45 protein-coding genes and 1 pseudogene (2 of these 46 cut by a window edge) are annotated in these 57,671 nt (G+C 42.1%); 16 read left to right on the top strand and 30 right to left on the bottom strand.

Annotation, left to right across the window (positions count from 1 at the left end; translation table 11 throughout):
• Positions 1 to 692, top strand: partial view of a DUF6057 family protein gene (locus EJL04_RS04420; protein WP_125104176.1) — the 3' portion only. The gene continues 460 nt to the left of window position 1, outside the view; only the last 692 of its 1,152 coding nucleotides appear in the window; its start codon lies off the left edge, out of view; the stop codon is at positions 690 to 692.
• A 94-nt stretch (positions 693 to 786) separates the two neighbouring features.
• Here EJL04_RS04420 and EJL04_RS04425 read toward each other — a convergent pair whose 3' ends face one another.
• Positions 787 to 2,136: a TIGR00341 family protein gene (locus tag EJL04_RS04425; protein ID WP_125105295.1), complete on the bottom strand. Its 1,350-nt coding sequence runs from the start codon at positions 2,134 to 2,136 to the stop codon at positions 787 to 789.
• Between the two features lie 694 nt (positions 2,137 to 2,830).
• Positions 2,831 to 3,787, bottom strand: coding sequence for a tRNA modification radical SAM protein MnmL/YtqA (mnmL, locus tag EJL04_RS04430; RefSeq protein WP_125105296.1), 957 nt, complete (start codon positions 3,785 to 3,787; stop codon positions 2,831 to 2,833).
• Positions 3,788 to 3,901: 114 nt separating this feature from the next.
• Between mnmL and EJL04_RS04435 the strand changes: the two genes are divergently transcribed.
• The 11 genes from EJL04_RS04435 (at position 3,902) to EJL04_RS04485 (ending at position 20,033) form a co-directional block, all read left to right on the top strand.
• Positions 3,902 to 6,106, top strand: a complete 2,205-nt coding sequence (locus EJL04_RS04435) for a S9 family peptidase (RefSeq protein WP_053398360.1) — start codon at positions 3,902 to 3,904, stop codon at positions 6,104 to 6,106.
• A 44-nt stretch (positions 6,107 to 6,150) separates the two neighbouring features.
• On the top strand, positions 6,151 to 7,374 hold the full coding sequence (locus tag EJL04_RS04440) for a DUF4861 domain-containing protein (RefSeq protein WP_125104177.1): 1,224 nt from the start codon (positions 6,151 to 6,153) through the stop codon (positions 7,372 to 7,374).
• 45 nt (positions 7,375 to 7,419) lie between these two features.
• Entirely contained in the window at positions 7,420 to 9,033 is a 1,614-nt protein-coding gene (locus EJL04_RS04445; RefSeq protein WP_125104178.1) for a thiamine pyrophosphate-dependent enzyme, read from the top strand.
• Positions 9,030 to 9,605: an indolepyruvate oxidoreductase subunit beta gene (locus EJL04_RS04450; protein ID WP_021854324.1), complete on the top strand. Its 576-nt coding sequence runs from the start codon at positions 9,030 to 9,032 to the stop codon at positions 9,603 to 9,605. The genes EJL04_RS04445 and EJL04_RS04450 overlap by 4 nt, the downstream gene beginning before the upstream one ends.
• A 20-nt stretch (positions 9,606 to 9,625) precedes the next feature.
• A complete protein-coding gene (locus tag EJL04_RS04455) occupies positions 9,626 to 10,939 on the top strand; it encodes an aminotransferase class I/II-fold pyridoxal phosphate-dependent enzyme (protein WP_125104179.1) in 1,314 nt (437 codons plus the stop codon).
• Positions 10,940 to 11,683: 744 nt separating this feature from the next.
• Positions 11,684 to 12,889 carry an AAA family ATPase gene (locus EJL04_RS04460; RefSeq protein ID WP_241209936.1) on the top strand — a complete coding sequence of 402 codons (1,206 nt, stop codon included), beginning with the start codon at positions 11,684 to 11,686 and terminating at the stop codon, positions 12,887 to 12,889.
• 8 nt (positions 12,890 to 12,897) lie between these two features.
• The gene (locus EJL04_RS04465; protein ID WP_125104181.1) at positions 12,898 to 13,722 is read left to right on the top strand and encodes an RloB family protein; all 825 of its coding nucleotides are present in this window, start codon (positions 12,898 to 12,900) and stop codon (positions 13,720 to 13,722) included.
• Between the two features lie 49 nt (positions 13,723 to 13,771).
• Entirely contained in the window at positions 13,772 to 15,430 is a 1,659-nt protein-coding gene (locus tag EJL04_RS04470) for a hypothetical protein (protein ID WP_241209937.1), read from the top strand.
• Positions 15,408 to 17,078 carry a hypothetical protein gene (locus EJL04_RS04475; protein WP_125104183.1) on the top strand — a complete coding sequence of 557 codons (1,671 nt, stop codon included), beginning with the start codon at positions 15,408 to 15,410 and terminating at the stop codon, positions 17,076 to 17,078. Before EJL04_RS04470 ends, EJL04_RS04475 begins: the two co-directional genes overlap by 23 nt.
• 307 nt (positions 17,079 to 17,385) lie before the next feature.
• Positions 17,386 to 18,672, top strand: coding sequence for an IS1380-like element ISBf11 family transposase (locus tag EJL04_RS04480; RefSeq protein WP_125103926.1), 1,287 nt, complete (start codon positions 17,386 to 17,388; stop codon positions 18,670 to 18,672).
• Positions 18,669 to 20,033 carry a DUF2971 domain-containing protein gene (locus EJL04_RS04485; protein ID WP_125104184.1) on the top strand — a complete coding sequence of 455 codons (1,365 nt, stop codon included), beginning with the start codon at positions 18,669 to 18,671 and terminating at the stop codon, positions 20,031 to 20,033. Before EJL04_RS04480 ends, EJL04_RS04485 begins: the two co-directional genes overlap by 4 nt.
• A gap of 515 nt (positions 20,034 to 20,548) precedes the next feature.
• On the opposite strand, the gene EJL04_RS16800 is transcribed toward EJL04_RS04485, so the two are convergent.
• The 28 genes from EJL04_RS16800 to EJL04_RS04630 form a co-directional block, all read right to left on the bottom strand.
• Positions 20,549 to 20,650 (bottom strand): hypothetical protein, encoded by a 102-nt coding sequence (locus EJL04_RS16800; protein ID WP_420899294.1) that lies wholly within the window; start codon positions 20,648 to 20,650, stop codon positions 20,549 to 20,551.
• Between the two features lie 1,344 nt (positions 20,651 to 21,994).
• On the bottom strand, positions 21,995 to 29,950 hold the full coding sequence (locus EJL04_RS04500) for a DEAD/DEAH box helicase (RefSeq protein WP_125104186.1): 7,956 nt from the start codon (positions 29,948 to 29,950) through the stop codon (positions 21,995 to 21,997).
• A 312-nt stretch (positions 29,951 to 30,262) separates the two neighbouring features.
• Positions 30,263 to 30,385 carry an integrase core domain-containing protein gene (locus EJL04_RS16805; protein WP_125104187.1) on the bottom strand — a complete coding sequence of 41 codons (123 nt, stop codon included), beginning with the start codon at positions 30,383 to 30,385 and terminating at the stop codon, positions 30,263 to 30,265.
• Between the two features lie 1,924 nt (positions 30,386 to 32,309).
• Positions 32,310 to 33,392, bottom strand: a complete 1,083-nt coding sequence (locus tag EJL04_RS04515) for a type I restriction endonuclease (protein ID WP_125104189.1) — start codon at positions 33,390 to 33,392, stop codon at positions 32,310 to 32,312.
• A gap of 326 nt (positions 33,393 to 33,718) precedes the next feature.
• On the bottom strand, positions 33,719 to 34,201 hold the full coding sequence (locus EJL04_RS04520) for a hypothetical protein (protein WP_125104190.1): 483 nt from the start codon (positions 34,199 to 34,201) through the stop codon (positions 33,719 to 33,721).
• Positions 34,198 to 34,797 carry an N-acetylmuramoyl-L-alanine amidase gene (locus tag EJL04_RS04525; RefSeq protein WP_125104191.1) on the bottom strand — a complete coding sequence of 200 codons (600 nt, stop codon included), beginning with the start codon at positions 34,795 to 34,797 and terminating at the stop codon, positions 34,198 to 34,200. The genes EJL04_RS04520 and EJL04_RS04525 overlap by 4 nt, the downstream gene beginning before the upstream one ends.
• Entirely contained in the window at positions 34,794 to 35,408 is a 615-nt protein-coding gene (locus EJL04_RS04530; RefSeq protein ID WP_125104192.1) for a hypothetical protein, read from the bottom strand. The genes EJL04_RS04525 and EJL04_RS04530 overlap by 4 nt, the downstream gene beginning before the upstream one ends.
• Positions 35,405 to 35,641, bottom strand: a complete 237-nt coding sequence (locus tag EJL04_RS04535; RefSeq protein WP_125104193.1) for a hypothetical protein — start codon at positions 35,639 to 35,641, stop codon at positions 35,405 to 35,407. The genes EJL04_RS04530 and EJL04_RS04535 overlap by 4 nt, the downstream gene beginning before the upstream one ends.
• A 15-nt stretch (positions 35,642 to 35,656) precedes the next feature.
• A complete protein-coding gene (locus tag EJL04_RS16480; protein WP_206429366.1) occupies positions 35,657 to 39,670 on the bottom strand; it encodes a hypothetical protein in 4,014 nt (1,337 codons plus the stop codon).
• A 189-nt stretch (positions 39,671 to 39,859) separates the two neighbouring features.
• Positions 39,860 to 40,228, bottom strand: a complete 369-nt coding sequence (locus EJL04_RS04545; protein ID WP_241210004.1) for a hypothetical protein — start codon at positions 40,226 to 40,228, stop codon at positions 39,860 to 39,862.
• A 25-nt stretch (positions 40,229 to 40,253) separates the two neighbouring features.
• The gene (locus EJL04_RS04550; RefSeq protein ID WP_125104195.1) at positions 40,254 to 41,384 is read right to left on the bottom strand and encodes an RNA-directed DNA polymerase; all 1,131 of its coding nucleotides are present in this window, start codon (positions 41,382 to 41,384) and stop codon (positions 40,254 to 40,256) included.
• A 300-nt stretch (positions 41,385 to 41,684) separates the two neighbouring features.
• Entirely contained in the window at positions 41,685 to 42,041 is a 357-nt protein-coding gene (locus EJL04_RS04555) for a hypothetical protein (protein WP_125104196.1), read from the bottom strand.
• Between the two features lie 46 nt (positions 42,042 to 42,087).
• Positions 42,088 to 43,539, bottom strand: coding sequence for a hypothetical protein (locus tag EJL04_RS04560; RefSeq protein ID WP_125104197.1), 1,452 nt, complete (start codon positions 43,537 to 43,539; stop codon positions 42,088 to 42,090).
• 154 nt (positions 43,540 to 43,693) lie between these two features.
• Complete coding sequence (locus EJL04_RS04565) at positions 43,694 to 44,017, bottom strand: hypothetical protein (protein WP_125104198.1); 324 nt, start codon at positions 44,015 to 44,017, stop codon at positions 43,694 to 43,696.
• A 33-nt stretch (positions 44,018 to 44,050) separates the two neighbouring features.
• The gene (locus EJL04_RS04570; protein WP_125104199.1) at positions 44,051 to 44,830 is read right to left on the bottom strand and encodes a hypothetical protein; all 780 of its coding nucleotides are present in this window, start codon (positions 44,828 to 44,830) and stop codon (positions 44,051 to 44,053) included.
• A gap of 115 nt (positions 44,831 to 44,945) precedes the next feature.
• Positions 44,946 to 45,851, bottom strand: coding sequence for a hypothetical protein (locus EJL04_RS04575; protein WP_206429367.1), 906 nt, complete (start codon positions 45,849 to 45,851; stop codon positions 44,946 to 44,948).
• Positions 45,848 to 46,276, bottom strand: coding sequence for a hypothetical protein (locus EJL04_RS04580; RefSeq protein WP_125104200.1), 429 nt, complete (start codon positions 46,274 to 46,276; stop codon positions 45,848 to 45,850). The genes EJL04_RS04575 and EJL04_RS04580 overlap by 4 nt, the downstream gene beginning before the upstream one ends.
• 1 nt (position 46,277) lies before the next feature.
• Positions 46,278 to 50,840, bottom strand: a complete 4,563-nt coding sequence (locus EJL04_RS04585; RefSeq protein ID WP_125104201.1) for a tape measure protein — start codon at positions 50,838 to 50,840, stop codon at positions 46,278 to 46,280.
• On the bottom strand, positions 50,841 to 50,996 hold the full coding sequence (locus EJL04_RS16320) for a hypothetical protein (RefSeq protein ID WP_164511701.1): 156 nt from the start codon (positions 50,994 to 50,996) through the stop codon (positions 50,841 to 50,843). It abuts the gene before it with no gap.
• Positions 50,997 to 51,049: 53 nt separating this feature from the next.
• A complete protein-coding gene (locus EJL04_RS04590) occupies positions 51,050 to 51,592 on the bottom strand; it encodes a hypothetical protein (RefSeq protein WP_125104202.1) in 543 nt (180 codons plus the stop codon).
• Between the two features lie 218 nt (positions 51,593 to 51,810).
• Positions 51,811 to 52,266, bottom strand: a complete 456-nt coding sequence (locus EJL04_RS04595) for a hypothetical protein (RefSeq protein ID WP_125104203.1) — start codon at positions 52,264 to 52,266, stop codon at positions 51,811 to 51,813.
• 19 nt (positions 52,267 to 52,285) lie between these two features.
• Positions 52,286 to 52,798: a hypothetical protein gene (locus EJL04_RS04600; RefSeq protein WP_228113656.1), complete on the bottom strand. Its 513-nt coding sequence runs from the start codon at positions 52,796 to 52,798 to the stop codon at positions 52,286 to 52,288.
• A 15-nt stretch (positions 52,799 to 52,813) separates the two neighbouring features.
• Positions 52,814 to 53,254 carry a hypothetical protein gene (locus tag EJL04_RS04605; RefSeq protein WP_125104204.1) on the bottom strand — a complete coding sequence of 147 codons (441 nt, stop codon included), beginning with the start codon at positions 53,252 to 53,254 and terminating at the stop codon, positions 52,814 to 52,816.
• A gap of 108 nt (positions 53,255 to 53,362) precedes the next feature.
• Positions 53,363 to 53,692 carry a hypothetical protein gene (locus tag EJL04_RS04610; protein WP_125104205.1) on the bottom strand — a complete coding sequence of 110 codons (330 nt, stop codon included), beginning with the start codon at positions 53,690 to 53,692 and terminating at the stop codon, positions 53,363 to 53,365.
• A complete protein-coding gene (locus EJL04_RS04615) occupies positions 53,689 to 54,021 on the bottom strand; it encodes a hypothetical protein (protein ID WP_125104206.1) in 333 nt (110 codons plus the stop codon). The genes EJL04_RS04610 and EJL04_RS04615 overlap by 4 nt, the downstream gene beginning before the upstream one ends.
• 20 nt (positions 54,022 to 54,041) lie before the next feature.
• Positions 54,042 to 55,133, bottom strand: coding sequence for a hypothetical protein (locus EJL04_RS04620; RefSeq protein WP_125104207.1), 1,092 nt, complete (start codon positions 55,131 to 55,133; stop codon positions 54,042 to 54,044).
• Between the two features lie 22 nt (positions 55,134 to 55,155).
• Entirely contained in the window at positions 55,156 to 55,725 is a 570-nt protein-coding gene (locus tag EJL04_RS04625) for a hypothetical protein (protein WP_125104208.1), read from the bottom strand.
• A gap of 34 nt (positions 55,726 to 55,759) precedes the next feature.
• Complete coding sequence (locus EJL04_RS04630; protein WP_125104209.1) at positions 55,760 to 56,467, bottom strand: hypothetical protein; 708 nt, start codon at positions 56,465 to 56,467, stop codon at positions 55,760 to 55,762.
• Between the two features lie 276 nt (positions 56,468 to 56,743).
• On the opposite strand from EJL04_RS04630, the gene EJL04_RS04635 reads away from it, so the two are divergent.
• The 4 genes and pseudogenes from EJL04_RS04635 to EJL04_RS04650 form a co-directional block, all read left to right on the top strand.
• On the top strand, positions 56,744 to 57,004 hold the full coding sequence (locus tag EJL04_RS04635; RefSeq protein WP_125104210.1) for a ribosomal large subunit pseudouridine synthase B: 261 nt from the start codon (positions 56,744 to 56,746) through the stop codon (positions 57,002 to 57,004).
• A gap of 21 nt (positions 57,005 to 57,025) precedes the next feature.
• Positions 57,026 to 57,253, top strand: a complete 228-nt coding sequence (locus EJL04_RS04640; RefSeq protein WP_125104211.1) for a hypothetical protein — start codon at positions 57,026 to 57,028, stop codon at positions 57,251 to 57,253.
• Between the two features lie 16 nt (positions 57,254 to 57,269).
• Positions 57,270 to 57,521, top strand: a pseudogene (locus tag EJL04_RS04645) (MutS N-terminal domain-containing protein); the annotation flags it as partial.
• Positions 57,522 to 57,540: 19 nt separating this feature from the next.
• A protein-coding gene (locus tag EJL04_RS04650; RefSeq protein WP_125104213.1) for a hypothetical protein crosses the window boundary here: on the top strand, positions 57,541 to 57,671 show its 5' portion. 67 nt of this gene lie beyond the right edge of the window; the window shows 131 of its 198 coding nt (coding positions 1–131); it begins with the start codon at positions 57,541 to 57,543; the stop codon falls past the right edge of the window.

A 57,671-nucleotide genomic window follows, 5' to 3' on the forward strand; every position in this document is an offset into this window, starting at 1 on the left:
TTTTGGCTTTGTCTGCTATGTTGTTGATGGTATGTGCTTTGGGAAATACAAATGAGATTTTTCATTATCGTTTAAGGATAGAGCATTTATTAGAGTCAAATGATTATGATGATGCTTTGAGCGTAGGCGAGAAGTCTGATGATACGGATCCAGATTTAACTATGTTGAGAATTTACGCTTTGTCGCGTACAAAGCAATTGGGTGAACGTTTGTTTGAGTATCCTATACCTAAAGGCGGTTCTGATATATTATTGCCTGATGGGGTGAATGTCAAATGTATGATGTTTCCTGAAACAGAGATATTCAAGCAGCTTGGTATACGAAAGATGGGAAAGATGAAGCCTCTTGAGTATCTGTTGTATCTGGAAAATCATGGTCTGGCAATGAAGTCTGTAACAGACTATATATTATGTGGTTATTTGTTAGATAAAAATTTAGATGGATTTGTGAACATAATTAAAAACAAATATAATCTAAGCTCACCTGCTTTGCCAAAGCATTATAGAGAAGCGCTCACATTGTATACACATTTAAGGTCGAATCCTGTTTTGGTCTTTCATAGCGAGATAATGGATGCTGACTATGCGGATTTTCAAAAACTTGAAGAAAAGTACAATAACAAGTCAGAGCGTTTTTCTTATGTTAAAGACACTTATGGAGAAACATATTGGTTTTATTACTTTTACCAATAAATTTCACTTGGAGTAGATGACCATCGTAAATGAAAACAGAAGGATACAGCATAAAATGTATCCTTCTGTTTTTTGTTTATATAATTATTTAGTTTTAATTTTTCGTTATAATAACTTTTATGCTGTCTGCTTGAAGTCTTGCCTTTAGCCAATCTGTGATTTTGCTCCTTTCGAGTTCTTTCATATTGGCTTTTGCTTTAACGCCAATAACGGCCAATGTGTAATGTTTAACCTTTAATGAATCTGTGTTTACATAACTGGCATTAGACAGGCTTATGTCGTCAACGTTGTCGAATAATGACTTAATTTCCTTTGCTACTGCAGGTGCCATAATGTCATATTTTGTATATTGGTCAAGGCTTTTCTGAAGTTCAGATATTTTTGCTGTTTCTTCACGAACCATATCTGAGTAGTTATCGTTAGATGTTCGCATATTTGTCAGTCTGTTGTTGAGCATCATTAATGATGTTGACTCAGAACCTTGTATTACCTCAAGTTTATACTGCCGGATATTATAATTCTGCATTTCTTTCTCAGCTTTTGCAATAGCACTGTCTGACAGTTCTTTTCCTACGGCGACAACACGTAATGTGAGACTGTCGTTGTTGGCTTCATATGAAATAATCCTTGTGCCAGTACTGTCTAATTGTTCTTTTACAAATTTGCTGAGATTGCTTTTAAATACACTTGTTTTTACAATACTGTATGTCATGAAGCCTGCCGGTATCATTGTGGCAACCACAATGATAATAATGTATTTCTTTACTGTAGTTTGTCTTTCGTGGTCGACAAATTGTTTCTCCTTGAATTTAAGCATTCTTACGCCAATATATGTGGCGAGGGCAATGAATACCGTATTAATAAAAAACAGATAGAAAGCGCCAAGAAAATAGAAAATGTTACCTGTGGCTATTCCAAAGCCGGCTGTGCAGAGCGGGGGCATCAAGGCTGTAGCAATTGCGACTCCTGGCAGCACATTTCCTTTCCCCTTTGTGGCCAGGGCTACAATGCCGGCTGCACCACCGCATAATGCTATAAGTACATCGTATAGTGTGGGGGAAGTGCGGGCCAAGAGTTCCGACTGGGCTTCGTCAAGTGGTGTCAGTAAGAAATAAAGTGTTGCTGTACATACACTTATTATCGTTGCCACGAGATAGTTCTTAAGTGACCGCTTTAGTAATTCAAAATCGTTTATACCAACTGCTAATCCCATTCCGATTATAGGTCCCATAAGTGGTGATATCAGCATGGCGCCGATTATTACTGCGGTAGAATTCACGTTGAGGCCCAATGATGCTATGAATATTGCAAAAACCAGAACCCACAGATTGGCCCCGTGGAATGATACTCCATTACTTATGGCCTTGATTGTATTTTCTTCATCCTCTTTGTCGGGCATGGCATTAAAATACTTTTTTAAAAAAGCCATGATGCTTACAGACATCTTTTTTACGAATGATGTTTGTGAATCAGTCAGTTTTTCTTTTGTCATATTTTACGAGATTTAAGTTTTAACTATTATAGTGTTTTGGTTGTATAGGTAAACAAAGTTAAGTATTTTTATCCAATTATAGATGCTTTTTGTGAATAAATGTATAACTGTGTCTAATATTTTTTATTATGTAATATCGTTTACGGTTTGCATGCCAAAGGCTGAAATGGAGAGATTGTTGTATTTTGGCATTATATTATAAATAATTTGCTGTCAGTGTGCAGTAAAATAATATTACAATATTAAATTGAAAAATAGATATTTTCTTGATGTCACACAGCATAAATCATGCTGAATGTTATAGCTTTTGCGGTGAAAGTAGTTGTTCTGTTTTATAAAACCAATGCTTTTAATCAATAAAAGCATTGGTTTTGGAGACAGATTCTTATGGTTTTGTCTCCAAAAACATGCGTATTTTAGCTGGATTTTATGTGTAAGACATTATCTTGAATTGCATTATTGATATAATAATTCAGCTTAAAGTGTTGATTATGAGCTGATTACGTCTTTAGCGCGTTTTTGATGTTATTTTCTCATAATTTTTGATCTTTTATGGAAATACTTTACGCATAAAGCCTTAAATTTCTGAATTTTGTAAAGAAAGATGAAAGTGTGCAATTAATTTGTTCGCATTTTAGCGATAAGGTTATTGCTGATTATATTTGTTGTTTTCACCCCAAAGTTGTCCTTGATATATATTGTTCTTCTTTAGATAGTTGACAAACTTATTTGTAAATTCGTAATTTTTTAATCCCCAGTCTGGCGCTATCAGCAAATCTTTAGGAGATTGTGATGTGAATCTGTCTATTATTATATTACTTCGAAGATATTGTATATATTTTGCAAGCAATTCTATGTATTCGTCTACGTTATAGGTGTGGATTTCTCCTTGGTAGTAATCGTTTTCAAGTTTTGTTCCCCGTATTATCTGCAACTGATGTATTTTGATTATGTTTAAGCTTGTTTGGGATATAAGTGATGCTTGTTTTATATTTTCATTTGTATCCTCTCCAGGAAGTCCTAATATTATATGCCCTCCGGTTATTATGCCTCTTGAAGTCGTTTCCTCTATTGCATTTCTTGAACATTCAAAAGTGTGTCCTCTGTTTATGCGTTTAAGTGTATCGTTGTTGGCTGATTCAATGCCGTATTCAACAATAACAAACGTTTGCCGTGAAAGGCTTTGAAGGTAATCAAGTATTTCGCTGCTAATACAGTCTGGTCGAGTGCCAATAACAATGCCTACGATATCCTCTGTATTTAGCGCTTCTTCATACAACCTTTTAAGCTGCTCTATATTCCCATACGTGTTTGTGTATGCCTGAAAGTATGCTAAATAGCGCATTTCGGGATATTTGTTGCGAAAAAACATCTTTCCTTTTTCAAGCTGCTCCTTAATAGTTTTGTTCTTGTCGCAATAAGCAGGATTGAATGTGCTGTTGTTGCAAAAGGCACATCCGCCGTAGCTGATTCTGCCGTCCCGGTTGGGGCATGAGAAACCTGCATCAACAGAAATCTTTTGTATTTTGAACGGGAAAATAGATCTTATCCAGCTGCCAAAATCATTATAAGGTAATGTCGTTTTTTTATTTAAATCTTGCATTGTATAATTACGCTTAAATTTTTGCCATACGGCATTAATATCTTTTAAATCAATTGAGATGCAAATGTAGTGAAAATTATGTATCTTTGTGCTCAAAATAATTTATAAAATACAATGAAAAGACTTTTTATTATGTGTGCGGCTTTATTGTTTGCTGCTAGTAATATGATTTCTGGAAATCTGCTTTCTTTAAAAGATGTTGCAGGCAAAACTTTTGCTGCTGAATATCTTAGTGCTGTCAGCCCCATGTCCGACGGAGACTGCTATGCTATGATAAGCAAGGACGGGAAGAGAATAATAAAATATTCTTATAAGACTGGAAAGCAAGTAAGTGTGTTGTTTGACGTAAACAATACTGTCGGTGAAAAAATTGACAAGCTTGAAAATTATATAATGAGCCCTGACGGGAAGAAGATGTTGGTTCAGACTAACTCCAAGAAGATTTATCGCAGGTCTTATACTGCTGATTATTATATTTATAATATTGCAGACCGTAAGTTGGAAAAACTTTCGGATAACGGCCAGCAGCAGTCGCCTGTATGGTCGCCGGATGGAATGAAAGTAGCTTTTGTACGTGACAATAATATTTATCTTGTTAAGCTGCTTTATGGCAATTCGGAGAGTCAGGTTACTAAAGACGGCAAACGTAATGAGGTTATTAATGGAGTGCCGGATTGGGTTTATGAAGAAGAGTTCGGATTTAATTCTGCACTTACATTTAATGCTGACGGAAGTATGCTTTGCTGGATTCGTTTTGATGAAAAGGATGTGCCTACATATTCTTTACAAATGTTTAAAGGGCTTGAGCCGGAAATGACAGAGTATTCAGAGTATCCAGGGCTATATTCGTATAAATATCCAAAAGCAGGCCAGAAAAATTCAACTGTTTCTGTTCTGAGCTATGATATTCAGTCGCGTCAGACACGCACCATGCAGCTGCAGATGGACAAAGACGGATATATACCCCGTATAAAGGCAACTTCAGATCCGCAAAAGATAATTGTTTACACGATGAACAGACATCAGGATCAGCTCTGTCTGTATGGGGCTAATCCGAGAAGTACAGTATGCAAGTTGCTGATAAAGGAATCTGTGCCAAAGTATGTGAAAGAAGAAGCAATGGCTAATATATTGATTTCTTCTAATCATATATTAATGCCAAGTGACCGAAATGGTTATATGCAATTATATCTTTACAATATGAACGGGCAGTTGCTGCGTAAGGTGACTGATGGTCAGTATGATGTAACAGATGTTTATGGATACGACGAGCAGACCGGTGCTACATACTATCAGGCTGCAGGCAAAAATCCTATGAATCGTGAGGTTTATGTTACTTATAAAAATGGCAAGACTGAATGTCTGACTTCACGCGATGGTTGGAATATAGCTGTGTTTAGTGCTGATTATAAATATTTTGTAAATCAGTGGAGCGACAGAAATACACCATATGAATATGGTATCTTTAATAATTCAGGCAAAGAAACCGTATCATTGATTACTAATAGCGAGTTGAAGAAAACTCTTGCTGAATATGATTTGCCTTCAAAAGAATTTTTTAGCTTCAAGACATCTGAAGGTGTTCAGCTGAATGGTGTTATGATTAAACCTGCTAATTTTGATGCAAGTAAGAAATATCCTGTAATTATGTGGCAGTATAGTGGCCCCGGCAGTCAACAGGTTGTCAACTCATGGAATATAGGTTCAATGGGGCAGGGCGCTTTGCTTGACCAATATTTGGTGCAGCAAGGATTTATTCTTGTCTGTGTTGACGGCAGAGGTACAGGAGCGCGTGGTGCTGATTTCGAAAAATGTACTTATCTGAAAATCGGTGATCTTGAATCTAAAGACCAGGTTGAAACTGCCATATATTTAGGCTCATTGCCTTATGTCGATAAAAATAATATCGGTATATGGGGATGGAGCTTTGGTGGATTCAATACATTAATGAGCATGAGTGAAGGACGTAAAGTCTTCAAGGCAGGAGTTGCTGTTGCGCCTCCTACAGACTGGAGATTTTATGATACGGTTTATACTGAGAGATATATGCGTACTCCAAAAGAGAATCCTTCTGGATATGATGTAAATCCGATTAAGCGTGCTGCAAACCTGCATGGCGAACTGCTTATTTGTCAAGGCTTGGCTGATGACAATGTTCATCCACAGAATGTGTTTGAATATACAGAGGCACTCGTGCAGGCAGACAAAGACTTTAAGATGAATGTTTACACAAACCGTAATCATAGTATATACGGAGGTAATACGCGTAATCATATCTACAGGCAGATAGCTCAGTTCTTCATCAAAAATCTCAAATGAGAATAAATGTATGAATATAATAAACTAAAATAAAACTATATCGTATGAACTTTTTGAAAAACTTTAGGGTATTATCTTTATTTATGTTTGCAATGCCGTTGTCTGCGATGGCAGATAATGTTACTGTGACAGTTACAAATCCATATGACGTTCAGCGTCAAGAGCTTATAGAGGTTGAGCTCAAAGATGTTTATTCGAAATTAGGAATAAAGAATGGAGAAAGTTTTATTGTAAAGAATGCATTGGGACAGCAGGTGGCGTACCAGATCTCATATGACGGAAAGTTGTTGATTGATGCCAGTGTGCGACCTGCAGGGTCAGCAGATTTTACTATTACTCCAGGAACTCCTAAAGAAATGAAGACCATTGTTTGTGGTAAGCAATATCCCGAGCGTGTAGATGACATTGCATGGGAAAATGACCGTACTGCTTATCGTGCTTATGGTCCTGCCTTACAGCGTACAGGCGAAAAGGCTTTTGGAATAGATGTCTGGGTTAAAAATACGCCGGATTTGGAGGTTGATAAGAGGTATGTAACAGAACTTTCAAACCATGCTAAGATTGAAGAGTTAAAGAAAGCTGGAAAGACAGAAGAAGCTCATGAAATGGAAGAGGCAACAACATATCACTTTGACCATGGATACGGACTTGACTGCTATAAGGTTGGTCCGACGTTGGGTTGTGGCGCTCCTGCGCTTTTGTCTGGAGGGGAGATGGTCTTACCTTATTGTTATAAGACATATAAAATATTGGATAATGGACCTTTGCGCTTTACAGTCCAGCTTGATTACAACCCATTTTCTATAGGAAGTGACAAGAATGTTGTTGAACATCGTATTATAAGCCTTGATAAAGGTAGCAACTATAATAAAATGACCGTATGGTACGAAGGACTTACTAAGCCTTGTGATATGGTGGCTGGAGTTGTACTTCATAGTGAAGACACAAAGAGTGTTGCTTGTGGAGATAATTATGTGCTTTATGCAGATCCTACAGATAATCCGGCAAAACAAAATTTCCAGATTTATGTTGGAGTGTTGTTCCCTAATGGTGTTAAGGCAACAAAAAAAATGATGTATGATAATCCTGTTAATGGAAATGCCGGACATGGAGTAGGGCTTATTACATATCAGCCGAATGAGAAATATACATATTATTTCGGCTCTGCATGGAGTAAGAATGATGTTCGCACATTTAATGAATGGAACTTACGTTCTAAAGAGTACCTGAAAGCACTTCATTCACCATTAAAGGTGACAGTTAAATAAAATTATCATTTTAATAACCAATCTTGTTAAATTAAATCTGATATTATGAAAAAACTCTTATTAGGAGATGAGGCTATTGCGCAAGGCGCGATAGACGCAGGTCTTAGTGGGGTGTATGCCTATCCTGGTACACCTTCTACAGAAATAACAGAGTATATTCAGAATTCTAAAACGGCAAAGGAGCGCAACATCCATCGCAGATGGTCGTCAAACGAGAAGACTGCTATGGAGGAAGCACTCGGTATGTCGTTTATGGGAAAGCGTGCTCTTGTTTGTATGAAGCATGTGGGTCTTAATGTTTGTGCCGACCCATTTGTCAATTCTGCTATGACTGGAGTTAATGGAGGGGTTGTCGTATTGGTTGCAGATGATCCTTCAATGCACTCTTCTCAAAATGAACAAGATAGCAGGTTCTATGCTAAGTTTGCCATGATTCCATGTTTTGAACCGAGCAGCCAGCAAGAGGCATATGACATGGTAAGGTATGCCTTTGATTATAGTGAGAAAATACATCTTCCTATTCTTATGCGAGTTACAACCAGAATGGCTCATAGTCGTGCGGTTGTTGAGATCTGTGATAATTCAAGAGAGCAGAATAATATCAATTATGATTCCAAGGCTGCTGATTGGATCTTATTGCCAGCTATGGCACGCAGGAAGAATGATATAGTTACTTCGATGCAGACAGAACTGGAAAATGACGCTAAGAATAGTAAGTATAATCAATATATTGATGGCAGTGATAAGTCTTTAGGAATAATTGCAAGCGGAATTGCTATAAATTATTTGAATGAATGTTATCCTCAGGGATGTCCTAATCCTGTAATAAAAATAAGTCAATATCCATTGCCAAAGGATTTGATAAGACAGATGACTTCTGCGTGCGATTCTGTATTGGTTATTGAAGAGGGGCAGCCTTTCATTGAAGACATGCTTCGCGGCATAATGCCTGGCGATGCAACAATAAAGGGTCGTCTTACCGGTGAACTTCCGCGTACAGGCGAATTAAATCCTGATCTTGTAAAGAAGGCTTTAGGTCTTCCTGTTGATGAATGTTATGCTCCAAGTGAAAATGTAACACCTCGTCCACCTGCATTGTGTCAGGGATGTGGCCATAGAGATGTCTATTCTGCTCTTAATGAAGTTTTGAAAGATTATGAAAATGCAAGAGTCTTCGGTGATATCGGATGTTATACGTTAGGAGCTCTACCGCCATTTAGAGCTTTGCATTCAACAGTAGACATGGGTGCAAGTATAACCATGGCTAAAGGTGCAGCAGATGCCGGCTTATGGCCAGCAGTTGCCGTTATAGGCGATTCAACATTTACTCACTCTGGCATGACAGGCTTGCTTGATGCGATTAACGAAAATGCAGATATAACGGTCATTATTAGTGACAATCTTACAACAGCCATGACTGGTGGGCAAGATTCTGCCGGAACGAATAAGCTGGAAGCTATATGTAAAGGCTTAGGACTGAATAATGAACATTTAAGAACAGTTGTTCCTCTTCCAAAGAATATGCCTGAAATAACAAACATGCTGAGAGAGGAAATTAATTATCATGGCTTGAGTGTAATTATACCATGTCGTGAATGTATGCAGACATTGCAGAGACATTTAAGAGAAAAAAAGTTAAACGCAAATCAATCAAAATGAAAACAGATATAATACTTTGCGGTGTAGGAGGACAGGGTATTCTTTCAATCGCAACAATTATTGGTGAAGCTGCAATAAAGGACGGACTTTATATTAAGCAGGCAGAGGTTCACGGAATGTCACAACGCGGTGGCGACGTGCAGAGCAACTTGCGTATATCTTCTGAACCAATTAATAGTGATTTGATTGCAGAAGGTCAGGCTGACGTTATTATATCAATGGAACCAATGGAGGCATTACGATATCTTCCATATCTTAATAAGAAAACGGGATGGATTATAACGTCAAGTGTTCCTTTTGTCAATATTCCTAATTATCCTGATATGGATAAAATAAAGGAGGAATATTCAAAACTGAATAATGTTGTTTTCATTGATATCGAGCAGTTGGCAAAGGATAATAATGTGCCGCGTTCTGCTAATATGATATTATTAGGAGCTGCTCAAAAGTCTTTGGGTATAGGATACGAAGAGATAAAGGCTGCTTTGGGCAGAGTGTTTGCACGTAAAGGCGAAGAGGTCGTTAATGCGAATATTAAAGCTCTTAATATCGGAATAAGTGAAAGTAAATAGAATTTCAAATTATCTGAAATATGAAAAATACACCAATAGACAAGGTTCTTGTTGATAATACAATAAGAAGTTTGGGCATACAGGACTTCGAGAAGGCTACGATACGTGAGGTTAAGTCTGTTGCTGCTTCTGTTGAAAAGGAGTCTGGTGTGGAATTCATTAAGCTTGAAATGGGTATACCTGGCTTGCCTGCATCTGAAGTAGGTGTTAAGGCACAAATCGAAGCTTTAAAAAATGGTATTGCACACACATATCCCGATATTCAGGGATACCCTGAATTGAAAAAACAGGCATCACGTTTTGTCAAAGCTTTTATTGGCATAGATATTATGCCGGAATGCTGTGTTCCTGTATGTGGTAGTATGCAAGGTACGTTTGCAGCTTTCCTGACATGTTCACAATGTGACCCTAAGAAAGACACCGTATTATTTATTGACCCGGGATTTCCTGTTCAGAAGATGCAATTGCAGGTCATGGGTGTCAAATATGAAACTTTTGATGTCTATGATTTTAGAGGTGACAAACTTGCTCAAAAATTAGAGGGATATTTATCTAAGGGTAATATTTGTGCAATAGTATATAGCAACCCGAATAATCCATCTTGGATTTGTTTTAATGATGACGAATTGCGTATTATTGGTCAGCTTGCAACTAAATATGATACAATAATAATGGAAGACCTGGCTTACTTTGCCATGGATTTCCGTAAGCAGTTAAGTGTACCGTTTGAGCCTCCTTATCAGGCAACGGTTGCAAGATATACGGATAACTATATGCTTTTTATAAGTGGAAGTAAAGCGTTTAGTTATGCAGGTGAACGAATTGGAGTGACATGTATCAGTAACAAGTTGTTCCATCGTCATTATGATAATCTTGGAGCAAGATATGAAGGACTCTCCTTTGGTTATGTCTTTTCTACAAGAATGCTTTATGCATTATCTTCAGGAACAAGTCATAGCGCACAATATGCGATGGCAGGGATGTTTAAAGCAGCATGTGATGGCGAATATGATTTCAGAAAGGATATAAGTATTTATGGTGAAAGAGCTCATAAACTGAAAAAAATATTTACAGATCACGGCTTTTACATTGTATATGATAAAGATCTAAGTGAACCTATAGCTGATGGCTTTTATTTCACTGTTGGTTACCCAGGTATGACTGGTGGGCAATTGGCACATGAACTTATGTATTATGGCGTTAGTGCTATATGTTTAGTAACAACAGGTAGTTGTCAAAATGGTTTGCGTGTTTGCACTTCATTTATTGAAGACAGACAGTTGGAAGATTTAGAGCGTAGAATGGCTATCTTTGAAGAGAATAATGCCGTATAATTTCGCGTAAATTTTGATGCATCAGCCTTTCAAGTTTTGTATTAATACATATTTGAAAGGCTGATATTATTCAATATTGCGACAAGAATATATGTGTAAAAGCGTGAATTAAGTGAATGTTACTTACCGATGCAATATGTGTTACGAATTTGTAACTCATTGATAATCAGATATTGTTTTAGTAATTATTCATGCTGGGGGACAAACGAGGGACAAAAAAATGGAGACAATCTGCAAAGAAAACACTAATACAATTTCATTTTTGAAAAACGTGATTAAGAAGCCTGTTACATCTACTTTGTCCCTCATATCCCTCATGTTTTGAAGCGATGTATTTGCTTTTTATACCTCTTTTCTTTCGCCGCCTCTTATAGATATAAGTTTAGTCTTGTTTATTGTATATCTATCAAAGTTCTAAACCAAACTATCTGCTTGCCAAAAGAAACAGAGACTTTTCTTTTGGTAGGCCCGATAATCGAATTTTAGATAGCAAATTACGATTATTGATTAATACGTGAAAAAATAACGTGAAATATTCACGCGATAAAAATATATTTTTACCTTTGCAAGTGATTAAAGGTTTATCCCTTTTTACAGAATTGCTAATTAGAAGTTTAACGTACTATAGTTGATAAAAATATGATACTCCGGGTTATACTGAAGAATTTTCTTTCATTTAATGATGAGGTTCAGTTTGATATGTTTCCAAACATGAAAAGGACTACTTTGTCGAACCATATTACTATGCTTGACGGGAAACTGCCAGTGTTGAAAATGGCAGCTGTTTATGGCGCAAATGGAGCAGGAAAATCAAATCTCCTGAAAGGGATAAATTTCCTGAAGGCCATAGCTACCAATAAGAATTTCTTGAATGGTGATAGTGTTGGAAGATATATGTTTGCGTTGAAGGAAGATGCTGGCGATGAGCCTATAGAACTGGCTATTGAATTTGCGACGAAATCCGGAATTCCATTTATATATTCTGTGGAAATTGCTAAGACGGGGATTACTTTCGAGACTCTGCAAGTGTCCGGCTTAGGAGCTGAGGAGAATAAAAATATTTTCACTCGTAAAGATGGTGCTGTTGAATATTCAATTGCTCCTTCTGCTGAGGTCAACAAAATGGTGTTGGGATGGATTGAGAAAAATCCGTTTGCAAGTTTGCTGACCATTAACAATGATATGCCTGTGCTGGCTGATGCCAATATTGATATTGCTCAAAAGTGGTTTGATGATGAACTGACAATAATTGGCTTACATTCCTTTAACCCGGCCTTGATAGGGATCTTCAGAAACGATGAAAACATTAATAAATTTGCCTCTGAACTTTTTAAAGCTATTGACCTGGGTATTGATGGCGTGAAGGTAGAGACGGAGAATTTCGAAGATTGGATAAGTACGCATGATGTTAGCAACCTGCCGGTGGATAAACTCAGGAAAATGCATTCAGGTGTGCTGTCAGAGGTTGTTGATTTCAGAAATACCAGAGATATCAGTGTTGAAGATGGAGTACAGAAGATAAGTCAGATGATGTTCCGTCAGTTTGGAGAGAACGGATTCTCAAAGGAGATGGATATTCAGGCGCAGTCTGATGGCACAGTGCGCCTATTATCACTTATGCCGGCATTCTATGCAGCCATGCAGTCAGGCAAAACTGTTGCAATCGATGAACTTGACCATAGCATACATCCTCACCTGGTACGCAAACTTGTCCGTTACTTCTCTTCACATGAAACAAATGGCCAGCTTATTTTTACTACTCATCAGACCTGCCTGCTTAATCAAGATTTCCTGCGCACCGATGAGGTCTGGATGGTTGAGAAAAAGAATGGAAGCAGTCGCATGTATTCACTGAATGACTTCAAAATCCATAACACAATCAATATTGAGAATGGATACATGGAAGGACGTTATGGTGCCATTCCGTTTATTGGCGAACTGAATATGTAAGATGCGTTATGGATTTATCAAAGCTGACATATTCAAAAAAAGACTCAAGGTTAACTCCACAATCATCAACATATGAGCCTGTAACTAAAAATAAAGAAGACGGACAGGTATATGAGATATCAGGAGTGTCTTCAGCCTATCAAAAGCCTGAAGGAATCCTTTCCACTAGTCTTCTTTTCGTACTCTCTGGAGGAGAGAAAAAGGAAAAGGATTTTCTTCGGGAATTGATCAGACAGCGTGAACTTCACTCCTTAAGAGTTGTATTTATGTCTGAAAAAGGACAAGGATTGCAGCCATATCAGATGCAGGATAAGTGGGCGCAAATCCAATTGACAGAAGAAATAAAAATAGAATCCCAACTTTTTCATTTGGAGGCTATGGACAAAGTATTTCTCCTTTCAGATGTAGATGAATTCTATGAACAATTGGAGAAAATATTCAAAAAGGATTCAACCGGAACACAAGGACAATGGATTGTGAGCAATCCTTGCTTTGAAATCTGGTTATATTATTGTTATTTGGATAGTCCAGAAAAAGACCTTGAATGCTTGAAAACAGAACCAGTCACGACACGAAGCAAAAAAATGAAGGCCTTGGGTAACACTTTAGTCAGTGGAGGGTTGAATCCTTGTTCGGCATTTGAGAACATGTTGAATGGAATAGAACATAGCATTGCTCACTATACTGAGGATAACAACGGAATTCCCATCCTATATGCAACACAAATGCATGAAATGGCACAATACCTTGTTGACGTAATGAATAGAAACGCTAACGAGTATTTTGAATATGTGAAGAGGAAAGAAGAGTGGAGAGTATACATGAAACGGTAATTATAAATAACGGATTGTCATGTTTAATGGACGAAATATAAGCTTAAGGATGCCTGAAGAACTTGTTGAAATTGTAAATTACTTAAATGAGAAAACATCTACCGGTGAATTTGAGTTTAGTAATTCGGTATCCTATTGGGAGGACAAAGAACATATCATTGAATCATTTAGTTATGATAAACACAGATGGTATTTTGCTGTTGCTCTCGCATATATAACATATCTAAATGATGGTAATATTATTTTCGATAAGACTAATAACATTAGGAGATGGGCTTGGGCATTTAGTCTTGTTTCAGGAATATCAAATTGGTCCCCTGAATTCATGAAGCTAGTTATTCAATCATTTGAGAACAAGGAAGATAATATTGAAAATTTAATAAATACGGCTGTTCAAAAATACGCTAGTTCGTATTATGATAATGCCGTTGTCTTAATGTCATTGTTGCCACAATACAAACTGAGTTGCTTTGCTGGTCTGATGGAGAATGATTTTAATAGATATTGTGTGGATTATCCTCCTGAATGTAACATGGAAGAGTTTGCAATTGCTTTTGTGAAAACGAATCAACTCACAGATGACGACATTAACACTGTTTTTGATATAACTATATCTCACACGTCTTTTATATCAAGCACAGCTATGTCTTTCTTTCTTTATACGATTGATAGATTAGCTGGGCAAAGAAGGGAAACTTGTGAGCAAAAGATCTTAGAATTGTTGCAAGGCGATGTATCACTGTACGTTAATCCTTTATGCAACTGGTTGTTTTTTCAACAAAAGGTTGGCTTATTTACAGAGAAATGTATCAAATTATTAATAAAAGGACTTAAAAGTGAGAATAAAGAAGCCGTACTGAAATGTCTTGATAATTCAATATGTATTCATTTAAAAGATCCTAATTTTTTAACAGATATTTTTATAACTATTGCCGAAAATCTAACTCCAATGGATATTCTAACAATGAAAGGATGTCTGTCTTCTTTCCAAAAGAATAGTGATGATTTTTTAAAATTTGCTTTGTCGTTTATTATCCACCCAAAAGGGATATATCGTGTTGTGGGGCGTAGGCTATGGGATGATTATCATTTGGAGTTTTCAGAATTTAATCCTCAAAAAGACTTAGATGAAATACCTCAATGTCTATTTATTATAAGTATGCTTCAAGATTATGGTAATCCGGAGACGAGGCTTCCGAAGTTATTGCCATTGATAGAGAGCGATTCAACGCGCGTTCGTAATGTCATAATGAATAGATTGGTACCATATTTAGATGATTATATGGGGCATGTAATTAAAGTTTTTGATAAATTGAATATTAATAATGAGCATGTTATAAAAATCAGGAAGTATTATGACCAAAGAGTCGATGCTATAGAGAAAAGAAGAGCGATTAAAGAATTGTCCCCTAAATATAGTTACGTGATTGAGTATCAAGAAGCCATGAATACTCAAAAACAACATTGGCAACAACTGATGAAGGAAGCAGAAAAAAATAATGAGAGTTTTTTAAACAACCTAATGAGAAAGGTATCATTGGCAAGAGGAGGTGGATGGAGGGATAATAATGGAATTGTGCAGCATTTAGGGTGTATACAAATTTCTATACCTTCAAGGCAACTTACTCAATCTATGACACCTATGGAACAAAATAAATGGATAAATGAATTATTGAAAGATTGGAATGAAACGACAGGAAATAATTAAACAATATGTGGAATCCTTAAAAGAGGATAATGAATTGGACTATATATTTCCTATACTTTTAGAACGTATGGGATATAGAGTTTTATCAACACCACGACAGTCAAAAGGACAGTCACAATATGGAAGAGATGTGATAGCAATAAAAAAAAACAAAGGTGTATCTACTCTTTTCTTATTTGAACTGAAAGGATTTGGAGCCAAAGATATAACAGATAGAACACTTAATGAAAAGGATGGTTTGATTGAATCATTAAGAGCATCAAAGTATACCCCTTATGAGGATGTATCTGTTCCTAATCTGTGCAATTTTCCTAGATATTATGTGTTTGTTCATAATGGCTTGATCGATGCAAATGCCTTGCCAACATTTAATGGATTTATTAAGACTGAATTTCCTGATGGAAATTTTGAAGAATGGGATATAGGTGTGTTAACTACTTATTTTTCAGATTATTTATTTGACGAAACATTACTAGCAGATGACGAAAGTTATCGCTTGTTTAAAAAGATACTTGTTCTATTAGATGGAGAAGGTAATACCTTCAAGGATATTTCGTCTCTCATAGACATACAGTTAAGTAAAATAGAGACCGCAAAGAAAGAAAATAAGAGGATACTTCTTAATATGTTTGCTACATTACGATTGATAGCACATATGATTCATTTTTACTCTATAGAATGTGGAAATCTACTGCCTGCAAAGTATTGCATTGATACTGTAGTTCTGAAAACTTGGGCTTGGATTCTCAGAACACAAAAAGAAAATAAAACTTCTATAATCAAACACTTCTATAGTCTTATCAGTTTACAGATTCAAATATATGAGGAGTATATAAATAAAATATTAAGTGTAGTGCTATTTCCCAAAGGGTTATTTTGTTTTGAACCGACAGACTCAGAATATATGTTTTATCCGTTAAGATGCTATGATTTCTTAGGCGATTTAGTTTATTTCTATTTATTAACAGAGTCTTTTTACAATATTTCAAAGCAGGAACAAAGGAACAGAATGGAGATTCTAAAGAATATAATTGAAAATAACAATGCTTGCACTATGCCTTTGTTAGATACACACTCTATAACTATCCAAATCGTATTTTTGTATATGTATAAATATGTGGAAAATCAAGAAGATAGGAATAGTTTGGGGAAGTATTTAATATATACAGTTATAAATCTGATAAAACGTTATGAAAAGCAAGAAATGTGGCCGGAAATGTATGGAAATCTAATGGCCTTAGCTAAAAGCCTTTATGTGAGGGATGACGATTATCACTGTGAATCGTCTTTACTTTTGATGGTAATATTTGAATTATTATCATACCTAAATTTACCGAATTTCTACTCTGTTCTTAAGCAGAAAGTTGAAGAATCTGGGGTAAACTTACAGGTCGCATATCCGATAATCGATGAATTTGATATTGAACAATTGCTTTTTGAAAAAAGACTTAATAATGAACTGGCTGTGCAGACCAATATTAAGCTACCTGAAACAATAAAAGATTTTCAGAATAATTATGTAAAGAAATATAATTCTATTGAGTATAGAAGCGATAAAGCTGGTTATTATTTTTTGCGTGTGTTAGCTCATAAATATTATGAAACTGATTTATTTCCAGATTTTCTTGGTCGTACATATTGTAAATAATAATTTGCTAATTTTATTTGGAAACACTAAAATCAAATTGATATGAGTATAGAGTATAATACCATTTCAAACATATCTGAATTACTAAATGAATATGGTAGGGAATATCAAATAATTCCCAATAATGAAATATTTTCTAGAGAATACATATGTGATGCTTTTATTTATAAACCTAAATTCCGCAGCATTTTAGTTTAACTTATTTTATAAGTACCTGAGCAACAAAAAGTTGCTCAGGATTTTGCTATGTCAGATTTTTCACCTATCTTAGTGTTGCAAATCAAAATATGTATCAAACCCGACAGACATGGCAAAGGTAGCAATAAAATCTGAGAAACTCTCTCCTTTTGGAGGAATTTTTTCAATAATGGAGCAATTTGACTCCAATCTCTCATCTGTAATCGACTCAACCCTCGGTATGAGATGCAGGCTGTATGGTTATCAATACAGCGAAATCATCCGTTCGCTTATGAGCGTTTATTTCTGTGGCGGCTCATGCATAGAGGATGTCACCACTCATCTGATGTACCACCTCTCGCTTCATCCGACACTTCGCACATGCAGTGCCGACACGATTCTCAGAGCCATAAAGGAACTGACCCAGGATAACATTTCCTACACATCCGACACTGGCAAGACCTACGACTTCAACACGGCAGACAAGCTGAATACACTGCTCCTCAATTGCCTATTGTCCACAGGGCAACTGAAAGAGGGCGAGGGGTATGACGTTGACTTCGACCACCAGTTCATAGAGGCTGAGAAGTATGATGCGAAGCCTACATACAAGAAGTTCCTTGGTTATCACCCTGGCGTGGCGGTTATTGGCGACTTGATTGTCGGCATTGAGAACAGCGACGGCAACACAAATGTCCGTTTCCACCAGAAGGACACGCTGAAGAGGTTCTTTGAAAGGTTTGAACAGAACAAGCTTATTATCAACCGTTTCAGAGCTGATTGCGGCTCGTGTTCTGAAGAGATAGTGGAAGAGATTGCTAAACACTGCAAGACCTTCTATATCCGTGCCAACCGATGCAGTTCGCTCTACAATGACATCTTTGCCCTCAGAGGTTGGAAGAAAGTGGAATTGGGCGGCATTGAGTTTGAGCTGGCCTCCATTCTCATCGAGAAATGGAAAGGGAAGGCATACCGTCTTGTGATTCAAAGACAGAAGCGGATAGACGGCGAACTCGACCTGTGGGAAGGAGAATACACCTACCGCTGCATCCTTACAAATGACTACGAGTCTTCCGAGAAAGAGATTGTCGAATTCTATAACCTCCGTGGAGGGAAGGAACGCATCTTCGATGACATGAATAACGGATTCGGCTGGAACAGGCTTCCAAAATCCTTCATGGGAGAAAACACGGTGTTTCTTCTGCTTACGGCACTCATACGCAACTTCTATAAATTCATCATGGCGAGGCTTGACGTGAAGAGGTTCGGACTCAAAGCAACAAGCCGCATCAAGGCGTTTGTCTTCAAGTTCATCTCTGTGCCAGCCAAATGGGTCAGGACATCAAGGCAGTATGTGCTGAATATCTATTCATGCAACAACGCTTATGCTGATGTGTTCCAGAATGACTTTGGATGACACCGACAACTTATGGTCGTGATTTTGCGTATTGCCTCAAGTCGCATGGTGGGGTAAGGGGATTTAATGCGTCTTTGTGGCGATTTTTGCTGCGTTGCACCCTCTTTTGCCACAGTGTCGCTACCTTTTTGACCTCTGTGTCATCTTATGAGGGCGGTTGCGGATTTGAGGATAAAAAGAATGTATTGATAGCAGTAGTGGAATTTAAAAATCTATATAAAAGATTGGCAAATAAAGGAATACTGCTAAATAGATTATTGCATTATGCAAATAAAGTAAATGCTTCATATTGTATATTGTGTAATGATACAGAAGGTTATTTTTATAAGGCTAATAATTACAACAATATAGAGAATATAGAGGTTCCATTAAGTAATTTAGAGCTTATAATAAGATCTATTATTGAGGAAATCAATAATTTAGAGGAGAAATTCAACCCCAATGAGATTTTGTCAATTTTTAGACAGACAAAAAATGAGTGCAATCTCAATAATCGTCAATTCAATAATTTTATAGATGAGCTTGATGTAGATTATATAAAAAACAATATCTCGAAATTGCCTGATGGCCGTTTTTCTTTAAGTGAAGAATTTGAAAGAAAATTCTTCACTAATATGCTTATAGATAGAGAATTTAATCAATTATGCAGATATACTTCTCTCTCATCAACAATAAGAATAATCAAAGAAAAGAAAGCAAGTGTATGTAGTATAGCTTGCATGAATGATAAAAGTGAATGTTATTATTTTGATCAGTATATCAATAATATTGATAAAATTGATTATTCGTCATTATCACCTTATACCATTAAAGAAATAAACAGTACATTTATCAGTTCGTGTGCTGAAATTGAAAGCAAAGACAAACTAACAATGTGGAGAATGTATGGAAACGATGCTAAAGGTACTTGCTTAATCTATAATATAGATAAAGATTTATTGGATAATAACTTTTTCATAGCTCCAATTTCCTATGCTGAAAAAGACAAGAAGCATCCATATATTGAGTTTATAAAAAAGCTACTAGAAAAAGATGTATGCTTTAATCAACTTAATATATGGAAGCACTTTTTCAAGCCTGTAGATTATAAAGATGAGAAAGAAATAAGATTACTTTATTTCTGTGATGATGAAAGTAAGTTTAAGTGGATTCAATCGTCTGATGAAATATTCTGCCCAATAATAGAATTTCCTATTAATGATGGCAACAATAAATACCCATTGATTATAGAAGAAATAATTTTAGGCCCTAAATGTTCTGAAAAGATAACAAACAGACAACAATTACAACTATATTGTTCATATAATAAGATTCCTAAAAAAGTAAATATTACTTTGTCTGAAATAGATAATTACAGGTAGATTTTATGAGGATGTAAACTATGCTGTGCAGCAAAGAGTAAAACTTGACAAACACATTTTTGGGAAGAAGAATTTGATTTTGAAAGTATCAAATACATGACTTGAGCAGTTAGAACTATGTTCCTTTGTGAAGCAGGTATGCATATTATTTCATATTTAGTTAATATCTATTTAATATCTATTTATATCAACCTGTATAAATACTAAAATTAATTTTCAAAAAGAAAATCCGCCTGTCTCTTACGGTCATTCGCAAAATGCAGGCGGAATGATGGAACATATATGTTCAGTCTATGGGGCTATTCTTTCCACTGCGATTCTTCTTGTCAGTTCGTAGGTAAACTATAACCTTGATGTTTATTATCGGAAAATCTGCCCAATTGCTGTTGCAAGTGACCTTTCATATTCTCTTTTGAAGTGTAGGGTGGACTCATCCTTTGAGCTTTTCAGTTCATTGTCAACCAATGCTATGGTTCGGTTGAAATTGTCGGCATTCACAAACAAACTCCCATCTGTCATCCAGAAGATATTGCCGGTTTCTTCGTCACGATGTTTGTCAATGCGCTGCGCAAGGCAATCTCTACTTTCTCTATATCGTTAAAGAGAAACAATCGCAATTTCTTATCGAAACGATATGGGTTAAGTGCGTCTTGAAAGGAGCTGTCTGCCTTGTCTTGTATTGATGAACCTCCTTGGGCATCTGCAGCATGGGATACAGATAGGAGTCAAGCCTGTAATTGCCGATGTTTCGGATATAATGCTCCATCCGTAGGGAGTCCCTAACGTCCCAACTTTTGTTTTTCAGCAGAGTGACAATCTCAATGGAGGATGTGTAGACCAGGTAAGATTAAATGCCCATAGTATAAAAATAAAACGCCCCCCAGATTTGAGCATCGTTGAGAGGCTTTGGGGGGTCTAATGTTGTAAAAATACAACAACTATTTCATTCTGCCAAATTTTTGCGGATGTTTCTGTTGCATGGTTTGTCGTTACCAGTTTCCGTAGGGGCTGGATTTTCCAGCTTTAGGGTCAGCAAGGTAAGACAAAGTGCAAATCATCAAGCGACATTATATCCGGATGGCGGGAACAGAACCATTCGGCCGGTTTCCCGTCTGCGCTTGGTTTATTAACAGGGCAGCCTTCCATAGTCAGTGGCAGATGGCGATATTTACTGTAAGAAATGAAATAATGATACGCACTTATATTCTATGAACAGGAGAGTTTAGGATACTATGCGTTTTAATGCAAATTTTATGGATATGAAGGATGAAGAAGAAATATAAAATAGGGTTAAATTGTTACAGTAAACTATGTGTTACTGCTATAGTTCATTCTAATATGTAAAGTTAGAGTTTTCTAAAGATGTATATATAGTAATATATTATTAACTCTATGGATACTGACTGTTTTGCTCGCAAAAAAACAATAGATTTTTTCTCGAAACAGATTGAAAAGGGACGAAAATACCCTTTTCAATCCTCGAACACCAGTTCACAAAAAGTAGGGCATTCGGGGTTTATTTCGCCAAAATAAGCGGTAAAATCGAGGATGGATTCACGGATATTTTAGGATTCAAATTAAGGTATCTCGTGTTTGAAGAGGGATTGAATATTTTATCGACACTTTGATTTTCAAGGAAGGACATCTCTGTCAAATCAATACGACATTCACCAGATGCTTACATATGAGACTCCATTCTCCTTACAGTATTGAACTATTTCTACGATTTCTTCTCGTGTAAGCATCTTTTTTTGCATGAAGATACCTCGTGTGGAATAAAATCGCTATATGCACTTTACCGGTTGCTTACAAATCAAATTACAGGAAGCAATCTTTTATAAAAGCCTCGGCACACTTGGGGGAGGCAATCATTTCATTGAATACACTGAGAATGACACTACCCAAAAAGAGTGAGAAAAACGAATCTCCCACTCTAATTGAAGCATTAATTCAATGTGATATTACCTGAACTGTTCATTGATTTGTATATCAACAGCCATGTCATCTTTTCTAACCTCATAAAACGACGAAGGTTCATAATAGACATTGACTGGCATATGGCATGTCACATTTGTGTGTTGCTGAATATAGTCTGATTGTTCAAACATTATCTGTTCGATGTCATTGCAGAACATGATAGATTTATCATTTGCCATTTTGCCTAAGACTTCTCTTGCCGTAAATCCAGGTATTCTGTTGTCAGGTACCAAGAAGAAGAGGTAATCTTTTGCGCGACTCATAGCCACGTTGATAATATTTTGGTTGTTTACATGTGCGTTCTGTCCAATATTCATTGGAGGATTGAGAACTACTATCATGATATCGCATTCATCTCCTTGGAAGCTATGAACCGTACCGCAACTTATCATACAAGCGTCATTTGATATGTCTCTTAGTTCAATCATCTGTTTGATACAGTCTGCTTGTTTCTTATAAGGACATACTATTCCGATAGAATATGGCTCTTCCGGCTTTTCGTCTGCTATTCTTTGGGCGATATAACTCGCATATTCATATCCAAATATCGCAGAATAGAGGTGGAAGGCAGATCCATCGATCGCATCTAACCCATAAAGATTATCAAGCAGTTCTGTCTTGAACCCCACGAAGTTGATACTTGAGATCTTGAATCCAATATCAAGCTTCTTCTGACTGTCTTGATTTCTGTTCGGTTTGACAAGTCCGTTATAGCTGAATTCGCTGACCAATTCTCCAATAGTGGGGATGGAACGGTATTGAATATTCAGACACTCAACCTGAGGGTGTTTTTGAGCCGCAGCAAAACTGTTTAGTCCGACCATCTGGTAGATGTTCTCTGGTTGGATTTCATTCTGCCTTACTGGTTGAATCTGCTTGGGATCACCAGAGATGATGAACTGACAATTATGGCTCTTGTAGAGAATAAATGCCATAGTCACTATATCTATCATAGATGCTTCATCGATGATGACATAGTCCCAGTGGTGGTCGCAAATTATTACCTCATATGGCATGAGGTAATCGTATGCATATCTTGCTGCAGTAGTGACAACAACATGGTGTTCTTCTGAGTCTATGAATTTGTCATCTCTCGTATAGACACGGTTGGATTGCAGATACTCAAGGCTCTCCGTGACTCCATACCTGAAAGTATATGGCGAACAAGACTCCACAGCATTCAATCTAGATGCAATAACATCCGCAGCTTTGTTGGTTGGAGTCAGCACAAGAATGTCCAATGGAGAATTGTTGCTTGAAATAATCTTATCTATTTTGGCTACCAAACGTGTAGTCTTTCCAGTTCCAGGAGGTCCATAGATATACTTTATGCAATCTGAAAGATTATCCTTTAGATTGTAGTCGTCAGGGAAATCAAGTCTTATGAACTGCTTTGTCAGAGCATCTATGTGGTTGGCCGTAGCACCGTTTGCAACTAGTCTCACCTTGTCCGCATCATTAATTTTAGTCTCTAGTTCGGAGGCATCATCATAGAATGCCCATATAGCATCTTCTGTGAAGTACTGAAGATCGACCTTAATCTTTTCAGAGACATCTCCCTTAAGGATGTGTAAAGTGATATCATCGGCATGCTCTATCCATTTAGGAACAACCCTGTTCGGTTTAAGAATAGCGATTGTGCAGTTGTCTAAAACCTTGGCCTCCCTGAAATCAATCTGCACACTTCTGGTTGTTGCTGTATTATTCTTCTGATTGTACAGCTGTTCCATTAGGTATTTGAACCAAAGGAATGTATATTTCTCGGTTCTGTTGATTGCTTGCTCAAGGTCTGCCTGGTCTTTTGCTTTGTCAAGTTCTTCTTGAGCAGCCTTTTGCTTACTATTGAAAGAATCTCTATTACATCTGTCAGCATTTGAGCCTAGACTTGGCTCATCTAGAGTGTTGTTCCTTGCTTGGGTATACTGCTTTGTGTTAACAGCATCATCAAAGAATTCTCCTTTATTGTTTTCGGATGAAGACGACGGCTGGCTGCACACATCGCTATCTGATCTAGTTGGTCTAATACTATGAGGTTTCTGGATAGGTGCCTGTTTCTGTCTTTCCCATTTTTCCTTAAGACGATCTGCAAGAGGTTTTCTTTGTTCCTCAGTATCATCATTTTTGCTGGCAAGGCCAGATGGTTGAGTGTCAGAGGATCTGTTATTATTGGTCGAAGTTTCATGCCTCTGGTGTGTTCCACCCAAGTCACTTCGACGTTTTCTCTCCGTGCTAGACTGCTCGCTATCGTCATATGAAGAACTTGTAGAGCTCTGTTCTTCGTAACGAACTGAATTCTGAGATTGCTGTGCCTGTTTCTGCTCCATACCTTGTCCAGCCTGCTGCTTCAAATCTTCCGGTAAGTTGTTCACCACATTGTCATCTTCCGAGAATACCTCGGCATTTACGTTTTCGTCGACAGTGATGACTGCACGGTCAGCTTCATCCATATATGTCAGCAACTCATTTGGTAGAGATCCACCTTCTTGTTGCTTGATGAAATCTACAAATGGACGCAGGAATAATTTGCGCAAGAAATTCTGGTCGAATGTTCCCTTGACTTCAAGTTTCTTGATGATCCAATTTAGAATCTCAATGAACATTGAGCCTTGCCAAGAACCTATATACCAAAGATTGGATGCTTCTTCGCTATAGATTTCCAGATCGGTAGCAATATTCTCGTTGTAGGAATATATTATACTCTCGCATTGTGATATGTCTGCTCTGTCTAACTTTGCCTTGTAACCTGCATAGATCTCTTCCCAATTCTCCTTACCTGTCTTATAGGCAAGATACACAAGTCTCTTAGATATTTCGCGAATCGCTTCAACATCCTTATGATAGTCTCCTGCTTTCTGCTTTGAGAAATCGTCGTTGGTCAGGATTCTGATATTTAGAATACCGCATAACTTATTGAAGTCTTCTTTCGTTTCAGGCATATAAGAAGGGTTGCAGACAAATGAATTGCCTCCAAAATTGCCCTTCAATGTCTCGTTGCCCCATTCCAAAGCAACGAGAGTATTCAATGGAACCCAACACTTTGCACCATTGAACCAGTTTGCGGTCTTGCAATAATCCGCAATGTCAGATTTGTATCGTTGAAGAGTTTCTTCTTTAGTATCAACAAACCATTTGATTACCTCACGACGGAAATCATGAGTATCGAGGCTAAGATACTCCAGACAGTCAGGAAGATAAAGCCTTCCTCTCAGTCCAATCTTTTCTATCCAACCAGGCAATTCAATGGCAGGAAGCTTATCTGCACCGTCCCTCAGCTTAAGAACAATCTTTTGAAGGTTCGGATTCCTATAGTCATATACCTCAGTTGGTTTCTTCATTCCCTTTCTTGTAGGAATACATGCTATGCTTCTAAGTTTTTCATCTGTTAGCATATCTTTCAGATACCAATTCTTGTTAGATGCATACTGTCTCCAGAAATACAGAGAGAATCTCTCATTCTGCAGAAGTCTTAGATTATACTCGCTGAATCCGTCAAGTATTCCTAAGCATAAGCAGAAGAAATGTTTCAAACCATTTGAATAGTACTCATTATACTTCTCGCTGACGAAATCCAATTCTGTAATCCCATTAGCCATGTACTGGCAGTCCGGGTTATATATGGAACTGAGGTATTGTTCACTACTCCTTTTGAACTTACCTGTTGTGGTAAAGAGATAGATGTCTCCCAGATTTTTTATTAACTCGAGGAGTCCTACGGTATCGGAGTTATAGGCCTTAGCAAGTTCACCGATAATCCTATAATGAGCTTCTGTCTGGGCATAGAAATCCTGATGTTGACAGAAATATTTCAGCTTGAGATCCCTCAATTGTGTCGCATTCTCACATTTATTGCCGAGATTATCGGCTATGAGTTTTATGAACTTAGTTATCTCTCTGCGTTTTTCTGAATCGGTACCACAATCAGATAAGTATTCTTCAGAAAGGAGTTTGTTTATCTGAATATCTGAGAACACATTTTGTTCAACATCAAAGTATTGTCCAGAAACAACCACGTCCTTGGGTGTACGGTATTCGCCATCGTGGCAGAGCAATTGGAGTTCATTCAAGTATGTGGTTGCTTTTGTATCATTTGATTCCAGTTTTGACTTGAAACTTTCACAATATTTGGCAAGGACACCAACGATTGATTTGTTCTTATATTTGGACAGTTTAGGAAGAACATCATTGAAGACAATCTCCTTGAAATCCACAGTCAATTTCAGAGCTTTGAACAAAGAAATCCAATCTCTCTCCTGGTCTTCCTCTATATATTTCTCAGATACAAATACAGGTTTGCTGATATGCTCGTTAATAAACTGCTCCAGACCTTCTGTTTTTGAGTATCTGCCAGAAATATAAAAACTTGAAGGATTCCCAAAGTGCTCACATTCATCGCCTACCGTTTTGCCTAACATAGGGAATATGACAAGTTTAGCTTTCTTTTCTCGGCTGGTCTTGCTGTCTGCGACCCATCGCCAGAAACGGACATTTCGTTCTTCATCTTTCAGATATGACTCGACTACAGACGATATTTGCTCCTGTATTATGTATTCATAGAAACCGTCCTCATCAATCTCCACATTGCCCAGTTTGTCAATAAAATACTTTTTATCCTTGTCAGACACGATATAATCTGGGTGAATGGAATCCAATATAGATGTAGGGAAAAGATCCTTTGAGACAATATCTGTCAAAAGTGCAGACGGCAGGTAGTGGTTGTTGGAGCTATCAACCAATTCACCTTCTGGACTGACAGGAGAGGAAATGAAAATTGGCATATTCTTAACAACCTCAAAGTCCTTCTCTGAGATTCCATCATGTATATCTGCCAAATAACGGTGGAATGAGATGTTGTTGTCTCTATTATTGAGGTTCGCTTTGATTCTGTCCAAATGTTTGAACAGATGAGCTCGCAGATAATGCAGTTTTTCGAATCGCTTCATTCCGAGTGACATAAAGAACTGGCATCTCTCAGATCCATCAAAAAGGTCAGAATAGAACTCGTCGCAGATGACAAGGTATGACGAATTGAACCATGGTTGGTCATACAACTCAAGTACCTCTCGATTAGGAAGATAGATGCTTCCTCCAAGGGACTCTATTGTTTGAAGACAGTCGGAATCCTTTATTAGAATAGGTATTGATTTGTATTGAGGGTCAATTATTCCATTCTTGAAAATCTGGGATCTGTTTACAAATAACCAGTTAAGGAAATCCTTGCTAATCTCTTTAGTTGTTATATTTGAGAATACCTCTTGAAGGTGAGAACGAAGGGACTGATAAAGACCTGCTACTGAATATTTTTGGACAATCTGCTTCTGCGAGAAGAACTCAGTAAGTCTGCTTGATTCTGTACTGTCCAGATTCTTGGAATACTCGTCTGAGATTGCCAGACAGCAGCCTTCAGGCATCCAAGGATTAACAGACATAGTTTCCCAGTCCGAGTCTTTCCAGAAGATGGTTCTGGTGATTGGATGCCATTGCTCCTTTTTGCCATCTGTAGTAATAACCAGATAGTTTTGACGCATCATAGGGGAAAGGTTACTGATGCAATCCTGTATTTTGGAAAGATATCTGAAGAAGTCGATATTTGATTCCTTGTCCTTAATCAACTCAGCGATTACAGGAATTCTTTCATCTTTGCTGACGAAAAGCCTATAGCAATCGGTTTGAGACAAAGACTTGATCTTGCATGTTGATTCCAGATACTTCTCAACCTTCTCCTTGTCTCTGCCAAGATAATCTTCATGAAGGAACTTTATCCATTCCTTCTTTATCCAAGAACGCTTGGCTAGATCTTTACCTGTATCATTAGCCTGGTATAGGTCTGATACGCCAATAACTACATTGTTGCTCTGGTCATAATATGGATAGTCGGAAGGTATCTGATGAACGCTGTTTGTTACAGCGAGGAAATGGAGATAGCTGACACTATTCTGCTTAAAGCTGAAGAGTTGAGAATATCTTGAGAAATCACCGAATATCTTTCTTGTAAATTCATACTCGCTGAATTTCTTAAATCGTGTACTATATCCAACCCATGTTTTGAAATTATTGGTTAGTTTTTCCCTTATTTCGACATTCAATCTTGGAAGATCTTGACTAAGGAAACTGATGTCATCATGGTACTGGTCTATATCGTAATAGATGGACTCTGCTTTGTCAAGAGCGCCATCTTCTTTGAGGAATATCTTATATCCCCAATAGTTCATGATATAGTCGGATCTGAGGAGATAGCTGATGAAGCTTAAGTTGTTGTCCTTGCTTCTCAACCATTCCTTGAAATCATCTTCGAAACACAACTGAGTGAGCTGATTGTTATTGAACTCAATACTCACGTTAAAGTGACTGAGAAGTTCTTTCAGCTTTATGTTTGTGCGGATTTCATGGTGGGGAAGTGCGCCTGTAGTATCATAGAACTCATATAATTCTTCATCAGTAAGAACCGGCTCTTGACATGCTACAAAATCGATCTTGTCAAATAGTACATCCTCAAGCTTTATCAGATGGTATCCGTCTCTTAATGTAGGAATGCAAGGTATCTGCTTTATTCTATGGCTGAAACCTTTGAGGAACATAACTGCATACTTGTCTCTGCTATTGAACTCTGGGAGGAGTTCGAAGACAGATGTCATGTCATATTCACCTTCTTTTTCCAGGAAAGATACCCACCAATCAGCAAACTGACATCCGCATTGTTCCATGACCCTGTCGTTCCAGACAACGTCATGAAGGCCACTTCTCGAACCATTTGGGACAAAGTCTGCATTGAAAAGGAAATTGAACCCAAGTCTCAGTTCTGTAGGCAGATAGTTATAGACTCTGGCATTTTCCACAGGAATGAGAGTCTTCCCATCACGAGCAACTGCAAAGGAGATACGTACTTCACTGATGTCCTTGAATTTCTCTGGAATTTTGTCACCTGAATTGATATTCTTTTCTACCCATTTCCTCAAGTCTTCAGGTATTAAATACCTGAAGTCTGTTACTATCCATTTCTTGTCGTCCTTTTCGACGGAATAACGTGTTATGCCTTCATTGATGACATCTACCTTATAAACATTCGGAATGAAGAGAAGGATCTGATTATCGCTGAAGACCTTGTCAAGCTGTTCTATGTTCTCGCTTGCTTCAGTCTTATGACGAAGCGCAAACATAACTCTCATTCCATACTTAGACATTATCTCCTTAACTTCTTCATCAAGATCTTGTGCGGTAGTAGGTATAGGCATAAGAGCCCAAGGGCAGTCTCCTGCGAATTCGTGCTCGGAAAATGATTTATCAAACCTTAGACTCCAATCACCTGATTTGAGATATACATAGTTGTTATTTACAAAGACTGTCTTGAATCCGATACCTTTGTATCCGATGGCGTCAGTATTCTTTTTCTTTTCACCCTGATTGATTGAACTAATGGCAACAACATTCCTAAGGTTAAAACAGGCTCCCGAATGAAAAAAGAACAGATAATGCTTTGTCAGTATAAACTTGACTTCTACATGCTCGTTTTCATGTGGGTAGTCATTGGCATTCTGAAGCAACTCATATACATATGTGTGCTGGGCACCTGTAACCTCATTGAAGATAGTCTTTTGGAAATTGTTGAAAAGTTCCAAGTTACTACCGCTTAGTCGAAGTCTTGCATCAAACAGACCCTGTAAGAAATGAGCATTGTCAATCTTCTCTGGCTCGCCATCTACAATGATTGCGGTCTTGCTTGCATTCAAATTCCAACGGAATGAATAGAAATTGCCAGGAACCAACTTGTCATCATGATACTCTACCACAAGTTCTGCGGTATCAGAGACAGGGTTCTTGACAACATCACCTTCTCCACCACGTATATCAGTGAAGTAAGACTTCTTGTTATCGGTAATTGTATAACAGCCAATCAAGTAGTCTGAACCAATTCGTTTTCTTAGGCCTTGCTCGTTTATTTCCATCTAATCTTTCTTTATGTTTTTCTGATTTATCTTTATGTAAACTTCCCCTTTTTAGGACAGTCTTCAGTTAGATAACAAATATAATTTATTTTGTCCAATTGCATGTATAGTTTGAGGATTGATTTCAGATAGGCCACCCTATGGGCGCTTGCCCTGGCCTTGCTCAACTCGGAAGCGAAGCTGGATTCGCCATCCTGAACATCAATCATTGTATGTCACACCTTTTTGCCCGATACTCCATCGGCGACATATTGTCGATACTCTCATGGGGATCTCATTGTTGTAATAACAGTTCCACTCTTGAGCTACACGTTACACTTCCTCTATGCTCCTGAAAATGTACGTGTCAAGTACAGCCCTTCTGTAACTGCCGTTGAATCGTTCTATATATCCGTTCTGGGTCGGATATCCAGGCCGGGTATACAGAATACTCATATCGTTCCCCTTGCACTATTCCTTAAAATCCTTTGAAATGAACTCCGGGCCGTTATCACATTTGATGTTTTCTGGCTTGCCATTCAGCTAAATTACCTTTCCCAATGTCTTTTACCCTTCTTGCCGGGAAAGACATCGAAACCTTCTGGGACACCGCCACCTTATCGCTGTCATCCATTATGTTCAGTACTCGGAACTTCCTTCTGCACTCCAGGATATCACCCACAAAATCCATAGACCATGTCGTATTGGGCTCAGATGGCTGTCCCAAAGATGTCTTGACACTTGCTGGAAAGCATTTCTTCAAACGGACACGTTTCTCGTAGTGCATATTCTTGTATACACGGTAAACCTTCTTGTGTTTCCACTTCTTTCACGCCTGAGACGTTTGAATATCTTCCAGAAACTTGGCTGCCGTCCTTATCACTTCTTCCACTTCAGTGTTATCTCACCTTTCCTGATAATAGTAATCCGAACGGTGGATCTCCATCAGCTTGCACACCCGAGCGATGCTCAATTCGTATTCCTCTACAATCTCTACTGCATTTGTTTCTTTATCTCGGTGTAAAATGCTATAGAGGATGGCGGGATTTATTTCGCCCAAAAGGACTGTAAAATTGAGGATGGATTCACGGATATTTTCGGATTCCAATTGTGGGATATTGAGTCTGGTCGAAGAGGTGTTTTGCTAGGCCTTAATAGCACCAAGAGCACACATAAATTTTGCAGCCAAAAGAAAATTGCAGTAGCGTAGTCATCTTTTTTCTTCCCTTATTTAGACTTTACTTTAATGAACGTATATATGAATAAGGGGATAAAGTGAAAGTAGAACACAATTCGATGCAAAATTAAAAATCCTAGAATTAAATTCTGGAAAAGTATATAAAACCATCACTAAACTCAAATATACCACTAGAAAATAAAAGACTCACCCTGAGCGCGCTGTTCTTATGGGAAGCGGGGTGAGTATGTTATTGCAAATTTAATTAATAAACTTCATATACCAATGTCTTTCTTAAATATATTGCAAGAATGAATTATATGGTAATAGGTCCATGCATTATTACTTTCTTATTGATTGCTAATAGCTTACTCGTTTTTTACGAAAAATATCCTTTATATTTCGATTTTATTTACTATGTTATGTTCTTTTAGAATAAGGGGATGGAAAATGGGACTTGTGCTTTTTATCTAATGTCCTTGCGTTAATCTTTCTAGGTACTTTAATAAGCCTTCCGATGCATGAAGGAATAATATAAAATACATTTCATACATTTCGAACAAAATTTCATCTGATGTAATTCTAATTCCGTATTTGTTTATATGTATATATCTGGTTATCAGTGGTTATGGTGTTTGATATTTTAGAAACTATGAGATTGAGGGTAGCTGTATAAAGCAATAATTATCTATGATTTAGATAGATTTTATAGTGAAAAGTACTCAAATTGCATAGAGGGACGTAAATTTGTCCCCCGTATATGACTTGGGGGACAAACGGGGGACAAAAATGTTGAAAAAATAGTCATAACAAAAGAAAATACCTTTCCTAAAACTATTATTTTGCCATATTTAAGTCGTTTTTAGTCAGTATTTTAGATTGATTATAGATATAACTATATGATAATCAAATAGTTAGCTATTTACCGATGCAGAAAGGTTACTTTCCCACGCAGTACTTTTGTTATAACTTGTAAATCAGTGATTTATAACGTGGTTTGACTGTTTAACAGTATGTCAGAGCAACAAAACAGCAACAAAAATGAAAAAAGAGGGGCTTTTCGACCCCTCTTCAAGCCCTCTGAGGGCAAAGATAGTTATTTTTCTCGAATACGCCGCATGTGGGCTTTACTTTTCAATCTCGTGTAAGTTATCACCTGAACAAACTTACGCCGACATACGGGCGCAATCTCTGTTGGGCTGTTTAGACGTATCTCTTCGCCGCCTCTGTCAGTTCATCTGCGTAGTTGTATATCTCGTCAAGTGTCTGAACCTTATACATACGTTCTGACTTGTCTTCTGAGATAATGGCAATGCGCTTGTTCTTCGGTTGGTTGAAGTAGAAGCGGACAACGGTCTTCCGCACATTGTTGTCAATCTGAACCCCGAAGTATGATCGTGTGTCCTTGTATGTGATGCGGTCAGAGGTCACAACGCTGCGGATAATAGACTTCACGATGAAGAACGCCTCCAACTCTTCTTCTGTTGTCACAATGCCGTCCTCGTTTGTCTCAGGCTCTGTGGGCTGTTCTTCTGTCTTCTCGGCGGTCTTCTGTTCTGTGGCGGTTGCTTCTTCATCTGTCTTGATTGCCGCTTTCAGACGGTCAGAAATAATGTCGTTTATATAACTGCCGATTGTACGCTTTGTCAGGGCTGTGAACTGTTCAAGAACCTTTTGGGAGAAAACGCCGTCATAGACCTGTTTCCCGAAGAACCTCACAAAGTCAGGAGAGGGGTTCGCGAACTCCTTTGAAATGGCGGTTTTGAGTTCGCCCATATATTTCAGCTCGCTTGCCGAACTTAGAATGTTGTCAACGTCAAAATAAGACCTGTGAAACTTCTTCAACTCTTCGACCTGAGCGTCTTTCATTTCAAGGAGGTTCACTTCCAAGAACGGCTTCTCGTCCATTTTATTAGGCTCGGCAAGGTCTGTGTAGAACTTGTATATTATGCCGTTTGTCAAGACCCCGAACTTCGCCTTTGACACGTTAAAATAACGTATCAGTTGGTTGTCATAAAGGTTCAGGTCTTGCTCCCAATGTTTACACTCAATGAGAATAATCGGCTCGCCGTCTTTCAGAATGGCGTAGTCAATCTTCTCGCCCTTTTTCATACCGATGTCACAACTCATTTCAGGTAACACCTCCAACGGGTTGAACACGTCATAGCCGAGAGCACTCAGGAAAGGCAGAATGAGAGCCGTCTTCGTTGCTTCTTCTGTCTTCAAGTTGTCTTTCAGACTTTCAATGCGCTCAAATAATTGTTTAATCGAATCTTTGAAATCCATATCTGCTGTTTTTACGTTAAAACTCTGTACCTTTGCAAAACACGGCTCGCCGTTGTCACAGAGACCCAACGTAAAAACGTGGGCATCCCCTTGAGGGTCAAGAGGTATCGCCAAACACCCAAACAGCCTACAAGGAAAATGCCCACGATATACGTGGGCATCTACCATTGCTTTTAAGGCTGTCTGAAATTTTGGCGATTTTCTTGACCCTCAAAACAATAGCAAACGCTATATTTTCAAATTTTGTCACAAAGGTAAGAATTTCTTTTTTAATTACGATAGAATTTCCGATTTTTATGTTTACGCCTTAATCATTTTCAGCGTTTTCAGCCCTTTTGAAGCCGTTTCAAGTACACAACCAAGGCGAAGATTGCCAACAAGAACCAAAAACCGAAGATTTCACATTTCTGAAACTTTGTCAGGTCACGGGGAACTGAAACTTTTTCTTTGACTTTCAGGTATCTGTCCCGATAAACTACGCTGTCCCATTTTTCAATCTTCTTGTCCGTCTCAATGGCTTTCTTCTGAGGCTTTGTCCGCAGATCGTGAAACAGAGAGCCGTCAGGGTTGATGCGAGCGTCAGAGGTGGCATATTCGTTTTCAAGGTGTGAAACGCTGTCACGGGTTGTGCGCTCTGCCGTCTGAGCGGGTATTTCAAGAAAGACCGTATCAGGAACGAGAATTGTCTGCGTCCTGACCTCAACACGGGTGCTGTCCTGACGGTCTGTTTCTGTTATCAGGTTTCTGCAAGGGCAGCAGCCCCACATGAGTGAGACCGCCGCCAATAAGATGAACAGTTTCTTTGTCATTTCTTCACGCTTTTGATATAAGACAGAATGCCGTCCACATGAACCTTTGTAATGAGCTGCTTGCCCTCTTCACTCAGAAGAAAATCTACGTCATCTTTGTTGTCCTGAAAAAGGTTCTCAGTCAAAACGGCGGGGCAGCTTGTATCTCGGCAGATAGCGAGGTTCTGAGTGATGAACGGCTGCTGTGGCGTGTATTTTCTCACTCTTAGCCCGTTTTTCTCTGCCGCCTGAGCAAGATACGTTGCAAGCGTCTTGCTCTTCTGAGAGGCATTCAGAGAGACGTGTGCCGACCACCCACGGGCTTCATTCCATTTGCCGTCAGCCCCCGCTGCGTTGTTGTGAATTGAGACCAACAGAGCGTTTGAAGCCCCGTGAGCCTTGCAGAGGTTGTTTGCCCTCTGACAGCGTTCTTTCAGGCTGATGTCGTTTGTTTCAGGGGTCAAGAGAAAAACGTGACCCGCCCCAAGCTCATGGCATAAAGCACACTGCAGACGCTTGGCAATCTCACGGGCGTAGGCGTACTCTCTCAGTCTTCCGTCAGGAGAACGCTTGCCCGCTGTGTCTTCTCCGTGACCGTTGTCAATTAATACTATCATAAGTTTGTTCCGTTTATGCGCTGATAAAAGTCTGTTTTGATGTTATCATACGCAAGTTTAACATTAGTGTAAGCACGGGCGTTGTTTTCCCCGTCCTCATTGTATATTTCACTTTCAACGACCTTGGCAACGTCTTCAACCCATTCAGGAGCACAGAAGTCTGACAGCGGTTTCCCGTGATACGTGAACGGGTCAAAGCGGCTGTTTCTGTCTTCATGAATGACTTTTAGAGACTTTCGTATTTTCTCTGCCGTTGCCCAATGGTCGATGATGTGGTTTTCTTTTCTGACCCTCTTAATAAGACGGCACACCTGTTCTACTGTCAGGTCAAAAGCAAAGCCCGTCAGGTTTCTGATGCGCAGCTGTGTCTCTGTACGAAGCCCCTCTGATATGTCTTGCAGCATGTCATTCTGTTTCCGAGTCTCTTCTGTCAGGTCTTTCATGCCGTTCTTCTGCTCCTGTATCATGTCATTGATGATGTTTTTGAACCACCTGAAAATGGCTATCATCATCGCCGCCGACAACAGGAGAAAGAAAGCCGCCGTAACAGCCATCAAGCCGAGGTCGCTGATACCCTTGGCAACCTCGGTAACGTGTTGAACCTCATTCATAGCACAGCCCTGATTGAATGTCCTACAACCGCCCCGCTCGCTGTCAGAGCGAAGTCTATCCAATCCCAAGAGCCGCCATAAAGAACGTCTTTCAGTTCAAGAGCAGCCCCCACACCCGCACCCGTATAACAGGCACAATACCAATCGTCAGCCCCAAGCCCAATCAAGACCCCGCCGACAAAATGTTTCCAACGATTGCTCTTTGAGAACCATTCGATTACTTTTTCTTTCATGTTCCTTTATATTGATTAAGTAACTATTTTAAGTGTGTCTCCATTTCTATAAATTTGCCCTTTTGTTGAGGGTTTTGAAGACGGTAAAACATAATCTGACAGAATAATTTTTTTTGTACTCCAACCTCCTGTTACCTGAAACATCGGGACAAGGTTACCTCCTGTTTCATTGCGATAAAGTCCAATTTCAAAGGCAGAAACTATAAGTTTGTTCATTATATCGCCGCCTGTTTCAGTTGAAAGTTCATTCATTGTTATCTTAGGACGGCGTAACCCAAATCCAATATCCTCAGCCTCAATTCTCATTATTTCAATATCTTTTCCGCCAATGTGGTTATATATTATTATAGAATTTGAAGACGGGTCAATCACAATTCTATTACCCGCATTGACGGTTGATATTTTACCCGTGAAATTACCTTGGATATTCACGTCCCCTGTTTTCCCGTCAAGGTAACAGGAATTGTTCTGAGAATACAGTTTCCCGTTCCTGAAAACCCACCCCGCAATATTGGCGTTTTCAGCCAACAGAAGTTGTGTTGCGACACTCTCAAAAGAAGCCCCAAAGGGATTCCAATAGTTCGTGTTTGTCGGGGCTTGACCAACAAAACCGCCTGAGCCGCTTGGAGCGTCAATTCTTGCCACATAATAGACAGAGTTATATTTGACAATATCCACCCTATGCGGATTGCCATAATAATATTTTGTTGAAGAATAATCTCCTCGGAATACGGGGGCGGGCGAGGCTCCGTCTTGACCGTTCTCTCCGTCCATTCCCCAACGTCCAATCAGGGCAACGTCTGTCTCTTCTGTTGTGTTGTCTGAGTACTTTATAATCTCATAATTATATAAGTACGGACGCGAGGCAGAAATATCCTGAACAAAACTGCTCCAACCAATAGTGTTCTTTGTCACGCCCGTTGAGAGGTTCGTGGCAAGGTACATTTCTGTTATTGAAACAATGCCACGCCCGTTTGTTCCGTCCTTACCGTCTGCGCCGTCTTGACCGTCAATGCCGTTGTACGGTGTTACTCTCACGGGGATTGACCACTGAGAAAGAAGTGTCTTGCCGTCACCTGACTTCACGGCTGTTGTCTGCCACAGATATTCAAGGCTTGCAACCGTTGGCACCTCAGTAGTCCACCCTGACGGGTTCAGGCTTGATTTTGAGAGGGCGGGCGGCGTTGTTGTTGAGCCGTTCTTGGCGTAACGTAGTTCTGTGAACTTACCCGCTGCGCCTTCTTGACCCGTGTCGCCTTTGTCGCCTTTTATCTGACCCACATTTTGCCATTTGTCGGTCTGAGCTACATACATACAACCGTTCAATGCTACATCGTCTGAGTTCATTATATAAGCGTCTCCCACCTCTGCGTAAACGGTCATCCAACCCTCAGCCGCTCCCGCAAAGGGTCTTCCGAGCTTCTTGACAACACAATATTTATCCTCGGTCGTTTCTCCCGATGTCAGCGTATATTTATCAATCAGGACAACGGGCTTTCTTCTGTCTTGATCCCATTCTTCCATTGTTGAATAATGTGCGTAAGCCTGACCCTTGATTTTGACAGAAGTGCCGTCAGCCCCCTTTGAACCCTGAGCAACGACTTGCCAATAAAGAGTGTTTGTCGGCTCAATGCCATTGACAGGTGTGTCGCTGAACATTCTGTATGTTGACGTATTGCCGTCCTTTGTGAAAGTGACTTCATCGCCATTATAATAAGTGTATGAGGCGTTGTATTCGCCCCTATAACAGCCGATATAGCTCTCTTGACCGCTTTGGCTCTGAACGATTGTGCCTTTTATTCTGAGCTTACCGTCCCCCGCCGAATTGAAGTCAAGAGCGTCCCCGAGCTTCATGGCGTTGGCGAACATATCAAAATAGCTGTTGCCGTCACCTGAAACAACTCTGTCGGTCGTTACACGCCCTGGCAATATCTCTGTGAAGCCGTAGAGCGTGGCAAAACTCCTCTCTCCGTTGTATTCGCTGTTCAGAACGCCGACAAGGAGGCAGTAGTGACCGTCAACACCATTCAACGTTTTTGCGCTCTCAGAGAGAAAGAAAACGCCCTTGTCGGTTGTCTTGCTGACCTTTGCGTATAGATAATACTTCTTTGAACCGTCTTCAAGTCTTGCGCTCTCAAACTCTTCAACGTTCCAATATAAGTATTCTTCGGGCTTATGCGATGAACTCAAAGAAGACACGCCGAGCGTCAGGTGCTGAATGAGACCCGCAGCCGCTTTCAGGGTCTTTGTCTCCTGATCGTAGTTTATCGTGTGGCTGACCTGTGTCGGGTTTGTCTTTGAAGAGACGAAACGGAATTGAAGACTTTCATCGCCGACAAGCATCTGCATGGTCTGTATGGCGATTGGGCTTATGCTTTGAGTGAAGTTTTCAAGCAGCGAAGCCTCTAACATGCTCATTGTTTCTTTTGCGTCCCTGAACCGTCTCTTTGTGAATTGAATAGCCTCACGGTGGTTGTCTTCAATGACCACCTCCTCGCTTTCAAGCTGCTTCAACTTTGAAGAGAAAGATGCGCTTTTCGTCTCGTTTGACAGTTCAAGAGATGGGCTGTGCGGCTTGTTGATATAATCTTTAATGCCCGTGATGCGGACGAGAACACCGTCTTTCTGAAAGCGTTCATCCGAGAACTTTATATACCCGCCGAGCTTGATGCGCCCGCCTATGTTCAGCCAATCTTTCTTTGCCCAAATGCCGTCAAGGTCTCCCGTGAACGTGAACTTTGTCTCCTCGTTGTCAAAGAGACTTTTCACGGCTTGACGGAACATATCCCATGAAGCCCCTGACTTTGTGGCGTTGTTGCAGATATAAGCGTCAGGCAACATACACTTGAAGACAGCGTATTTCTCGTTAGCCCGTGGGCAAAAGGTCTCATTCGGCATGGTCTGCCCGTCAATCTCTTGCGGCGTTATCTCAAAGCGGCGGGCGGCTTTCTTCAAAGAGCCGTCAGGGTTCAAAATTGAGTTGTGGTAGTATTTCACTTCAAACTCTTTACCCGCCAACATACCCGTCTGAAAGATAACTGTCATGGTCTCGCCGTCTATCAGGCATTTCTCGTAGTCAAGGTTCTCAGGGATTGAGTTGTCTATGATGTCGTAAAAGTTCTTGTCTTTGTCAACACACACGACAGAAGAAATTTCGCCGACATGCTTCGGGTAGATGTCTGAACAGTCAAGACTGCTCTCGGCGAGGCTTGTCAGGTCTTTGTCCTTTCTTCTGATTGAGAACCCCAAATCGTCAGTCATATAGTAACGGGCGTTGTCAGCGTTGAAGCCCTCTTCGTCTTCAAAGTAAACGCCGTCAAAGCCTATTGACTGAGACTTCGGCAAAAGAAGTTCTGAGCTTCCGTATTTGCTCGGGTCTATATTGTCTGAACCGCCCTGAACGTAGAGAATTTCAGTCGGTGGCGTTTCCCCATAGTTAGAACGCCCCACATTGGGCTTGAAGCCGTTACCCCGCCCGTATGAGAGCGGCAGCGGGTTGTTCTTGTTATATTCAACTTTGCGGAGCGAGACGGTCTTGCCGTTAAACTCAAATTCCGTGTTCAGGGTTGAAGCCATTTGTTCCAACGCCTCATAACAGAAAGCGTGGCTGTACGATATGCAGACTTCATCGCCTGACACACAAGAGCCGACCGCCCAACCCGTGTCACGGCGGTTCATGTTGTCAACGAACATTTGGAGATGTTCATGGGGCTTGGCGGTCAGGCTGAATTTCAGTCGCCCGTCAACGGGGTTTCTGAACTTCCAAATCTTCGCCTTTGCCTGACTGCTCTCCATTGTCACGGTGTATTCAAAACTGCGGCTGTGTTTCATCTTGAACGCCTCAGGGCGTTCAAGCGTGAAGCGTTCTCCCTGATAGTCACAATAACAGCCCACGGGCAACTCAACGTGTTCTGCGAGGCTGTAATAAAGCGTGAGGTTATAATCGCCCATGATAACTCTGTGGCGATAACTGTTATCGTCAACCTCAATTTCAAGGAGCTTTTTGCCTTTGTCGTTGTAAATTATCATTGTCGTTTTATTTGAGAGTTATTTTTTGCGAATTTGACGCACACGGCGTTTACTTTTCTCTGTGGTATGCTTATAAGGTAATCACTTCAAAAACGCTTTGTGGGGCTTTAGAATGAGTTACCGCTATTTTTCAAAGAGTAGAGAGGCTGACAGCCTGAACCGCCCGCCCCTCACTCCTGAAACAGAGAGTTAGAGAATACCGAACTCGGCGCAGTCCGCATCTACCTGAGTTTTCAGGGCGGCACGCTCTGTAAGATAATCTGTGTAAGCCTTAATGTGGGCTTTCGCCTCGTCAGATGTCTTTGCGCCGTATAAACCAAGCTGTGCGGCGTTGTACTCGTTGACAAGTTTCTGCTCGTAATTAGCGTCCCACTTTGAGGTAATTACTGTCTCTGTGATTTTGTTTGAGGTCAGCGGTTCCCACACTGAGACCTCTTCACATGAGAACTGAGGGACTTTCTCTGCCTGAGCCTCTGCGCCCTCTTCTGAGGTCTTTTCAACGCTCTCAGGCTTTACCTCCTGAATATTCCAACGGTACAAGTAAGAACCGTTACCCACTGCCTCCAACTTGGAGGGCTTGTTGTCATAGAATGCCATAATACTTCTGTTTAATAATTGTTTTCAAAAGATGTCTTGAATTGCTGTGTTTCGCCCAACCCAACCACGGGCAGACAGCCTGTTTGTATGCCTTTTGGCTTAACGGCTTCTCCCGTTTGTTCAGGCGGGCGGCTTCACGGCAGAAATTCTGTTTTATTGACTTGCGCATCAACTTCTGTTCTCGGAAGAACTTGTAACCGACATAATCAAGCGCACGCCCGTGTCTGTCATAACGGTTCTTCGCTACGGGGAATATCTGATAGTTGCCTTTTATCTTCAAGGACAGACCGTCTTCAAGTTGAACCCGAATGAGTTTCAGAACCTCATGCAGAACGGCTTTGCTTTCCGCATAGAACGTTATATCGTCAGCGTATTCAGTACATTCAATGTGTGGCTTTACGGTCAGCCTCAGAGCCTTTTTCACAAGTTCTACAAGCTGTTCATTTACCCAGTGCATGAAATAACAGAAACAGAGGTTTGCGAGGTATTGGCTCAGATAATTGCCTATCGGAAGCCCGTGAGCGTCCTCGGGGTCGCTTTGAGCCTTGTCAGCCTCTGTTAGCGGTCTGCCAGCATCATCCATTGATGCGCTGTCTATGATTTCATCAAGAAGCCACAAAAGGTCTTTGTCTTTAATCTTTCGGCGTATGAGCCGTTTCAGAACCCTGTGACGCATGGAGGGGTAACACTTCTTGATGTCAATTTTCAGACAGAAGAGAGGCTTGCCCTCAAAACTCTTGATTATCTTGTCAACCCTACGGGCGCAGCCCTCAATACCACGACCCTTGATGCAAGAATACGTGTTATAAGTGAAGAGCCGCACCCAAATGGGTTCAAGAACGTTCATGACAGCATGGTGGACGATACGGTCAGGATAGTACGGAAGACGATAAATAATTCTTTCTTTCGACTCGTAGATCGTGAACACGTCATACGGAGAGGTCTTGAACGTCTTTGTCAGCAAGGCTTCATGCAAAGCCAACAAATTCTGTTCTCGGTTCTTGTCGTGAACCTTGACCCCGTATGTGTTCGTCTTCCCCCGTCTCGCATTTTCATCGGCGAGGCGGAGGTTTTTTAACGAGATTATCTTGTCGTATAAGTTGTCAATACGCTTCATGTTTCTTTGCTTTCTTATTTTGAGTCTTCGGTAGCCCATACAACAGGCGTTCCTACCGACACATTTCAGTTTTCAGAAGTTTTTTACCAAGAGGTACGGTTGCCGCCCTTAATATCTTTTTCAGGCTTTGACACCTGATGAAAATATTCAAAAAGCATAGGTGAGAACCGATGTTCGTATTCGTATTCGAGGGGGTGTTATTCGAGTTCGCATAAGCGAAGCCCGCATTCGAGCTGTTATTCGCATTACCGCTGAACAGAACCCCACGGGAGCGACCAACCTTAATATTTTTATGTCTCTTTATTCAAACCAATAACGGTTTCCGTTTCCTCTCAACGTGACACGGCGGGGAAAGGCGTTGCGCTTCTTGATTTCCTGACAAACATAGAGAATGTCTGCTGAACCCGTGAAGAACTTCTTAGCGTCTGCCTCAGGGCTGTTCTTATCGGGCTTAATCTTGACAAGCGTCTGACCTTTTGTCCCTTTCGTCTTGCTGAACCTTGTCGGCACGTCCTCTATGAAGTCACAGACCCAAAATGAGGTGTTGACCAACTTTGATTGGGTTGTCTCGTCACAGTTGAAAGAACGGTTGCTTTCGTCACGGGGTATGTTCAGAAAGGCAAGTGAACCGTCATCGGGCTTCTTATTTTCTTCCATTGTCTCTTGATTGAGTTAAAGGGTTAAACGATGAACGAGGGGCGTGTTACGCTGTTGCGGGGAAAAAGCAAAGGCGAGAACCGATGCCCGCATTCGTACGCGAGGGGGCGCCAGACGAGTGCGCAAAAGCGAAGCCCGCATACGAGCCGTTAACCGCAGAACCGCCGAACAGAACCCCACAGAGTGTTTCAGTCGTTGGAATTTCTGTGTAATAATAGTCACAGAAATAAGTGGTAGAACCGCCGCCGACTGTCTTTGGCATAATATCGCCACCCTCTCCGAAAATGACCTCTTTCACATAGCCATCTGTACGGGCTGCATTGCCAACATGAGAATAACCCTCATAATTGCTGTCGTTGAACTTTGCGGGGTCAGAGCAAACAAAGACCTTTGAAAGACCGTCTCCGCCCTCGTCAGCGTTCGGGCTGATACGCACGTTAATGCCGTCCGTCCACTGAAAAATATGCCCAAATGGGTTCTCAACGCCTCTGTAACGGGGAACTTGGAATGTCTTTGTTATCGGGTAGCTCTCATCCTCATTGTTGACCGTGTAATCCACAACGCCCGTTCTGTTTCCGAGGCTGTCAGAGATACCGCAAGGTACAAACGGGAAATAACCGTTGAACGTGTCCCAATCGTCGTAGCTGAATGTTGTCACGCCGTCACCCAAGCCGCCCTGATGAAAGCCCTCAGCGGTCGGCGAAGCGTTGTAAGCCGCCTGAGAGTTAAGTGTGGCGTACTCAATGACAAAGAGCCAATAGAGGGTCTTCTGCATGTCATAAGTCATACAGTTCCACTCGGTGCTGCCTGACTTGCGCTTACGGGCGTAGTTCCTGAAATTCGTGCGGCTGATTTCTGTAACGGGACGGTTCAAGAATGAGCGGTATGTGCCGTCATAATTGGCGTTATTGTTACCGCCTCTGTACTGTTCTGTGGCGTTGCAGACGGAAGCCAACTTATTGTTTGAGCGGTCAAGGGAAGCCTCGTAAGCCGACACATAACACTTTGGCACCTGATGATAGCCAGGGAGAGGAAGTTCAGAAATGCGGACGGTCAGTTTTGTGCCGTCAGTCTCAAACTTGCGGTAGTGAAGAGGAATCTCCACCATGACCTGACCTCGTGAACCGTCACGCACCTGACCCGTCCAATCGCGAGGGTCAAGGTATTCAACCACGTTGCCATCATCGTCAAGCAGACAGCCACGCATACGGTTCTGAACGGGGCAGCTTTTGTGGAGGTCAGAAGACCCGACACGGGTGCAAGTCGGTGTTGAAACAGCCGTGTCAAACTGAACGCCGTAAGAACTCTGTTCTTCTGTGTAAGGAAGAAGAGTTGCGAGGGCTGCTTTCTTGCTATCGCCGTCTTCGTCAAGAACCTCACAAAAGAGGTTATAAGGGTTTGTGCCTGACACGTTAGGGAGGTCAGACAAACGCTTACCATTCTCGAAAGCCTCAATTATCTGAGCGACTTTCTCTTCTTGTTCTGTTGTTAATGCCATAACTTTTAATTTAAGAATTTGAAATACGATTTATTGCCTTTGTTGATGAACCGAACCGAGGACGCTGTGTTCATTCTGAGGTCTTTTCTCTTGTTGCGGCGGGCGGCTGTCCATATCCTGATGCGCCGAGCAACACTGATGAACAGCGACACTATCATGGCGTGTCCTCCCCCTCATAAGAACCGCTGCCCCAATAAACGTCATTTGTCTTCAACAGTTCTGAGTTCGGGGCAATCTCAGAGATAGCCAACGGCGACCAATCATTGAACGGCACGGGGGCTTCTGTCAGGCTCTCGTCCTGAGAGCAGCGCACGGTCAGAACCGTGTCAAGAGTTGATACGCTGTACTTCGGTCTGACATAGACCGAGAACGGGTTTCCACTCGGGAGCTTGAAGCCCTTTGAGAGGTCAGCGATTTTGCCGTGAGAGACAATTCGACCGCCGCCCATAAATTCACTGATGTAACCTTTCTTTCCCATGTTTCTTCATTGTTTAACGGGTTCGACATTCTGTTAATTCATACGCAAAGCCCCTGACTGTGTGAAACGCATCTGTCGGCGTGTTGTGACAAGCCTCAGGGTCGGTTCGCCCACCTCAATCAGAACGGTGCGGGCAAGGGCTGTGTTACATGTGGGGATAATGTGAACACGGCTCACGCCCTTATTTAAGATTGAAATGCGCCCGTCTAAGCCGACTTCGACAGCTCGGTTGTCACTGATATAAATCAGGTTTTTCAGAGCCGTGTCGGGGCTTAAAACGGCTTTCAGGTAAACGGGGTTGGCATTGCCGAGGGTCAGGCGGGGAACGCTCTCAACAAACAAGCCCGTAGGAACAATCTTTCCGAGCGTGTCAAGCACTTTATCGGTTGCTGACTTTGCAGCGGCTGTGGCTTTCTCTGAGGCTTCTGTGGCGGCTTTTGTCAGGGTTGTTGCTTCGTCTGCCGCAGTCTTTGCTGCCTGAGCAGCTTCGGCAGCGTCCTGAGCCGCCTTTGTCGCTTCGTCAGCCTGAGTTTTTGCGTTCAATGCAGCCTTTGCCGCCTTTGCCGCCTGAGCCTGAGCCGTGTCCGCTCTCAGAGCGGCAGCGTTGGCGGTTTTTGTCGCTTCATCTGCAAGCCCCGCAGCCTTTGCTGCAGCAGCCGTTGCTGTGTCAGCGTCTTTGACGGCTTTTGTGGTCTCGCTCTCAATGAACTCCAAATTTACCTTGACGCTTCTGTTATTCACGTCCGTTCCCATGACAAACAGCCCTTTCAAAGACTGATACAGGGGCAACTCCGAAATTTTTATTTTCTTCATCTGTCTTTTATTTTTTAGTTGTTGAACCTTATATTGCCATTGTTAATGAAACGTATGTGAGAACGGTCATTTACCAACTGCATAGAACGGGCGGAGAAACTGTCAGGCAACATTTCTATTGCGTTCTCGCCGTCTTCTGTGAACACGATGATACCGTCTTCCGTTGCAAGGACAAAATCGTGTCGTCAAGTCTGAAAGACCCCGTGAAAGTCAGGGTCAGAGTGAACTCCAACCAAATTTTGCCGTCAGGGAAGAAGTCTGAGACCTGACAAGACTTGTAGTAACACGGGAAATCCTGTTCAAGTTCTCTGACCGTCAGAAGCCTTTCCTCAGGTTGAATGAGGTCATGGAGAAGAGCGTCATAGTTACGCCACAACTCTGTCAGGCTCTCAGCTCGCATGAGGCAATACAACTTCACGTCCTTTGTCTTGAACGTGACCCGCTTCCCGTCATATATGGCACCCGTCTTCGTCTTGATATTCCGCAAAAGGTTCTGTTTCACTTGTGCGGTCTTCATAACCTCAGACAGAGAACCTTTCAGAACCCGACATCCGTAATCTGTCAATGGCGTATTGTCAAGCGAATAATCGTCTGACGGCGTGACCTCACTCACGGGGGCTTTATACTTGTAGCCTTTCATCGGGAAATCGTCAGAGAACTTGATCGTTACCGTACCTAACATTCTCGCCACGTCAAGGTTCGGCTGCTGTGTCATTCTGAGCGTGAACGTGCGCTGTATGTGGGCGCAATAGAACTCATGGTAAGCACCGTCAGACAACAGTTCAATGAAAGCGCAGAAACGGCTGAAAAGCCCGCCAAAAGCGAACTTAACCTGAATTTCACGGGTGTTGAGAACAGGGGCTGAAAGGTCTGCCTCCACGCCGTCTTCCTCTTGCCAATCGTTACTGTCAACAGACTTCAACGGCGGAAAGGCGACAAGTTCATTGAACCCGCCGCTCGTCACATACACGCCATACTGCAAGTATGCATCGTTACCGTCTATGAAAAGTCTGTTAATCATATTATAATCGCATTGTCAGAGGTGTTTTTTATGACGCTGCAGCCCTGTTCTGACTGAACACGGGCAACAGCCCATTTGTTTGCATTCACTATCGCTTTCGCCCCGTGAAGAAGAATTATTTCGTGCCGTTCTGTCTTTGAACAGAAGACGGTCGCAGAGGTTCTTCCTATCAGGACAGCCCGTGAGGGGTCTTTCAGGGTCAGCGTTCCCGCATCAATGTAGATGCCGTACTTCTCAACCCCGTGAGGTTTGAAGAGCCTGAAAGTCGCCATATTCGGGAAATGGTTCTTCATACAAAACTCTATACCCTGAGGGCTTTCAAACAGCCTGACAATATCCTCTACAGTCTGTTCTGTCCCCTTGAACAACGGGCAAGCCCCGAGGAGCTTTGCCTGTGTGTAAATCTGTCTGATAACTTCTTTCATGTCATTTTATCTTTATGCCTTTGAGGGCGATGTCGTTTACTGTGTCCTTAATCTCTTTCACGCTGCTCTCAACGCCCGCCACACGGTCTGAAAGCCCGTCTGTGTTGCTCTCAATGTTCAAGACTGATTGCAAAATCAGGTTCGCCGTATTCAGCAGCAATTTTGTGTTCTCACTGATTGAATAGGTATGACCCTGAATAGCCGTGGCTCGTCCGTTCAGCTCGTCCACGCTGTCCTGAGAGGCGTTGGCGATACCACTTGAAGAGGTCTCACGGGTTGAGTCTTGTGCGGCTGTAATCATGTCTTTGATTTGTTGAGGAAGAGCCTCCCAAATCGTTATCCAATCTGTGCCGACTTGGTTCAGGTCATTTGTCAAGCCCGAGAGACTGTTCAGAACAGCGTCAATGCCCATGAACTTGCCGTCCTTGAACCACTGAGCCTTGTACTTGTCAAAGACCTCTCCGAGGGGTTCTTCCAAGAACTTCTGAACCAAAAGGCGTTTTGTTATGTCGCCGATTATCTCGTTGACCTTATCGCCCCACGCCTTTGCGTAGTCCTCGCCGTTCTGAAAGGCTTCAAAGAAAGCGTCAGAGAGTTGTTCTGCGATGTCAGAACTTGTACCACCCATGATGTCTTCAACCATTTCATTTATGATTGAAATCGCCTTTGCGCCCAGTTCTTCAATCTTCTGCTCCCAATCGGCAATCTTGCCGTGGTCAGTCTTCTTTTTGCTGTTCTCTGTGTCTATCTGTTCTTGAATGAGCAACTGCTGCTGTGCGATGTTTTCAAGCTGCTGTTGGGCTTCACTGTACTTCTTGCCGCCGAGAGCCTTGTCAGCCGTGTAAGCGACATTGGCGTAAGCCTTGGCAATCTTCTCGGCTGACTGTTTCAACAGTTCATCGTTGCGTGAGACTTTCAGCGTGAGCCTTGCCCACATTGCTTCAAAGCCTGTCAGGGTCTCAATGTCTTTCAACATTTCGTCCCGTGTCTCTTTCAGCTTCGCTTTCACGAGGTCAATAGTCTTTCCGCTCTTCTCTTGTATGCGCACGATGTCGGCGTTGTCAAGCTCCCACTGCAGTTGGTCAATGCGTCTTTGAAGAGCCTCAATTTCCTCTTGCTTCTTGTCGTCATTGTTGAAGAGGTTCACGATCTGCGTTGCTATCTGCAAGGCGGCAGAAATAATTGTCAGAATGACAGAAGCCTTTTCAACAGTCTGAATTGCTTTTGAGGAGGCAGTCGCTGTTGCCTGAACGCCCGTAGATGCGTTCTGTGTCAACTGCATTATGCCGTTTATCATCGTAAGGGCAGAGGTTGATATTTGCCCCGCCGTCTTGATGATGTCTCCCGCAACGCCGCCGATTGTGTCGCCAATCTCTTCAAATGTCTTGTTTACCTCATTCAAGGTCTTGTAGAGGTCTTGCCATTGTTTGATTGAACGTTTGTCAGGGTTCAGGTCGGCTTTCGCCTTTGCCTGAGCGACATTATTCTTGGCGGTTGTGACTTTTGCACGGGCAACGGCAACTTGCTGTGAAGTGGCTGTGCCGTTCTTCTTGTCTTGCTCAACCTTTTTCAACTCCTCCTCGGCTTTATCCAAGAGGGCTTGAAGTTGTTCAAGGGTCAGATTGGCGATTTCGTTGCACCATGCTTTGTATGTCTCTTCACGCTGCGCAAACTGTTCATCAATGGCGTTCAGAGCCTGTTCTTGCTGATAATTCAGTTCATCGAAGTTCCCCTGAGTGACACCCTCGTTCCACTTGTCATTTCCGTTTTCGTCTTTGACACGTTTCCCGTCTTTGTCATGCTCATAGAGGGCTTCGATTTTATTCTGATATTCTTCGGCAATCTTGACCCGCTGCTGCTCGTATGTCAGGCTGTCTTGCAGCATGGTGTTCAGAGCCTCTTTATTTCCTTTGACACGGGTGTCGGCGGCTATCTTCTCGTATGCTTCGAGCTGCGCCCGCTGTTCTGTTGTCAGGTCTTGACGTGTCAGGCGGGTGTCGCTGTCTTCACTCAGAAGAGAGCTGCGGTAAGCCTGTTTCTCAGAGTTCTTTGCCTTGGGGTGTTTGTTCTCCCATTGAAGAACCATTTTGTCGGCAAGGGCTTCAAGCATCTGTCGCTCACGTTCTTTGTTCTCAGAAATAAGGCGGTCATAGTTCAGGTCGAGCTGCGCCTTTTGTTTCTGATAACCCTCTTCCATGAGTTCTATCTTAGCCTGTCTGATGTCAAGCTCGGTTTTCTCAGTCTGTTCAATGACAGACTGCCCGTATTCGGCGATTTGGTTGTTTCTCTCAGCCGTTTCCTCGGCAATCTGTTCACGCTCCCGCTTTCTGTCCTCAGCGGCTTGTGCGGCTTGTCTCGCCCGTTCTTTGGCGTGTTTCTTTGCTTCTTCTGCTGCCGCTTCGTTTTGTTTCTTCTTGTTGTCGGCGGCGGTCTGTTTGTTCTCAGCAGCCTGAGCGTATTCTGCGCTGCGCTGTAAGGCTTGCTGCTTTGTATAAGCCTTGCCATTCACTAAAGCCACCTGACCGTCTTTCAGTGAAGACCCAATGGAGGCGAAACGCTTCGCGAGGCGTGTCAGTTCATCAATGCCCATTTTATCCATCCAAGCGGGAACTTCGCCGCTGAACTTGATTGTAAAGCCGATAGTATTCTCAGAGTATTGCGACATGAGTTGTTTGATATTCTCATACAACTGATGAACGCCGTCCGTTGGCTTTTGTAGGCTTCTCTCAACGGCTGAGACCTTGTCGGCAAACGTCATTGAGCTGTCGGCAGCGGCTTGTTCAGCGGCGGCAGATTTGTTCACGGCTGTTGTGTAACGGTCGTGTTCCTCTGCTGCTGACTGAACGCCGTTTATATAATTTTGTACGATGTTGGTCTTTGTGAAAAAGCCGTCATCCCACCAAGCCTTGGCGATTGTCTTCTCACTTATGCCGATAGCACGCATCTTGTCTTGAATATTGGCATAAATCTTATTCAGACCCTTTTCGTATTCTTCGCCCGTCTTGCCCGCTATCAGGTTGATGTTCTGTTCGACCTGTTGAGCGATAATGGTTGAAATGGCGGCAGCGTTTTCTTGTATCTCTTCATTGTCAGAAGACCAAACAAAACCCGCAAACGTACCGCCTGTCTCAGCCCCTTGAAGTTTCTGAAACATTTCATTCTGAGCGTCAGAAAGAGCCTTGGCGTATGTGTCATTACCTGAGGCAATGTCGTTCAGGCGTTGACGCTCAATGGCTTCTTGCTTGATAAGTTCAATAGCCTGAGTACGCTTCTCGTTCACGGTATCAATGCTGTCGCCCTCTTTGACAGCCTGAACGCCGTAGTCTTCAAGAATACCGTTTAGCTCGTCCATAACCTTTTTGTGGGTTGAGCTGCCCGCAGTGAGACCATTCAGGGCTGTTGAAAGGCTTTGAACACGGGTTATGGCTGTGGTCGCTTTCTCGCCGTATTTGCTTGTCATTTCAGCCGCTTTGCTTGTATTGTCTGAAAACAGACCGAAAGCGGTTGCAGCGGCGGCGACAACGCCTAAAACAAGCCCTATCGGGTTTGCCTTTGTCGCCATGTTAAGAAGAAGCATTGCGTCCTTAGCGGACGTTATACTCTTTGTCAGAGAAAGAAAGGCTGAAACCTCTCCCCATATAGCCGCCATTTTATGAGCAGCGGCAACAGCGATAACGGCGGCTTTATAAGCCCCGTATGTGCTGATAACGACAAGAAGAACCTTGCCGATATTCTCCCAGTTGTCAATGGCTTTTGATGTAAGGCTCAGAACGTCAGAGATAACGCCCTCAGACTTCTTGCCAAGTTCATTGAACATTTGGTCTATACTGTCTTCGATGTTTGAAATCTGACCTGTTATCGTGTGGCTCTGAGCTTCCATAAGACCGCCAAACTTGCCGCCCTCAGAGGTCATGGCGATGATCGCCTTTTCAACCTCAGGGAAGCCGACCTTGCCCTCAGTAACAAGGTCTTTGACCTTATCTTTGGCAACGCCGAACTGCTTGGCAAGTTCATCTGTCAGAGGAATACCACGTCCCAAGAATTGGTTCAGGTCTTGCGTGTACAAACGTCCCTGAACCATGGTTGTTCCATAGAGGTAAGCCAAATCATTCAGAGGTATTGAGAGACCCGCCGCAATATCTCCGAGCCTGATTAAGGTCTCATTCACTTTGTCAGCCTGAACGCCGTAGGCGAGAAGTTGTTTCGCGCCCTGAGCAACGTCAGTCATTCCAAAGGGCGTTGTGGCGGCTGTCTTGATAAGCTGTTGCATGAGTGCGTCAGCCTTTTCAGCAGAGCCGAGCATGGTCTTGAAAGCCATTTCAAGCTGCTGAAACTGACCCCTGACGTTTGCGACCTGAGAAACGAACTCTTTGATTTGGGAAACGGCAAAGACACCCGCAACGGCTTTCCCGATTTTCTTCATTGAGTCGTCTATCTTGTCGCCCTCACTTGAAGCCGTGCTGCCAATGCCGTGAAGAAGTCTCTTCGCTTCCGCAGCACCAACACGGAGCTGACTGTTGTCAAGCCCCGTTCCGTAAAAAAGTTTTCCGTTCTCGTTCTCCATTTATTCTATACTGTCAAAGAATTGTTTAACTCGTTCTTTATTTCTCGGGTCGTCAGCCTTGATTACCTCTTGCCCTGAGCCTGAGCCGTCTGTCTTGTCTTTTGTGTTATAAGACGGCAGAACGGCGTTATACAATATCAGGTTGGGATAACTCATGTTGTACAGAACCTCTTCAAAGGTCAGCCCGTAAGCCTTGACCGTTGCGGCGATTATTGCCCAGGGGCTGTCGCTTCTGTTTCCACTTTCGTCTGCCGCATCAGATTTATTTCTATCAGGAAAGTGGTAAGACCGAAAAAATCGGTCAGGTTCATTCTTTGCAGAACCGTAACCGTGAGGTCATAAAGTTCAGCGGGCGTGAGTTCTTCAAGAAGTTCTTTGGAAAGTTCTGCCTTGCGGTCTATGACCTCTTCGACCTCTTCAACGACCTGACGCTTGAACAGCCCCCACAGATAGCGTTTCTCTCTGTTCTTCTGAACCTTGACTTTTTCTTTCAGGTTCTTTGCTCCGAGAATGAATATTGCGACAATATCGCCTAAAGCCCGACAATCTTTTGCGATTGACAGGCTTTCTTCCACAACGTTCTTCGGGTCAAGAACAACGTGTGGCAAACGTGAAACAGCCTCTGATGCGAGAATAAGCGTTGCCGTGCTTGGCGGGGCTGTCATATAAGTTTTGCTGCCGACCTTGACTTCAACGGGTGTTTGAAGAATAGTCTCGGCGGCTTTCTGTTCGATAGTCTTTTCTTCTGCCATGATGATAAAACTTTTATTGTTGTATAAGTGGGTCATGGCGGCAACGAACCGCCGTGAGCGTCTTTCTTTTGTGACCTCTGACCCTTGAAGAGGGAGGGGCGGTTGCGCCTGACCGCCACGCTCCCTCAGTGCAGATGAACATTCAGGTTATTGAACCGAAACGAACCTCCGTTTGTAAGGCGCAAAGCTCCGTTGGTTGAGAACCTTACGCCCATCAGTCATTTGGAGGCAGTCTTTGTGTACGGCTTCACGCTCTTGCCCGTTGCGGGTTTCAGAACCTTTGCAACGTAGTGAAGCAACTTACCGTCAGCGGTTGAATAACTCTCCTCGCAACGAACTGTTGAGCGGTCAATCTGAAAGCCCTCGCATTCCTCGTCCTCAGGTGTTACTCGGAATGCGTGTTCTCCCGATATTACACCGTCAACGTCATCAAACGGGCGTGTGCCGCCTTTCTTGACAAAGAGGTCGAACTCAAATTGGTACGTGTTCTTGCCCGTTCTTGAATCCACCAACTCGCCGCCCTCTTCTGTGGCGGTTTTCTCTGTTCCCGCTGTCGGGGTCAGCTTCGTTGTATCCTCTTTAGGGGTGTCGATAGCTGTCCACTGCTCGGCGGGAGTGCCTTTTGTTGAGGTAGCTTTCTCAATGGTGCACTTACCCCATGAAAGTTGTGACATAATCTACGTAATTTAATTGTTAAACATTCTTTTTCTTTATGACAGGCTGCGTTATCGGCAAATCGCCGTCCTCGGTAACAATAACAGCCGCCTGAGGGATATTCAGCGTTTCATCGTCAGAGCCGAAATACTTATATTTCAGACAGACAACGACAAAATGCTGATTGATGTCTTCGGCATAGTCTGTGCAGATCGTCTGTTGTAGCTTGAACTTATAACAAGAGACCTCAGCCGTGAGACTGTCAACCCAACGCTGCGCAAGGGCTTCAAGTTCTTCTGTGCGCTGACCGTCCTCAACGAGTACGCCGTTCCCGTATGGGTCTATGTCAGGACAATAGATGTGAACCGTAACCACGCCTGTCTGAATTTGGTCAGGCAGACCCGCTGTGAATATAACCACAGCATCTTCAAGGCGGCTGTCGCGAGGACGGTAGCCTTGTCTGTAAACCTCACCTGAAATCATCGAATAAAGGGTGCTGTCTTTCAGAAGTCTGTACACGTCCCCTTGAACTTGTTTTGATGTCTTTGCCATTGTCTCTTGTTAATGTTAAGTGAAGCCAAGCTGTTTCAGCATACTCGGCACAATTCTGTCTGCAAGCAGTTCTGAACTGTCAAGCACATCGTAACCTTTGTTCTTGACGTGAGCGGCGTATTCCATTCCCGCAACAACTATCAGGCAGACCCCGTGAGGGAAACGCCTGACAAGTTTCTTTGCGAACGCTGCGCCTTTCTCTGAACCGTCCCGCCCTTGTTTCACGGTCTGAAAGTCTGACTGATAAACAACCCGTCCGTCCACGGCAACGACATAGCCGAGTGAACTTCTCAGGTTGCCCGTTTGGTCTTTATAAGAATTGGTCGAACGGGCTGTGTTCAGAACCTGTTCCCCGCAGTACTGCAGAGACCTTATCAGAACCGTTTGAAGCCTTTTCAGCTCCTGTTCTGTGTATCGGTCAATCTCAGACATGGGGGTAAGTTGTCTTATTGGCATAGTTTCTGAGTTATTTTTGGCGAATTTGACGTATGTGGCGTTTACTCTTTTTCATGGTGTGATTATAAGCATAGAAAAAGTAAAGCCGACAGAGAGCCGCAATCGCCGTTAGACCATTATTCTCAATTCGCAGACGGCTTCCAACGGCTCAACCTGAATGACAGAAAACTCCCCGAGGCTCTTTCCCGTCAAACTGTCTGTAAGCCTGATTTGGTCAAACTCCCCGAGCGGCTGTTCTTCAATCAGAATTGAATACTGCGCCACCGTGAAGTGTTCCCCATTGACCTTACCGAGCTTGTTGTACTTGTTTGCCGTGTACTGACAGTCTATCGGGCTACCCCAAGAGACCTCAGAAGACTTGACGGGGAAACCCGTTTCAGGGTCAATGCCGCCCGCCGTCTTTCTCTTCACTTCGATTGTTCCGTTGGTTATTATCATAATCGCGAACCTTTATATCCGTATATAGGTTTGGGCTTTACCGCCTCGTCCTCAAACTCATTGAACAGTTTATAGGCTCTGTTTTTGAACTCTGTGCGCTGTTCATCTGTGAAAGAGTATGATTGCCCGCCCTGAGTGACATTCGGAGCGAGAGAGAGCCACAGAAGCGTGTCAGCCTTTGAGAGGTTGAACGCCTTGCCTTTCAGCGTCTCTTGCGTGGCTTCATCTGAAAGCGAAAGACCCCGCCGCTCCGCAGTCTCTACGAGGGTGCGAAGCGGAACGGGGTAAGCGGTAATGCTTTTTAATGCTTCAAGAACTGTTGCTGCCATATTATGCCTCAGTTAAATGTTTATTCCCAATCCTTACCGTCTGTTCTCATATAGACGTTGCGGTAAGCCGTGTCAAAGACAGGCACAGCGTCAGCCTGACCGATTGTAACCTCTGACTTCGGTTCGATTGTGCCGTACTTCTTAATGACAGTGTGAGCACGCTCTGCACGCAAAATCAGGTTCTCGTTCTCAGTCAGGATGTCATACTGAGTGGTGCCAAGTCGTTCTGTTTCTGAGAGAACGCAACGGCAGTCCTCAAATGGGTTGCCTGATTCCTGAGAGCCGTCAGTGAACTCACGGGTAATGGTTTGGTCAATGACTTTCAACTGAATGCCGTTGAGCCATGCTTGGCGGGCGAGCATTGAGTTGACGGTGGTAAGGTCAGGGGTCTGAGAGATATTCAGAGCGTTTGAAGTGAATGACGCACAAGCCTTGATTATCTGCTCAGACGAAGCAATCTTATAGAACTCGTCAAGGTTGACAAAGGCGAACTTCGGGTTCAGACCTCTTGCCTTGGCTTTCTTAATCTCATTGCGGAAATCGCCGAGAATATCAGCCGAAGCAGCGTTTGCCCAATCGGAAGAGGTCTTGACCTTTGCCTCGGGGTCAACGTCATAATCCAAGTCGAACTCATTGGCGTATGTTGCGTTGGTCGTTGTTGTGAAAGCCAACTGACCCGCACGGGAAGCGAGCTTCCAAGCAATGTACTCCAACTCAGACTGAACGCCGTTGAAACAGAAGTCAACGTCCTCGCCCCAATACTGAACGAGCTTTGTTGCGTCTTCATCCTGAGCAAAAGCGAGAGCGGTCTGATACTCTTTAATCTCAGAGCGTTTCAACTCACGGGAAATGCTGATGAAAGGAATATCTCCTCTTGCGCTCTCAAAGATAGGACGCTGCTTGCGAAGAATTGAGCCGTTATCGGTGTGGAGGTCGGCGGCTACGTTCTTCTTAGCAAGCTGATTTTGGAGGGTCTTCCACTGGAAGCCCTGAACTCTCTTTACGGGGAAATAAGTGCCGAACAGAAAGCCCGTTGCGTCAGCCGTGTTCAAACGTGACTGAACCATCTGCTCGGTAAGACCCTGAATGAGAGTATTTACAACTGTTGCCATATAAATGATGAACTTTTAACGGTTAATAATTGACGACACCTTTGAGGTACGCCATGATGAAATCGGGAAGCGGGTTGCCCTTTGTCACGGCGAAAAGCCAAGCGTCCGTGTCAAGGTTTGACTTTGGCGTAAACGGCTTGCCCGTTCCGTTGATTGACTGAGGAACGTATTTCAGTTCAGAGGTTGTGGCGGTTGACTTTGCTTTTGCCTCAATAATGAAACCGCCCGTTGGGATTGCACCGAGGGTGGTGCTGACTGTGATTGTGTCAGAGGTCTTGCTGCCCTCTGTGTCAATGGCTGTGATGTCATAAGCCACGCCACCGACCTTTGTCATAATGAAATCGCCCTTTGCGAAGTTGTGACCTTTCTTCACTTTGATTGTCTTGTCGGACGCTCCGACCTCTGCAACAACCTGAGCGATTTTCACAACGTGACAAAGACCCTTTTCATCGGCTGCGCTCAGGACAGCTCCCTCATAGAGGAAATCGCCCCCAAGCTCAGAAGCCTTGACAGATACGCCGCCTCTGATGTCAGCGATACGGTGCATAAGGACACGGGGTGTTCTCACGTCCTTACGTCTGTTTACTTGCATGCCCATTTTTCTTTGTTGTTTTGATTGTTAAACATTAGAACGGCTGACCACCTGAGGCGGGTTTGTTATCACGATGTGCGATAGCGTCCTTTTGCTCTTGGGTCAGTTCTCCGCCCTGAGAACCTGAGCCGCCCGTGGCTGACGGGCGACCGAAGATAGCCCCTTTCTGTTGTGTCGCCTGAACAATGCCGTCCACCTCTGTTGTGACCTCTCCGATGAGAGCGTTGAACTGTTCATCGGTCAAGCCGTCAACGGGTGTTCGCTCGTAAGCCTTTTTGAGGTTCTCAGGCAACTTGGCGATAATGCCTGAAAGTTGCTGTTTGCGTGATGAGGTTGTACGCTCGCTGTCCATACGGTCAAGACGCTCAGACAACTTTTTGTTGCTCTCTTGAAGCGATTGAAGCATTTGAAGCAGCACGGGGTCTGTACCCCCTCCTTGTGGTGTTTGAACGGGTGCGCCGCCCTGACCTGAGCCGCCGCCCCCTGAGGGCTGTTCAACCTTTGCGCCGTCTTTGAGACCGTATTTCTGTTCGTAAGTGTGAACGGCGGTCTGTGAAGCCTCTGTTGCTCGGCTATCGGCGTAGCCCTCGATTACTTGCTGAATTGTCACCCCGTCAACGGCGGTTTGAACCTGTTCAGCGGTTGTGACAGTCTTGCAGAGTTTGTCCGCAATCCTGTTCAAGACTGATTCGCTGACCCCCTGAAATTTGGCTTTCAGCGCATCTAAAATTGCTTTTCTCATAATTATGAAATATTTAACTGTACGGTAAACTGCGACAAAGATACGATATTTTCTCGAAATGATTACATAATAATCACAAAATGTTTGGTTATATGGAATTTTTCTATATAGGGGCGAGTTTCGGGCGATTACTCTTAACAAAGGTTAAATTTACCTGTTAGGTTAAAAATACTCGGAGAAAAGTTTGTTATTTCCAAAATACTTCACTTATCTTTGCAACGTGATTTCAAGGTAATCACATTCAAACATAAGTTTAACACTCAAATTGAAAGAAAAATGATTAAGGTCTCAACAAACAATAACAAGAACGGTCTCGCTTACAGTTCAAAGGACATCAACAGAAACTTCCGCATCAAGGTAAGCGGCGTTGACGCTCAGGGACGCAAGGTTCACAAGCTCGTAGGCGTTTCGGGAGCGATAGCCCTCATCGGCGTTGAGATGCTGAACAAACTTTTGAAGAGAGCATTTGCATGCATGGACGATGTTTGTGTCTGCAAGCTCCGCAGAGGTATCAAGTTTTCTTTCTACTACAAATAATCAAAACAGGAGGTCAGAATTATGAGAGCAAAGTATCAAATCATGTCACAGACAAATGACGGCGAAGCCCGTGTGTTGTTCACTTCAACCCGCAAATACGACACAGAGCGTTATTTCAACAGCTTGCGCAGAAGCCACAAGAAAATCAAGAGTAACGCCGTCTGTGATGTCAGAATAGGGTATTTCACGGTCAGCTCGTTCACGGGCTTGTCAATCATTGATACAGAATATTGGATTTGTAAAGCATAAACAGGAGGTCAAAATCATGACAGAAGCAAAAAAGAAACAGTTCACAAAACTGAAAGAGATGCACCCCGACGCTCTGCTGTTATTCAGATGCGGGGATTTCTATGAGAGTTATCAGGAAGACGCAGAGAGCGCATCACGCATCCTCGGCATAACCCTGACAAGAGACAAGGCGGGCGACCGTCAGGCGGGCTTCCCGTATCACGCCCTTGACACATATCTGCCGAAACTGATAAGAGCGGGACACCGTCTCGCCATTTGTGATGAACTTTAACATGGAGGAATTAAAAATGAAGAAGAAAGCAATAACAGAAGAAGCTCGTAAACTTTTCACTGACTTCTGTCAGGAGTTCTCGTTTGTAACAATCACGGTTGAGACCGTTCAGGCGTTTTTGAATGACTGCAATCCGACAAGCGCAGC

This window comes from Prevotella marseillensis (genome assembly GCF_900625065.1).
Taxonomy (GTDB): domain Bacteria; phylum Bacteroidota; class Bacteroidia; order Bacteroidales; family Bacteroidaceae; genus Prevotella; species Prevotella rara.

Bases quoted from the DNA above. Each gene is read 5' to 3' on its own strand.
- EJL04_RS04425 (WP_125105295.1), bottom strand. From the start codon at position 2,136: ATGTCTGTAAGCATCATGGCTTTTTTAAAAAAGTATTTTAATGCCATG.
- mnmL (WP_125105296.1), bottom strand. From the start codon at position 3,787: ATGCAAGATTTAAATAAAAAAACGACATTACCTTATAATGATTTTGGC.
- EJL04_RS04435 (WP_053398360.1), top strand. From the start codon at position 3,902: ATGAAAAGACTTTTTATTATGTGTGCGGCTTTATTGTTTGCTGCTAGT.
- EJL04_RS04440 (WP_125104177.1), top strand. From the start codon at position 6,151: ATGAACTTTTTGAAAAACTTTAGGGTATTATCTTTATTTATGTTTGCA.
- EJL04_RS04445 (WP_125104178.1), top strand. From the start codon at position 7,420: ATGAAAAAACTCTTATTAGGAGATGAGGCTATTGCGCAAGGCGCGATA.
- EJL04_RS04450 (WP_021854324.1), top strand. From the start codon at position 9,030: ATGAAAACAGATATAATACTTTGCGGTGTAGGAGGACAGGGTATTCTT.
- EJL04_RS04455 (WP_125104179.1), top strand. From the start codon at position 9,626: ATGAAAAATACACCAATAGACAAGGTTCTTGTTGATAATACAATAAGA.
- EJL04_RS04460 (WP_241209936.1), top strand. From the start codon at position 11,684: ATGCTTGACGGGAAACTGCCAGTGTTGAAAATGGCAGCTGTTTATGGC.
- EJL04_RS04465 (WP_125104181.1), top strand. From the start codon at position 12,898: ATGGATTTATCAAAGCTGACATATTCAAAAAAAGACTCAAGGTTAACT.
- EJL04_RS04470 (WP_241209937.1), top strand. From the start codon at position 13,772: ATGCCTGAAGAACTTGTTGAAATTGTAAATTACTTAAATGAGAAAACA.
- EJL04_RS04475 (WP_125104183.1), top strand. From the start codon at position 15,408: ATGAAACGACAGGAAATAATTAAACAATATGTGGAATCCTTAAAAGAG.
- EJL04_RS04480 (WP_125103926.1), top strand. From the start codon at position 17,386: ATGGCAAAGGTAGCAATAAAATCTGAGAAACTCTCTCCTTTTGGAGGA.
- EJL04_RS04485 (WP_125104184.1), top strand. From the start codon at position 18,669: ATGACACCGACAACTTATGGTCGTGATTTTGCGTATTGCCTCAAGTCG.
- EJL04_RS04500 (WP_125104186.1), bottom strand. From the start codon at position 29,950: ATGGAAATAAACGAGCAAGGCCTAAGAAAACGAATTGGTTCAGACTAC.
- EJL04_RS16805 (WP_125104187.1), bottom strand. From the start codon at position 30,385: ATGAGTATTCTGTATACCCGGCCTGGATATCCGACCCAGAACGGATAT.
- EJL04_RS04515 (WP_125104189.1), bottom strand. From the start codon at position 33,392: ATGGATTTCAAAGATTCGATTAAACAATTATTTGAGCGCATTGAAAGT.
- EJL04_RS04520 (WP_125104190.1), bottom strand. From the start codon at position 34,201: ATGACAAAGAAACTGTTCATCTTATTGGCGGCGGTCTCACTCATGTGG.
- EJL04_RS04525 (WP_125104191.1), bottom strand. From the start codon at position 34,797: ATGATAGTATTAATTGACAACGGTCACGGAGAAGACACAGCGGGCAAG.
- EJL04_RS04530 (WP_125104192.1), bottom strand. From the start codon at position 35,408: ATGAATGAGGTTCAACACGTTACCGAGGTTGCCAAGGGTATCAGCGAC.
- EJL04_RS04535 (WP_125104193.1), bottom strand. From the start codon at position 35,641: ATGAAAGAAAAAGTAATCGAATGGTTCTCAAAGAGCAATCGTTGGAAA.
- EJL04_RS16480 (WP_206429366.1), bottom strand. From the start codon at position 39,670: ATGATAATTTACAACGACAAAGGCAAAAAGCTCCTTGAAATTGAGGTT.
- EJL04_RS04550 (WP_125104195.1), bottom strand. From the start codon at position 41,384: ATGAAGCGTATTGACAACTTATACGACAAGATAATCTCGTTAAAAAAC.
- EJL04_RS04555 (WP_125104196.1), bottom strand. From the start codon at position 42,041: ATGGAAGAAAATAAGAAGCCCGATGACGGTTCACTTGCCTTTCTGAAC.
- EJL04_RS04560 (WP_125104197.1), bottom strand. From the start codon at position 43,539: ATGGCATTAACAACAGAACAAGAAGAGAAAGTCGCTCAGATAATTGAG.
- EJL04_RS04565 (WP_125104198.1), bottom strand. From the start codon at position 44,017: ATGGGAAAGAAAGGTTACATCAGTGAATTTATGGGCGGCGGTCGAATT.
- EJL04_RS04570 (WP_125104199.1), bottom strand. From the start codon at position 44,830: ATGAAGAAAATAAAAATTTCGGAGTTGCCCCTGTATCAGTCTTTGAAA.
- EJL04_RS04575 (WP_206429367.1), bottom strand. From the start codon at position 45,851: ATGATTAACAGACTTTTCATAGACGGTAACGATGCATACTTGCAGTAT.
- EJL04_RS04580 (WP_125104200.1), bottom strand. From the start codon at position 46,276: ATGAAAGAAGTTATCAGACAGATTTACACACAGGCAAAGCTCCTCGGG.
- EJL04_RS04585 (WP_125104201.1), bottom strand. From the start codon at position 50,840: ATGGAGAACGAGAACGGAAAACTTTTTTACGGAACGGGGCTTGACAAC.
- EJL04_RS16320 (WP_164511701.1), bottom strand. From the start codon at position 50,996: ATGAGTTATCCCAACCTGATATTGTATAACGCCGTTCTGCCGTCTTAT.
- EJL04_RS04590 (WP_125104202.1), bottom strand. From the start codon at position 51,592: ATGGCAGAAGAAAAGACTATCGAACAGAAAGCCGCCGAGACTATTCTT.
- EJL04_RS04595 (WP_125104203.1), bottom strand. From the start codon at position 52,266: ATGTCACAACTTTCATGGGGTAAGTGCACCATTGAGAAAGCTACCTCA.
- EJL04_RS04600 (WP_228113656.1), bottom strand. From the start codon at position 52,798: ATGGCAAAGACATCAAAACAAGTTCAAGGGGACGTGTACAGACTTCTG.
- EJL04_RS04605 (WP_125104204.1), bottom strand. From the start codon at position 53,254: ATGCCAATAAGACAACTTACCCCCATGTCTGAGATTGACCGATACACA.
- EJL04_RS04610 (WP_125104205.1), bottom strand. From the start codon at position 53,692: ATGATAATAACCAACGGAACAATCGAAGTGAAGAGAAAGACGGCGGGC.
- EJL04_RS04615 (WP_125104206.1), bottom strand. From the start codon at position 54,021: ATGGCAGCAACAGTTCTTGAAGCATTAAAAAGCATTACCGCTTACCCC.
- EJL04_RS04620 (WP_125104207.1), bottom strand. From the start codon at position 55,133: ATGGCAACAGTTGTAAATACTCTCATTCAGGGTCTTACCGAGCAGATG.
- EJL04_RS04625 (WP_125104208.1), bottom strand. From the start codon at position 55,725: ATGCAAGTAAACAGACGTAAGGACGTGAGAACACCCCGTGTCCTTATG.
- EJL04_RS04630 (WP_125104209.1), bottom strand. From the start codon at position 56,467: ATGAGAAAAGCAATTTTAGATGCGCTGAAAGCCAAATTTCAGGGGGTC.
- EJL04_RS04635 (WP_125104210.1), top strand. From the start codon at position 56,744: ATGATTAAGGTCTCAACAAACAATAACAAGAACGGTCTCGCTTACAGT.
- EJL04_RS04640 (WP_125104211.1), top strand. From the start codon at position 57,026: ATGAGAGCAAAGTATCAAATCATGTCACAGACAAATGACGGCGAAGCC.